The organism is Dechloromonas aromatica RCB (genome assembly GCF_000012425.1).
This window is the reverse complement of sequence record NC_007298.1, coordinates 3,238,868-3,296,538: the sequence shown is the minus strand read 5'-3', so window position 1 is coordinate 3,296,538 and position 57,671 is coordinate 3,238,868. Positions and strand designations below refer to the sequence as shown.

The following is a 57,671-nucleotide window of genomic DNA, read 5'->3' as shown; positions in this document are numbered from 1 at the left end:
GTTTGATTATTGCTGGTAAATTGTAAATACGACCAAAGTGTTAAATCGTCATCGCGCCTGTCTTGGCTGTGTCCCCAGTTTGTGCAGAGCCCAGGCAACATGTTCTCGAATTAGCTGCGATGGATGGTCGGCATGCCGCGCCAGGGCCTCTACGGCAGCTGTATTTGCCGGCCCGTTGCCGAGGGCTACGGCAATGTTGCGCAGCCAGCGTTCATGCCCGATGCGGCGAATTGGATTGCCGGCCAGGCGATCGTTGAACTGGTGCTCGGTCCAGGCAAACAGCTCGATCAAGGTCGCGGCGTCGAGACCGTGGCGTGGCGCAAATTCCGGGTCGCCAATCTGCGCGAAGCGGTTCCATGGACAGCACAGTTGGCAGTCGTCGCAACCGTAGATGCGGTTGCCGATCAGAGGTCGGTATTGTTCCGGGATCGGGCCGTCCAGTTCAATGGTCAGGTAGGAAATACAGCGACGGGCGTCGACCTTGTACGGCGCAACGATGGCGCCGGTCGGGCAGGCTGCGATGCAGGCGGAGCAGGTGCCGCAGTGCTCTTCGATGGGCGTATCGGGCGGCAAGGGCAGGTCGGTGTAGATGTCGCCGAGAAAACGCCAGGAACCTTGCTTGGAGAGCAGCAACGTGTGTTTTCCGCGCCAGCCGAGGCCGGCTTGGCGAGCATATTCGACTTCCATCACCGGGGCAGAATCGGAAAAGACGCGATAGCCAAAGGCGCCGGTGATCGCGGCGATGGCATCGGCCAGTTTCTGCAGGCGGCTACGAATCAGCTTGTGATAGTCACGCCCTTGGGCATAGCGGGAAATCGCTGCCTGCCCGGCATGATCGGCTGTTTTCGTGTGGGGCAGGTAGTCGATGGCTGCGCTGATCACGGTGATCGTGCCCGGATGCAGTAGCTGCGGCTGGGCGCGCAATTCGGCGTGGCGGGCCATATAATCCATCTCGCCGTGGCACCCTGCCGCCAGCCATTCCTGCATTTTCTCGACGGCCGGCCCTGGTTCAGCCCGGGCCACACCGATGGCAGCAAAGCCAAGCTCTTTTCCGGCCTCGCGGATTTTTTCCTTGAGTGCCGCGTAATCCACTGTGGAGTTCTGATCGTGCATAGCCCCGATGTTACCGCCGTTTTTCAATTGCCCGATGAGGCTGCAACCATGCGCCTGGGCGAAGCGCTGGCGCCGCTGCTGGTCCCGGGGCTGGTCATTTTTCTCGAAGGCGACCTTGGGGCAGGCAAAACCACGCTGTCGCGCGCCATGATTCGGGCACTCGGCCACAGTGGTCCGGTCAAAAGTCCTACTTATTCACTGGTTGAAGTTTACGTAATTTCGAGCTTATACTTATATCACTTTGATTTTTATCGTTTCGAGTCACCCGAGGAGTTTCTCGATGCGGGCTTTGATGAATACTTTAATGACACTTCGGTCTGTCTTGTCGAATGGCCGGAACATGCTCAGGGCTGCGTTCCGTCGCCAGACCTGCGGCTGCGCCTTCATCATGCAGGTGTCGGGCGTCTCCTCGAAGCCGTGGCAGATACACCGAAAGGGCAAGCATGTCTAAACGCGCTCATCCCAACCTTGGGCGCCGACAGCTTCTCCGTTATGCCGGCGCCTCACTGATCCTTTCCGTTTCGCCGATTGCCGGTGCCGCGGCCAAGTTGCCGTCTGTCCTCGCCGTGCGTATATGGCCGGCTGCCGATTACACCCGTGTCACCCTCGAACACGACGCACCGCTTAAATTTACCCATTTCATTGTCGAGAACCCGGATCGACTGGTCGTTGATATCGAAGGGGTCGAGTTCAACAGTGTCCTTGATAGCCTTGCCCGCAAGGTGGCGACTGACGATCCGAACATCAAGCTGTTACGCGCCGGTCGCTTCAAGCCAGGTGTCGTTCGCTTGGTCATGGAGCTGAAGGGCAAAGTTAATCCGCAGGTCTTCACGCTGGAGCCGGCAGGCGAGTATGGCCGTCGTCTGGTGCTTGACGTCTATCCAGTCAACCCGCCGGACCCGATGATGGCGCTGCTCGAAGGGCGCAAGGACGCGGTTGAGCCGCTGAAGAATGAGCATGATTTCCAGATCACTGAAAAGCGGCCCGATGAAGTTGCCGCCAAGATTCCGGAAAAACCGATCGAGGCACCTGAGGTTCAGACCAGCAAGAAGTCCGGCAAGCCGATTGTCGATCGCCTGGTCACCATCATGCTCGACCCCGGCCACGGTGGCGAAGATCCCGGTGCCATCGGCAAGGCGGGAACCTACGAAAAGAATGTCACGCTGGAAGTAGCTCGCCGCCTGAAGGCGCGAATCGATGCCGAGCCAAACATGCGCGCGGTGCTGACGCGTGATTCCGATTTCTTCGTGCCGCTACAGATGCGCGTCCAGAAGGCCCGCCGAATCCAGTCCGATCTCTTCCTGTCGATTCATGCCGATGCCTGGATCAAGCCGGATGCCAAGGGTTCATCGGTGTTCGTGCTGTCCGAAAAGGGGGCCTCCAGCACCCAGGCTCGCCTGCTCGCCCAGAAGGAGAATCAGGCCGACCTGATTGGCGGGGTAAATATTGGTAGCAAGGATCTATTTCTGGCCCGTACGCTGCTCGATCTGTCGCAGACCGGGACGATCAACGATAGCCTGAAGCTGGGCAAGTACCTGCTGGGTGAACTCGGGGCGATCAATACGCTGCACAAGGCGAACGTTGAACAGGCCGGTTTTGCCGTGCTCAAGGCGCCGGACATCCCGTCTGCGCTGATTGAAACGGCGTTCATTTCCAATCCGGAAGAAGAAAGCCGGCTGAACGACGATGCGTATCAGGAAAAACTGGCCGGAGCGATCGTGCGCGGTATCAGGCAGTATTTCATCAAGCATCCGCCAGGGCCAAAGTCCAAGCTGGCCGCGCTCGGCTGGTGAGCAGTCTGAAAACAGTCGTGGCGGCAGGACGGATGGCTACTGACTGGCAGGCTTGAAACCTGGCGGCTCGATCAAGATCTTGGTCTGGCAGTGACTTGCGATTGTCGCGCAATATTGGCAGGTGCCCTGTCGCCGGTTGGATTGCTGGCAGTGTTTCCCGGTTGGGCAGGGGCGCTATCGGCGCTTGGTTAGCCTCCGTTGACGGCTGGATATAAACAAGTTCCAAAGGGGGTGAGCAGGCATTGGATATGCGCTCAGAACAATTCGACCTCGCCTTTGGCAATCTCCTTGGCCTCAACTTCGCCAGAAGCTACAAGTCGCTCGTAACAATCGACACGGTTTCGGCCATGGCGCTTGGCATAATAAAGCGCCTCGTCGGCACGGTCGATCGCGTCGGTTGGCGTGTCATTGGGCATGAGCGAACTGAAGCCGATGCTGACCGTGACATGCCCGACACGGCTGAATAGCTGCTTTTCGACGTTGGTCCGGAAGCGCTCGAGTGCAGCAAGGGCGAACTTTTCCTCGGTCGGTTGAAGCAGGGCAATGAATTCCTCGCCACCGAAACGGAACAGCTGGTCATCAAAGCGGAAGGATTGATTCATCACTTGGGCGAGCATGATCAGTACTTCATCGCCGATCAGATGACCGAAATTGTCATTTACCAGTTTGAACCTGTCGATGTCGCAAACAGCCAGCCAGTGAGTGGCGCCGGTTTTTTCACTTCGCCGGCTTTCCTGAGTGCTATCCCGCTGGCTATCGCTGCTTGCTTTGCCAAGCAATTCGAACAGGTGCTTGTCGAAAGTTTTTCGGCTGGACAGTCCGGTCAGGGTATCGGCCTCGCCATAATCCAGGAGCGCTATGTGATTTCCGAAATATTCGATCAGCCCCATCAGCGCGACGCGCTGGTCGGCCGAAAACTCTTCGGAAAGCGACAGGTCAATCATGTAAATGGGTTCATCTAGCCGGTTGATCGGAAAAATGATGCGATGCGATCCATCCTTGAGAATGTCCAGGACCGCCGACAGCTCCTTGCGGCAGCGATTGAGCAGCGGGTCGCGCTCAATCGGCCGGCAATAGGACTGTTCCGGCAGATAGGCATTACGCAGGAAGCGGCCGTTCGGCCCGTAACCGGCACAGGCGAATACCATCGTCTTTTTGCCGGCTGCATAGCACCGGTAGATGGTTACGCGTTGCGGGTGAAATAGATCAAGCAGGGAATCAACCGTGGCCGAGTTGATTTCAGTGCGATCTCGGCGCGAAGAAATCTCGACAATATGGCTGATCAGTTCAAGCATGAATTGGCAGGAAAGATATTTTTGTTAATCCGGCCAATTATAGCCAAAGCGCTCTCTGGTGTTTGGCTATTCCGCTATTCCGCAATGCATGGCCGATGTTCTCGTATCCCTTCAGCGCCTTAGGTCGTTATAATTCAACGTTTTTCTCGCCAGTCTGCCCATGCGCGTCTTTCGCGGTCATTCGCGTCCCGTTGTAGCCCCCGTCGTGCTCGCCATCGGAAATTTCGATGGGGTTCACCTGGGGCATGCCGCGTTGATCAGGCGGCTGGCCGAGGTGGCAGAAAACTGCCAGTTGGCACCCATGGTGCTGACCTTCGAGCCACATCCGCGCGAGTTCTTTGCACCTGAATCGGCGCCGGCCCGTCTGAGCACCTTGCGCGAAAAGCTCGAATTGCTCGGTGATTCCGGTGTTTCGCAGGTCATGATCTGCCCCTTCAATGGAGCGTTTTCCGCCCTTTCGGCCGAAGAATTCATCGAGCAGGTGCTGGTGCGCGGCTGCCAGGTTCGGCATTTGATCATCGGCGACGATTTTCGTTTTGGACGAGGACGTACTGGCGATTTCGCCTTGCTGCAAGAAGCGGGGCAGCGTTTCGGCTTCACCGTTGAAGCCATGGGCAGCGTAACGGTTGCCGGTGAGCGGGTGTCCAGTTCGGCTGTGCGCAAGGCGCTGGCCATCGGCGACATGGAGCATGCGGCCCTGTTGCTGGGGCGCCCTTACATCATCGACGGTCAGGTATCGCATGGCCAAAAGCTGGGGCGTCAACTCGGCTTCGCCACAGCCAACCTGCGCATCAAGCACAACCCACTTCCGATGAGCGGCGTCTTCGCAGTCGAAGTCAGCGGGCTGGGTGAGCAAGCGTTGCCCGGCGTGGCCAATCTTGGCATCCGGCCAACGGTGGGCGGCACGCGCCCCTTGCTAGAAGTGCATCTGTTCGATTTCGATCGCGACATCTACGGCGCCCATATTTCGGTTCGTTTTGTGCATAAACTGCGCAACGAGCAACGGTTTCCCAATTTTGATGCCCTCAAGGCGCAGATCGCGGCAGACGCCGCGGCCGCCCGGGCCTTCTTCTCGCTGTGAGCACGCAAAATGGCTGATTACAAAGACTCCCTTAACTTGCCGGATACTGCTTTCCCGATGCGCGGTGACTTGCCCAAGCGCGAGCCGCAATGGGTCGCCCAGTGGCAGGAGAAAAAGCTCTACCAGCGTATCCGCGAAATCTGCGCCGGTCGGCCGCGTTTTACGCTGCACGACGGCCCGCCCTACGCCAATGGCGACATCCACATCGGTCACGCGGTCAACAAGGTGCTCAAGGACATCATCGTTCGCTCAAAGACGCTTTCCGGTTTTGATGCGCCTTACGTCCCGGGCTGGGACTGCCATGGTCTGCCGATCGAGCATCAGATCGAAAAGCTGCACGGCAAGGCCATTCCAGCCGACAAGGTGCGCGAACTGTCGCGTGCCTATGCCGCCGAACAGGTCGAGCGCCAGAAGAAAGATTTCATCCGTCTCGGTGTGCTCGGCGATTGGGGCAATCCTTACCTGACCATGAATTTTTCGGCCGAGGCTGGCGAAATCAGAGCCCTGGGCAAGATACTCGAACAAGGCTACCTCTATCAGGGCCTGAAGCCGGTCAACTGGTGTCTGGACTGCGGTTCGGCACTGGCTGAAGCCGAGGTCGAGTACGAGGACAAAAACTCGCCGGCGATCGATGTTGCTTTCGAAGTCCATGAAAATCACACCGCCAAACTGGCTGCAGCTTTTGGTCTGACGCATCTGCGTGGCCCGGCTTTCGCCGTGATCTGGACGACGACGCCATGGACCTTGCCGGCCAACGAAGCGGTCAGTGTGCATCCGGATTTGACCTACGACCTGATCGAAACCGAGAAGGGCGCCCTGATCCTGGTGCGCGAACTGGCCGAAGCCGCCCTCAAACGCTATGGCCTTGAAGGCACGGTTGCCGGCTCGTGCACGGGCGACAAGCTCGACCAGATGCTGCTCAAGCACCCGTTCCAGAACCGCGATGTCGCCATCATCTGCGGCACGCACGTTACGACCGAAGCTGGTACCGGTCTGGTGCATACCGCGCCGGCCCATGGCGTGGACGACTACAACATCGGCAAGAAATACGGCCTGCCGGTAAACAACCCGGTTGGCAATGACGGCAAGTTCATCAGCACGACGCCTGCATTGTCGGTTGGCGAGCTGGCCGGCAAGACGGTCTGGGAAGCGAATCCGCAGGTCCTGCAGGAGCTCGAAGCCCGTGCTCGCCTGCTCAAGAATGAGCGCATCCAGCACAGCTACCCGCACTGCTGGCGCCACAAGACGCCGATCATCTTCCGCGCCACGACCCAGTGGTTCATCGGCATGGAAAACAAGAAGAACGAGGATGCCTCGACCCTGCGCTGGATTGCCGAGCGCGCCGTTGATGAAACCCAGTTCTTCCCGGCCTGGGGTCGCGCCCGCCTGGAAGGCATGATGAAGACTCGCCCGGACTGGTGCGTTTCCCGCCAGCGCAACTGGGGCGTGCCGATCCCGTTCTTCCTGCACAAGGAGACTGGCCAGCCGCATCCGCGTACCGCCGAGCTGATTGAGCAGGTCGCCCTGCGTGTCGAAAAATCGGGTATCGAAGCCTGGTTCAGCCTCGATGCGGCCGAACTGCTCGGCGCCGAGGCAGACCAGTACGTCAAGATGAAGGACACGCTGGATGTCTGGTTCGACTCCGGCACAACCCACTGGCACGTCATGCGCGGCTCGCATGCGGCCGACCACACCTATCCGGCGGACCTCTATCTCGAAGGCTCCGACCAGCATCGCGGCTGGTTCCAGTCCTCGCTGCTCTCCGGTTGTGCCATCGACGGCCGCGCCCCGTACAAGGGGCTGCTGACGCACGGCTTCGTGGTCGACGGCAAGGGCCACAAGATGTCCAAGTCCAAGGGTAACGTCATTGCGCCGCAACAGGTTTCGGACAAGATGGGCGCCGACATCCTGCGTCTATGGACGGCGTCGACCGACTACTCCGGTGAGCTGACCATTTCCGACGAAATCCTCAAGCGCGTCGTTGAGGGCTACCGCCGCATTCGTAACACGCTGCGTTTCCTGCTGGCCAATGTCTCCGACTTTGATGCGGCTACTGACATGTTGCCGATCGACCAGTGGCTGGAAATTGACCGTTACGCGCTGGCGCTGACGCGTGAATTGCAGGATGGCTGCCGCGCCGATTTCGACAAGTACGAATTCCACCGCGTCGTCCAGGCCCTGCAGACTTTCTGTTCGGAAGATCTCGGTGGCTTCTACCTCGATATCCTGAAGGATCGTCTGTACACGACGGCACCGAAGTCGGTTGCCCGTCGCTCGGCCCAATCGGCCCTGTGGCACATCACGCAGGCTTTCGTTCGCTTGCTGGCGCCGATCACCGCCTTTACGGCCGAAGAGGTCTGGCAGGTATTGACCGGCAAGGCCGACGACTCGGTGATGTTCCAGGTCTGGCACGACCTGCCGGCCTTGGCCGGCGAGGGTGATCTGCTGGCCAAATGGGCCTTGATCCGTACCGCCCGTGCTGATGTGACCAAGGCCCTCGAAGCCCAGCGTGAAGCCGGCAAGATCGGTTCAGCACTGCAGGCCGCTGTCGAAATTCACTGTGGCGGCGAGAAATACGAAGCCTTGGCTTCCCTCGGTGACGACCTGAAGTTCGTTTTCATCTGCTCGAGTACCGTTGCGGTGCGTGACGATAACGAGCAAGTCATCGCCACCCCGCTGGAACACGCCAAGTGCGAACGCTGCTGGCACGTCCGTGAGGATGTCGGTGCCAATACCGAGCATCCGACTCTGTGCGGCCGTTGTGTCAGCAACCTCTATGGCGAAGGCGAGGTACGTGGCTGTGCCTAAGGCAGCACACTGGTATGGCCTTGCCGCTCTGGTCATCATTCTCGACCAGATCAGCAAGTGGGTGGTGCTGGAGAACATTCGTTTTGGCGAGACGATCTATGTCGCGCCTTTCTGGAACTGGGTGCTGACCTTCAATCCCGGTGCCGCCTTCAGCTTCCTGGCCGATCAGCCGGGCTGGCAGCGCTGGTTTTTCGCGTTGCTGGCGCTTGCAGTTTCCGGCTGGATCGCCTTCATGCTCCGCCAGCATCCACAACAAAAACTGCTCTCGCTGGCCCTGGCACTGGTCATGGGCGGCGCGCTGGGCAACGTGATCGACCGCATCCGTTTCGGCGCAGTTGTCGATTTCATTCAATGGCATGCCGCCGGCTACTACTGGCCGGCTTTCAACGTCGCCGATTCGGCAATCACGGTCGGCGCGGTCCTGCTCGTTCTGGAGCAGTTGACCTCGGCTAAACAGAAAGAGAATTCCTGATGAGCACCACCGTCCGTTCCGACAGCTTCCTGACCCTGCACTATCGGATCACCACACTCGACGGCGAGGAATTCCTCTCCACCTTTGACATGAGTCCCGCCACCCTGCAGATGGGCGGTGGCCAGTTGGCCGAGAACCTTGAATCGGTGCTGATTGGCCTGCCGGCGCACGAACGTTTTGTCTTCGAGCTCGAACCGGCGCAGGCCTTTGGCCAGCACAACGACCGCCTGGTCGAACGCATCGCCCGTAGCGGATTGCCGGCCGAGATGGAACTCAAGGAAAATTCCGTCGTCGAATTCACCGCTCCCAACGGTGGCACTTTCGCCGGTTTCCTGCGCGAGCTGGATGCCACGCACGCCTTGTTCGACTTCAACCACCCGATGGCCGGAAAAACGATCCGCTTCGAGGTGGAAATCATCGGAATCATGTAATGGAAATTATCCTCGCCAACCCCCGCGGCTTCTGTGCCGGCGTCGAACGCGCCATCGCCATTGTCGAGCGGGCCCTGGAAAAATTCGGCGCCCCGATCTACGTTCGCCATGAAGTCGTGCACAACAAGTTCGTCTGCGACGACTTGCGGGCCAAGGGGGCGGTTTTTGTCGAGGAACTGGATGAAGTACCCGCTGGTAGTACCGTGATCTTCAGCGCCCATGGTGTTTCCAAAGCAGTCCGTGAGGATGCTGAAGCACGTGGTCTGAAGGTCTTCGATGCCACCTGCCCGCTGGTCACCAAGGTGCATGTCGAAGTGGGGAAGATGCGCAACCAGACCCGCGAAGTCGTCATGATCGGGCATAAGGGACACCCCGAGGTCGAAGGGACGATGGGGCAAAGCCAGGGCGGGATGTATCTGGTTGAAACGGCCGATGAAGTTGCGCAATTGCAGGTCAGTGATCCTCTGCATCTTTCTTTTGTTACTCAGACTACTTTGTCGGTCGACGATGCGACGGTTGTCATTGATGCCCTGAAGCAACGCTTTCCCGAGATCCAGGGGCCGAAAAAAGACGATATTTGTTATGCCACCCAGAACCGGCAAGATGCGGTCAAGGAATTGGCCGGGAAGTGCGATTTGGTGCTGGTCGTCGGTAGCCCAAATAGTTCTAACTCTCGTCGACTCAAGGAGGTTGCAGTTGGGCGCAATGTGATGGCTTTTCTGATTGACGATGCGGAAGAAATTGAAGAGTCGTGGTTACGGGGAAAGCAGCATATTGGTGTCACAGCAGGAGCATCAGCGCCGGAGACCCTCGTTGAACGGGTGGTTATGCACATCCAGGCGTTGACTGGAGCTTCCGTCACCCATTTGAAGGGGATAGAGGAAGGGATCTCTTTCCCTTTGCCTAAAGATTTGAACTGAACTATTGGCTTTCCTTTTTGGTGCCTTCATCCAATTGGGGGGGCTCCTTGTCACCGTAGGTGATTTCTATCACTCGCCAGCTGTTTACCGGTACTCCTCCGCGTAAGGCTGGTTGAAATTTTGCCTTGCTGAAGGCATTAGTCAAACTGGCGACGTAGTCATCCGGCAGCGTGTTCTGGACGATTTCTATTTCATCCGGAACTCCGCGTGTGTCGATAAAGACCTTTATTTGCAAAGAACCGGACACTGTTTCTTCGTTTGTGGGAAGCGGTAATTCCGGCACGCTGAGGGCGAAGGCTATTTCATCCACATAGTACGGGTCGAAAAAAAATTTGGGGGCCCTTTCCTGTGAAGCCGGGGCGCTACCGGCATTGCCTATTTCCTTGGTGATGGCGGGGGAAGCCTTGGGGCGGTCTGTTTTTGTAATGGGAAGCGGGAGACTGCGAACGGGGTCGGGGCTGCTGATTTCTGCCGAGTTTTTCAGGTCTACTGATAGGCGGGGAAGGGGGCCTCGGCTGGTTGTTAAGCTTTGTTCGAGATAATTCGCCGTGAACAACAGCACGCAATGAAATGCCAGTGAGCATGTGAGAGAAATACTTAAACGACGAGTCGGGTTGCGAGCTTGCTTCAACGGAAGGGGCCGGAAAATATTCGAGCAGATCGTAGCGATGTTATCAAAAAGCCCTCTGTGGACGGCTTTTCTCTGAAATTTACTGATTCGCAAGTATGGGGCGCCAAGAATTGAATATATTCACCGTTCATGCCTAAAAACTGACCGGACGTCGTCGTGACTTTGCCAATCAATGTGCGGGGGGCAATACTGTCAAATAAGTGAACTGGATCCGTCCGTGCTATGCAGAAGTGGATGGTGATATTGGGCTGACTTTCTTCACATTCAGAGGTTTTCGATGAGGCTACAAAAGGGTTTTACGCTGATTGAATTGATGATTGTCGTCGCAATCATCGCTATCCTTGCCAGCATTGCCATGCCTGCATATCAGGATTACGTCATTCGCGGACGTATTGCAGATGCAACGTCGATTTTGTCGAGCAAACGAGTACGGATTGAGCAGTATTTTCAGGATAATCGTACCTACGTTGGTGCACCGGACTGTGCAGCAGATGCTGCAACAAGTCAGAATTTTTCTTTTTCATGCACTGTAGAAGAACCTGGTGCGTTTACGCTGACGGCTGTTGGCGCCGGGCAGGTAGCGGACTTTTCTTATTCGATAAATCAGAACGGACAGCGGTGGAGTGAAATTTCCGGGCAGGGTTGGGTAGGCAATGCAACCTGCTGGGCAACTAGAAGAGGGGGTGCATGTTGATCCCTGCGTTTTCTTCGCGGCAACGAGGGTTTACGTTGATCGAAGTGATGGTCGTTTTTGTGATCGTCGCTATTATGGTTTCCTTGGCCTTGCCCGCTTATAACGAGTGGATTCAGAATTCACATATCCGGACAGCTGCTCAATCGATTACGAATGGTTTGCAGCGGGCAAGAGCTGAAGCAGTGGTTCGAAATACGCCAGTTGCATTTGTCTTAGGGGGCGGTGGCGCTTTCTGGTCTGTTTCCGTTGTGAATTCCGGTGAGCTTATTGAATCTCATGGCGCGGGTGAGATTTCGCCAAATGTCACCCTGACGGTGCTCTCGGCAGGGGGGACGACAGTCACCTTCGGTAATCTTGGCAGCAAGATCGCGAATATTCCAGCTTCACCTGATATCACCCAGATAGACTTGGATAGCAGTGCGCTATCGGCAGCTGCAAGTCGGGATTTGAGGATTCAGGTTGGCGCTGGAGGCGGGCGCCTGTGTGACCCGAATGTCGCAGACTCTGCCGATCCGAGACGCTGTTGAGTACCAGGGATGTTTCAATGACCGAGAGCGATATGCAAATGAAATCAAATTCGCGCGAACAAGGTTTTGCCCTGCTTGAGGTAATGATCGCAATCCTGATCTTTTCATTTGGATTGCTGGGGTTGGTCGGCTTGCAGGCCAACATGATCAAGCAGTCGACGGATGCCCGATATCGGGCGGTGGCCAGCTACCTGGCACAGCAGAAGCTGGGGGAAATGTGGGCGAATCCCGCCAATGTCCTGAATCTTCTTGAGAACTCGGTTGATGTCTCGGCTTCGCTACCAGCGGGAACACGGAGTGTCGCTCAAACTGCACTGGGGCAGTTTACCGTGACGGTACGCTGGCAACAGCCTGGTCAAACGCAACACGTATTTACCACGACCGCCAGTATCGCGGGGGGCTGACATCATGGGTTTGCATAAGCGCAGTGTCAAACTTGATCAGAAAGGCTTTGGTCTGGTCGAATTGATGGTTGCTTTGGTGGTTGGTCTGGTAACCAGTCTGGCCATCATGGAGGTGTTTGTTGGCTTCGAAGGCCAGAAGCGTACGACCACGGCCGGCGCTGATGCGCAAACCAACGGTACGGTGGCGCTCTATTCGATCACGCGTGACCTGCAGATGGCTGGTTACGGGCTGATACCGGAAAAGGACTCTCCGCTCGAATGCAATCCAGTGCCAACGCTTGACGGCATCAATTTATTGCCAGTTCGTATTGCCAATGGTGGTAGTGGTGCAGGGGGGGATAGTATCGCTATCCGCTTCGGTCGCTCTCCGATGGCTGGCGTGCCGACAACTGTGGTTGGTGTGACTGTCGCAACAAATACGTTGACGGTGGATAACAATCTGGGGTGTCAGGTTGGGGATGCAGCCCTTTTTATAAATGGGGCTGTATGCAAGATGGCTCACGTGACCGGAGTGAGTGCCGCTCCCACATTTACGGGGGTAACCTTGGATGCGGTTGCCGCGACTGACGTTGGATCTAAACTTTCTTGCCTTGGCCCATGGCAACAGTTCGCTTACGACGTAACGGCTGGAAATTTGCGAGTAAATGCTGATCCACGAGTTTCGGGTATCTTCTCGATTCAGGCGCAATATGGCATTTCCAATGCTTCCAGTGATAACCAGGTGGCATGTTGGACCGATGCGGTCGCCGGCGGTTGTGGCGGTGCTGATTGGAGTAACTTAGCCAGTCTTGCGCCTACGGTAAGAAATCGTATCAAAGCGGTGCGTATCGCCATCATTGCACGGAGCGAGTTGCGGGAAAGGGATCCCGTTAGTGGGGATTTTGATGCTTGGACGGGCGGTCCGGCGGTCACCATTGCCGGTGAAGACAGGTTCTACCGCTATCGTGTGTTCGAAACCATTATTCCATTGCGCAATACCGTTTGGGCCAAGGAGACGTTATGACGTACGTATCTCGACGTTTCTGTGAGGGCGGGAGCCTGTCTGACCGGCAACAGGGCTCGGTGTTGCTGTTCGCCCTTGTGGCTCTGGTGGCGCTTACTCTGGCGGTGTTAGCTTTGGTTCGATCGGTCGATAGCACCACGCTGATTTCGGGTAATTTGGCTTTTCGCCAGGCAGCAACGACATCGGCTGATGCTGGGGTTGAGGCGGCAATAGTAGCATTGACGGCGATTCAGACGGCGAACAGCTCAAAGAACGTGTATATGGATGCAACGCATGCGTTCAATTTGACCAATGCCACGATTGGGTATTACTCCAATCTCGATCTGGCGCTCGATGTGACTGCTGCCGGGACCTGGACTGATGCGAATAGCTCAGATGCAGTCAGCGATGGTAACGGTAATACCTATCGCTATATCGTTCAGCGCATGTGTCGTACCGCCAATCAGGTTCTGACCAAGACAAACTGTCTTTTCAGTGGCGAGGCAAAAGATAACAACGGAAAAACAGTGCCCTTGCCATCGGAAATCTGTGAAGGATCTGGCTGCCCTGCAGCAGGTCAGGCCCCGCAATATCGAGTGACTGTGAGAGTCACCGGCCCCAAAAATACCATCAGCTATGTTCAGGCGCTGGTCTACTAGTTTCAGGAGGTCATGATGAAAGCTTCTGCGCACCATAACTCGGTTATTCGTCAGGCCCTGAGTCTGCTAATCGTTTTTCAGCTTGGATTTTCTTCCCCATCGCATGCTGCTTCGATTGCGTTGGCCAGTGCACCACTGGCCAACTCGACCACCACCACTGTGTTGCCCAACCTGATGTTCCTAATGGATAACTCAGGCAGTATGAGTCAGGACTTTACGCCTGACTACATGATGGAATACAACTGGCGTAACAGCCCATGGACGTCGAATGGCTGGAATGCTCCAGACCCTGTTCAGAAGAACTGTCGTGATAGTGCGGATGACGATGGGTCGGTAACTACTGCGTTGGCAGATCTGGATTTGTGCGTCGTCGGTGACGTGCCCTATATGACAAGCTCCATTAATTCGCAGTATTACAACCCGGCTATCAGATATTTGCCGGGAGTGTTATCCGATGGTGTCAGCAAGCCGAGCCAGACTGACCCGACCAATGTTTTGCTGGATGGCTATGGCAAGCATAACCAGACACAACTTGGTGTTGCCGGCACGGCAATCGATTTGACCACGAACTATCCTGACCGAGTCTGGTGTACCAAGAACAATCCAACTGCGGCCGAATTGGCGGATACCTCGGTTTGTCGGAAGAACAGCGACTACCTTTATCCGAATGCAACGTACAAATACGGGCGAAATAATGATGGCACGACGGCCAACAAGGATGTGCTCGGGGTCATGGGGGCTCCTTATTACTATCAAGTTGTCGTCAGCGAGTATTGTAAAGAGGCCGAGTTGCGGAACTGCACTACTTCCTCGGTAGCCACGGGGGACTACATCTTCCCTGCCAAATCACGTTGGTGTTCTGATACGGCATTGACGACCTGTCAATCTACTAAAACCTCAACCTACAAATACCCACGTTATGTGGGAGCGTCAACGGTGGCTGTGGCGGCAAGTGGGATAATCCAGGCTACTAACACGACGCCTCGCACCATTAGTAGCATCACCGTAAATGGTGTGGAAATTCTTGGCGCACTGGTCACTGGCACTAGTCAGATTGACCTAGCGTCCAAGGTGGCGACTCAGATCAACGCCTATGCCTCCAATCCGGAGTATTCGGCAGCTCTTTATGGCGATAATACATACGTAAAAATTACTTCGACCGCAGCGGCTGGTGCAAGCGCAAATGGTACGGTGGTTATTACCGGCAGAGGTATTGTTACCAGCAACGTTTCTGGCGGAGTGACTGGCTTCTCTGCTGCGCCATATTCTTTCGCACGTACCGATATCGTTCCGGCGACAACCAGCTATCCCAAGGCGACCTCACGCACCGACTGTACGGGTGCTACCTGTACGTATGCTGATGAGGTGACCAATTTTGCCAACTGGTATGCCTACTACCGGACTCGGATGCAGTCTATGAAGAGTTCTGTCAGTCTTGCCTTCCGGCCAATTGGTTCGAATTACCGTGTTGGTTTTATGAATATTTGTAAAGGGAGCTATCTACCGGTCGCGCCTTTCGATAATTCGGATTCCCTGATTGGTGCTGTGGCTGCGAGTGGTACTTTCCGCTTCAACAGCTTTACAGCAGGCGTCATGCAAACGGTTACTAGTATCAAAGTAAATGGTATCGAGATTCTTGGGGCTACAGTCACTTCCAATGTCAGTCGAGCCGATTTGGCGACGAAGTTGGCTGCTCAGATCAACGCCTTTTTATCATCGCCTGAGTACACTGCAGTGGCGAATTCAGGTGGTAGCAATGGCTTGGTAACGCTGTCAGGAAGTATCGGTGATGGAGCTGGTTCCAACGGTACAATCGTGGTAACTGGCGGCCCTTCGCTGAGTACCAATGCCGGGGTAAGTGGTGGCGTGACTGGCTCTGGGCAGAAGTCTAAATGGTATGAAACCTTGTTTGACCAGACGGCGGTAGGTTGCGGCACGCCGCTGCGTTCGGCGCTTGCTACCACTGGCCGCATTTTTGCCGGTAAGGAAATGTCGTCTGCAGGTTCGACCTCTGGTTCGACGATTGACCCTGTTCAGTATTCTTGCCAACAGAACTTTACTTTGTTGACGACAGACGGATACTGGAACGGTGCTGGCGGTACAGATCTTGATGGCGTCGCCATGGGTAATCTGGATGGTGGTACAACGCCTCGCCCGATGTTCGAGGGCAACACAGCTACTGGCACCCTTGCCGACGTCGCAAAATACTACTACGACACCGATTTACGAACGAGTGGCCTGAGTAACTGCACAGGTTCGCTCGGTATTGATGTCTGTGAAAACAATGTCTTTGTCAGCAGTACTGACAACAACCTCAAGCAGCACATGACGACCTTTACGCTTGGTCTTGGTGTGGATGGTACGTTGTCATATGTTTCAGACTACAAAAATGCGACAACAGGTGATTTTTACAATTTGAAGGAGGGTTTGGGGTCGCCTGTGGTTAATTGGCCCGTTCCTGTTGCGGATAACGAAACAGCAGTGGATGACTTGTGGCATGCGGCCGTCAATGGTCAGGGAACTTACTTTAGTGCCAAAGACCCTGCGCAGTTGGCCTATGGCCTTTCAACGGCGCTCAATCAAATTGGCTCCAAGGTTGGTGCGACGTCAGCGGCGGCTACTAGCACTCTTAATCCGGTTGCCGGAAACAATTTCGCCTATGTCGCTAGCTATAGCTCGGTGAAGTGGACCGGTAATCTGGAGGCGCGAACGATCAATACAACGACCGGCGTCGTCAGCGAAACTGCCGCATGGTGCGTACAGAGCATCAGTGCTGGAACGTGCGCCTTGCCAAGTACGATTGTGACGGAGGATACCGGAAGTAGTACGGTCACTTACTGTGTAACTTCCGGGGCAACTGCTGCCTCTTGTACTGATGGCATTCTGGATGGAACAAACTGTAAGGTTCAATTGCCTACCAGTTGTGTCGGTACGATGAACAGCAAGGTCGATAAGTCCAGCGACTCAAGGACTATCTATAAAGCCAACGCATCCGGAGCCTTGGAAAGTTTTATTTACGCCAATCTCGACTCCTCGTTATTTACGGGTACAGGGCTGAGTCAATGGTCAGTATTGACCGCCTCTCAGAAAACCGTGGCTGCGGGGGAGAACCTGGTTAATTTCCTGCGTGGCCAGACTGGATATGAGGATAGAACTAGTAACCCTGTTGATAATCGGCTGTATCGGATGCGCGAGGCAACGATGGGCGATGCTCTGGAGTCCCAGCCGTTCTTTATCAGCAAGCCGGTATTTAGTTACGCCGATGCGGGCTATGCCAAGTACAAAACGGATTTTGCTTCACGAGCTGGCTCCGTCTATATGGGGACCAATGATGGGATGTTGCACGCTTTTGCTGCCGATACCGGTGTTGAGCGCTGGGCTTATGTTCCAACGGTTGTGATTCCCAACCTTTGGAAACTTGCCGACAAAAATTACGCTACTGGGCACGCAAACTATGTGAACGGTAGCCCGGTTATTTCGGATATTTGTACGGCTAATTGCAGTTGCGATGATGCTTGTGTTTCTGGCGGTGGGACGGCCCCGGTGTGGAAGACCATCTTGGTTGGTGGGTTAAATGCAGGGGGGAGGAGTTTCTACGCCTTGGATATAACAAATCCTGCGTCTCCGTCGTTGTTGTGGGAGGTTTCGTCAAGTACGGCAGGGTTTACCAATCTGGGTTATAGCTTTGGTCACCCTATTATTACCAAGAAGTCCGATGGAACTTGGGTTGTTTTGATAACGTCGGGGTATAACAATACGAGCCCCGGTGATGGCAAGGGTTATTTATATGTGCTTAATGCAGGCACTGGCGCACTTATCGCTGCAATAGGAACTACGGTTGGTGATACAACGACACCGAGTGGCTTGGCAAGGGTCTCGGCTTGGAATGACTATGGTGGCGTTAATAACACAGCCGGCTATGTTTATGGTGGTGATTTGCTTGGCAACCTCTGGCGTTTTGATATCAATGCTGAAAGCGTGAACAAGTTTGCGACATTGCTTGATTCGTCTGGTAAAGCACAACCAGTGATGACCAGTCCGACTTTGGGGTTGATCAGCGGAAAGAGAGTGGTCTTCGTCGGGACTGGTAAATATTTGGAAGTATCAGATCTGACAAATACCGATTCGCAAACTATTTATGCAATTAGCGACGATAACAGCGGCACGACTTTGGTCAATGCTAGGACTGTGCTGGTTGAGCAAACTTTGACGCGAAACGGAACTTCGCGGACTGCGAGTAATAATCCGGTGAATTTTGGCTCGGGCCGTGGTTGGTATGTCGACCTGAAGGATACAAGTCTGTCCCCATCGAATGTTGGTGAGCGAGTAAACATTGATATGACCTTGGTTCAAGGGACTTTGATTGCTGCAAGCATAGTTCCGTCCAACACCGTATGTTCGCCTGGTGGCTATGGCTGGCTTAACTACTTTAATTACGAGACTGGTGGATATGTGCAGTCGGATGCCCTAGCGTCGACTTACTTCAGTTCCCCGATTGTCGGTGTCAACCTGATATACATTCAGGGCAAGCCGATTGTTGAGGTGGTTACGGCTAACAAGCCAACGCCCGAAATTACGGAAGTGCCAATCACCGGTAAGGGTAGTAACTTTGCCGGTAAGCGGGTTATGTGGCGCGAGCTGGTTCAGTAGCCTAGTGTTTTCTGCCAGCGGCTTTTTGAAGGGTTAGCGATTGAATTTTTTGCTTGAAAAGCTCAGGTTTTAAGCCTATAATTACCGACTTAGATTTTTATTTGGAAGTTTTACATGGCCAATAGCGCACAAGCCCGCAAGCGCGCCCGTCAAGCTGACGGGCAGCGTTCCCATAACGCCAGCCTGCGTTCGACCCTGCGTACCGCAATCAAGCGCGTTCGTCAGGCGATCGAAGCTGGTGACAAAGCCGCCGCTCAAGGCGTCTTCCAGCAGTCCGTCGCAGTGCTCGATCGCATTGCTGACAAGAAGATTGTTCACAAGAACAAGGCTTCCCGTACCAAGAGCCGTTTGTCTGCTCAAATCAAGGCCCTTGCTGCTGCCTGATTGAGTTAACTGCTCAAATGAAAATGGCGCCTGCGGGCGCCTTTTTTATTGCGGTTGATTTCTGTTTAATTCTTGTCGATCGAGCAGACGCCGTCGATGATTTGCAGGTCGTTATCCTGGGCGAAGTTGAGCATGAAGCGGTAGGCCATGGGTTCTATTTCACCAAGGCGGCCGTCAACGAAAACTGCTTTTTCGCCGTTGTAGTCGCCGGGGCCGACGTAGGGTGAATATTTCATCTTACGTTCGGCGCCAAAGGCGGACATGACGCCACAAAGACGTTCAGCCCAATCGCTCGGGCGAAATTTTTTGCCTTGTTTTGTGAGGCCGACAATGATGAATGTGGTCGATTCTTGATTTGTCATTGTTCTACTCTGCGTTTGCGGACGATACGACCTTGCGTTGGTGCATTCTAGCAGAAGCCGCCTGTCTTTCCATCACTGCGGCGAGTTGAGGCTGTAGTGGTGGATTTGCTCCTGTCTTGCTGTTCTATACAAGGCCTTGTTTTTCACCTAGAATTTAACTTTCTGCTGTTCTCCGGGGGTTATGCGGCCTACTGGAGTGGCGGTCGTTTCGGCGGCATTGGCCGCCGTTTTCGTTTTATGGGGTTGCCTCATGTCGCATGTCATGAATACCTACGCCCGCTTGCCGGTGACTTTTAGTCACGGAAACGGCAGCCGGATTACCGATACCGAGGGCAAGGAATATCTGGACGCCTTGTCAGGGATTGCTGTCTCGACGCTCGGTCACGCTCACCCAAAGTTGGTTGCTGCCATTGCCGCTCAGGCTGGGCGCATGTTGCACACTTCCAACCTTTATAGAATTGGCGAACAGGAGCAACTGGCAGACAAGCTTTGTGAGCTCTCGGGCATGCAGGAGGTGTTTTTCGGTAACTCCGGGGCTGAGGCCAATGAGGCGGCGATCAAGCTGGCACGCTTTTATGGTCACAAGAAAAATATCGAAATACCGACGGTCGTCGTGATGGAAAAGGCTTTTCATGGCCGGACGATGGCAACGCTTTCAGCAACGGGCAATCGTAAGACCCAGGCTGGTTTCGAGCCGCTGGTGGCCGGTTTCGTACGCGTCCCGTACGGTGATCTTGAAGCGATCAAGGCGGTTGCCGAGCACAACAAGAATATTGTCGCGGTCATGCTGGAGATCATTCAGGGTGAGGGCGGTATTCATTTGGCTGATCCGTCTTTCTATCGTGGTGTGCGCGAACTCTGCGATGCGCAGGATTGGTTGATGATCTGCGATGAGGTGCAGTGTGGCATGGGCCGGACTGGCAAGTGGTTCGGTTATCTGCAAGCTGGCGTCCAGCCGGATATTGCGACCCTGGCCAAGGGGCTGGGTTCCGGCGTGCCGATCGGTGCCTGCATGGCCGGAGGCAAGGCTGCCGGGCTGTTCGGGCCGGGAAATCATGGATCGACTTTTGGTGGTAATCCGCTGGTATCTACTGCCGCTCTGACAACCATTGAAGTGATTGAACAGGATGACTTGTTGGGCAATGCGGAGCGTATTGGCCTCCTGATCCGCAAGTTGTTTGCTGAAGCTTTGGCCGGGGTTAAGGGCGTTGTCGATATTCGTGGGCATGGCTTGATGATCGGCCTTGAGCTGGATCGCCCTTGTGGCGCACTGGTTGGTAAAGCTTTGGCAGCCGGCCTGCTGATTAATGTCACCGCAGATACCGTGCTGCGTTTCCTGCCGCCGCTGATTTTCAGCGAGAGCGACGCTCATGAGTTGGTAGAGCGCACTGCTCCGCTGATCAAGGAATTTCTGGCTGCTTAATCATGGCAATCAAACACTTTCTGCAATTCAAGGATTTCACCCGTGAAGAGCTCGAATACGTCTTCGAGCGCACGAGCTGGATCAAGAACCAGTTCAAGTCTTATCAGAAGTACTGGCCCTTGTCCGACCGTACGCTGGTGATGATTTTCGAGAAGGCAAGCACCCGAACGCGCCTATCCTTCGAGGCCGGTATGCAGCAACTGGGCGGTTCGGCGATCTATCTGAACACACGTGATTCCCAACTCGGTCGTGGTGAACCGGTTGAGGATGCGGCACAGGTGATCTCCCGGATGAGCGACATCGTGATGATCCGTACCTTCGAACAGGAGATCATCGAGCGTTTCGCCGCTAATTCGCGCGTGCCGGTGATCAACGGGCTGACCAACGAATACCACCCTTGCCAGATTCTGGCTGACATCTATACCTACATCGAACATCGTGGCTGCATTCAGGGCAAGACGGTGGCCTGGGTCGGCGACGCCAACAATATGTGTAACACCTGGCTGCAGGCGGCTGAAGTGCTGGACTTCAAGGTCCATGTGTCGACACCACCTGCCTATGAGATTCAGCCAGAACTGGTTGGCAAGATCAATCCGGCCCGCTTCAAGGTATTTGCCGATCCGATGGATGCCTGCCGTGGGGCCGATCTGGTGACCACCGACGTGTGGACCTCGATGGGCTTCGAAGCGGAAAACGAAGAACGGATCAAGGCCTTCGCCGACTGGTGCGTTGATGGCGACATGATGCGCGTGGCTAATCCGCAGGCCGTATTCATGCACTGTCTGCCGGCGCATCGCGGCGAGGAAGTGACGGCCGAGGTGATCGACGGGCCGCAATCGGTGGTCTGGGACGAAGCCGAGAATCGGCTGCATGTCCAGAAAGCGCTGATGGAATATTTAATGCTCGGCCGCATTCAAGGCTGAGCAGACGGATTAATCGAAACAAGGGAACAGAAATGAGCGATATCAAGAAGGTTGTGCTGGCCTATTCGGGCGGTCTGGATACTTCGGTCATCCTCAAGTGGCTGCAGGATGTTTACAAGTGTGAAGTCGTTACCTTCACGGCCGACCTCGGTCAGGGTGAGGAACTGGAGCCGGCGCGTGCCAAGGCACTGAAGGCCGGCATCAAGCCGAAGAACATTTATATCGACGACGTGCGCGAGGAGTTCGTCCGCGACTTCGTCTTCCCGATGTTCCGTGCCAACACCGTCTATGAAGGCGAATACCTGCTCGGTACCTCCATCGCCCGTCCGCTGATTGCCAAGCGTCTGATCGAGATCGTCAATGAAACCGGTGCCGATGCCATCTGTCATGGCGCAACCGGCAAAGGGAACGATCAGGTCCGTTTCGAACTCGGTGCCTATGCGCTGAAGCCGGGCATCAAGGTCATTGCCCCGTGGCGCGAGTGGGACCTGATGTCCCGTGAAAAATTGATGGCCTATGCCGAGAAGCATGGCATCGAGATTGACATGAAGCACAAGAAGGGCGGCTCCCCGTACTCGATGGATGCCAACCTGCTGCACATCTCCTATGAAGGTCGCCATCTGGAAGACCCGGCGGCCGAGGCTGAAGAGTCGATGTGGCGGTGGACTGTGTCGCCGGAAAAGGCACCGAACAAGGCCGAGTACCTCGATCTGGAATTTGCCAAGGGTGATGTCGTCGCGGTCAATGGCAAGAAGCTGAAGGCTCATGAAGTGCTGGCCCTGCTCAACGAGTTGGGTGGCAAGCACGGCATCGGCCGTCTCGATCTGGTTGAGAACCGCTATGTCGGCATGAAGTCACGTGGCTGTTACGAAACCCCGGGCGGCACCATTCTGCTGCGCGCCCACCGCGCCATCGAGTCGGTGACCCTTGACCGCGAAGTTGCCCACCTCAAGGATGACCTGATGCCGCGCTACGCCAGCCTGGTGTACAACGGCTACTGGTGGAGCCCGGAGCGTAAGGCGCTGCAGGTGCTGATCGATCACACGCAACAGACGGTCAACGGCGTTGTTCGCCTGAAGCTGTACAAGGGCAACGTCATCGTCGTCGGTCGCGATTCGAAGACGGATTCGCTGTTCGACTCGACCATTGCCACTTTTGAGGATGACGCCGGTGCTTACGACCAGCGCGATGCAGGCGGCTTTATCAAGCTGAATGCGCTGCGTTTACGTATTGCGGCCAATCTGGCTGGCCGCAAGGCTGGCAAGCCGGTTGCGAAGAAGGCTGCTGCCAAGCCTGTCACCAAAGCTGTCCCCAAGGCGGTTGCCAAGCCGGTGACGAAGGCTGTAGCAAAGGCCGCTGAAAAACCGGTTGCCGCCAAAGCTACCGCCAAGCCTGTCAAGGCTCCGGTCAAGAAGCCAATCGCCAAAAAGAAGGGCTAAGTAATGGAAGGCGGCACCGTATTCGGTTTCAATGAAGAACAGATCGCGGATTTTTTTTCGACCTGGGGTGTTGCCGCATTCATTATCTTCATGCTCTTCATCATCGGCGAGATCGCCTGGAAGTCGAAAGCCGGCAAGACGGGTACCTTCGTGCTCTTTTTCGTGCTGGCTTTCGGCATGGTGGGCTTCATCGCCAAATCAGTCATTCAGAAACTCTGGGGTATTTAAATGTCGCAATACGACAACGTTTCCGTGGTCAAGAAGGCCAATGTTTATTTTGACGGCAAGTGTGTCAGCCACACCGTGGTGCTGGCCGATGGCACGAAGAAGACGGTTGGCGTGATCCTGCCGTCCAGCCTGACCTTCAATACCGGCGCACCGGAAATCATGGAAGGTGTCGGCGGTTCCTGCCGCGTCAAGCTGAAGGGCGAGAGCGAGTGGAAAACCTACGGCGATGGTCAGTCTTTCAACGTGCCGGGCAATTCCAGCTTCGAAATCGCCTGTGACGAGCCCTATCACTACGTTTGCCACTTCGGGTAATTGCCATGCCGAGCTTTGACTTCACCTCTGAAGCGGATATGGTTGGCCTGAAGAACGCCATCGACGTTACTTCGCGCCAGATCGACAATCGTTACGACTTCAAGGGTACTAGTGCCAAGGTCGAGTTGAACGAGAAGGACAAGGTCATCACGCTGTGGGGCGATTCCGACTTCCAGCTCGATCAGATCAAGGATCTGCTTTTCCCGGCCATGGAAAAGAAGGAGAAGGAAAGCGTCAAGCGCCTGGATCACCAGAAGGTGGTCAGCGTCTCCGGCAACAAGGTCAAGCAGGAGATGAAAATCAAGGATGGAATCGATAGCGACCTGGCCAAGAAGATCGTCAAGTTGGTTAAGGACGGCAAGCTCAAGGTCCAGGCTTCGATCCAGGGCGATACCGTGCGGGTCCAGGGGGCCAAGCGCGATGATCTGCAGGGCTGTATTGCGCTGATTACCAAGTCGATTACCGATTTTCCGATCAAGTACGGTAATTTCCGAGACTGAGTCTGGGGGGTAGTAAAACAAAACGGGCAGTTAGGCTGCCCGTTTTGTTTTACTGAGGCCGATTTTCAGCGTTGTAGTCCGTTGATCCATACAGAATAAAGTTGATTCGACAGATGGCGCATGCGCGGCAGGCGTTCGCCGATCTGCTCTTGCATGACCTCGGGCGTTTGTGCGCTCGGTTGGTCGGCAACCGCGATGGCCTCGTCGGCCCATTGCTCGCACCAAGTGCCGATCATTTCTGGTGTCATCTCGACATGACACTGCATGCCGAGATGTGGTCCCAGGACAAACATCTGGTTGGCGCAGTGGCTACCGGCGAACAAACGGGTTGCTTCTGCCGGGATGCTGAAGGTTTCGCCGTGCCACTGGAAGACCGTGCCGTGCTTGCCGGCATGGTCGCCGAGCCAGTGGCGGGCGATGGTGTTGTCCTCACCCAGCACATTGCCCCAACCGATTTCCTTGACCGGATTTTTCGTGATCTGGCCACCGAGCGCCTTGCTCATCAATTGACCACCCAGGCAGTGGCCGATGACCGGAATGTTTTGAGCGGCGGCGTTTCGAATCAGCGCGCAGACCGGTTCGATCCAGTGCAGCGGATCATTGACACTCATCGGGCCGCCCATGAAGCACAGGCCAGAAAAACCGTCGGCTGTGCTTGGTACCGTGGCGCCTTCGTCGATGGCAATCAATTGCCATGGAATCCCGTGCTGCTCAAGGAATATGGCAAAATAGCCCGGACCTTCAGTGGGAGAGTGACGAAAGATGGCGACTGGTTGCATGGTAAAGATGTCCCGAAACGCGAAGCGTTATTCTACGCTGCTTGTTTTGCTGGTGTGCCTGCCTCCGGCTTCGGTGATGGCGCAGGATGTCGGGTTGGCCGGCATCATGGGCAGCAAGGCGATGTTGATGATCAATGGAGGTGAGCCTCAGGCGGTGCCGGTTGGGCAGACTGTGGATGGCGTAAAGGTGGTGTCCATTCAGGGGGATCAGGCAACGATTGAGGTGGGCGGCAAGAAACGTCCCCTGCGCGTTGGCCAACATGCCATTGGTGCTGGTAATGGTGATGGTTCGGACAAGATCATCATGACCGCCGATGTCCAGGGACACTTCTTTACGACAGGTAATATCAACGGAACATCAGTTCGTTTTCTGGTGGATACCGGGGCGAGCATGATTTCACTGGGAGCAACGGATGCCCGCCGGATTGGTCTGGATTTCAATCGCGGCCAGAAGGCATTGACTAACACCGCCAATGGCCAGGTGGTGGTGAGCAAGGTTCAACTCGATACCGTGCGTATTGCAGGTGTCACGCTGCACAATGTCGATGCGCTGATTCATCAGAACGAGATGCCGATTGCCCTGCTTGGCATGAGTTTCCTGAATCGGATGGAAATGCAGCGCGATGGCAGTACCATGACACTGAAAAAAAGATTTTAGGAGAGAGAAAGTGCCAAAAAGAGATCAGGAAATAGCGCTATTGCGCGAAGAGCTGGAAATGCTCATGGGGGAGCGGCAGGCATTGCTACGTGTGGCTGGTGCTTCGGCGGTCCTGATTGCCAGCCTCGACAGCAAGCGCCTACCAGTCGGTGCGATCGAGTCAGCTGATCTGGTGGCAACGACGATCAACGATCTCCAGGAGGAAACGCTGCAGGATGCGCTGGCTGCCGTACACGCTGAAATCGAGGAAGACTCTGCGGCGGCATGACGATTGATTTGGAGCGCTTGCGGGCCAGTTTGCTGCCCGAGCCGCTGGCTGGTCATTTCGTCCAGGAGGATGGTGTCGACGACCAGCCTCTGACGCCAGCAGCTGTACTTTTTCCTATTGTTCTGCGTGAGGCTGGGCACACTGTCCTGCTAACCCAGCGTACAGCTCATCTGAGAGATCATGCTGGGCAGATCAGTTTTCCCGGCGGTCGTGTGGAAGAAGAGGACCTCTCGCCAATACACACCGCCTTGCGCGAGACTGAGGAAGAAATCGGCTTGCCTCGCGAGCGGGTCGAGATTGTCGGCTTTCTCCCGGAATATCGAACCGGTACCGGTTTTCGTGTGACGCCGGTGGTGGCACTGGTCAGGCCGCCTTTCGATCTGCAGCCCGATCCTTTTGAGGTCGCCGAGATCTTCGAAGTACCGCTTTCTTTCCTGCTTGATCCGGCCAATCATCAGCAGCATTCGTTGCATTACCGTGGTGCGCTGCGCAACTACTTCGCCATGCCTTATGGCGAGTATTTCATCTGGGGCGCCACCGCTGGCATGATCCGTTCGCTGAGCGAGCGTCTCGGGCTTCTCCACGGCGCTTGAGCTTGTGGTATCGTGGCACTTTAAGACACCAAAATAAGCCGAATACGGCAAGCATCGGTACCCCATGAGTCTTCTCTCGCTGATTGCAGTTTTTCTCATCGAGCAGCTGCAACCCCTTGATTACCGGCGTGTTGTTGCTGATCCGCTTGGCGCATGGGCGGATTTTATCGAATCCCGCTTCAACGCCGGTGCCTACAGGCATGGCGTACTTGCCTGGTGCTTGGCGGTGTTGTTGCCTGTGCTGGTCGTGGCGATTGCCTACGGCTTGCTTTACTCGCTGAACCCGGTCTTCGGCCTGCTGCTCAATATCGGCGTGCTGTACCTGACCATGGGCTTCCGGCAGTTCAGTCATCACTACACCGAAATCCAGTTGGCCTTGCGCCTGGGTGACTTGGAGCGAGCCCGGCAATTGCTTGGCGAATGGCAGGGGCGCTCAACCTATAACCTTGGCTCTGAAGATATTGCCCGGCTTTCCATCGAAGGGGCGCTGGGGGCTTCACATCGCCACGTATTTGCCGTCTTGCTGTGGTTTATCCTGTTGCCCGGACCTTGCGGTGCCTTGCTCTACCGCCTTTCACTGATTGTCCGTGATCGCTGGAATAGCGAAAATGCCGGCCAGAGCAATGATTTTTTCATTTTTTCCAAACAAGTTTTCGGTATGATCGACTGGCTGCCTTTGCGAGCGACCGCTTCGGCTTTCGCCATCGTTGGCGATTTCGAGGACGCTGCCTATTGCTGGCGTACCCAGCCGGCACAGTGGCCGGACCGCGACATGGGTATTGTGCTGGCGGCCGGTGCTGGTGCCCTCGGCGTCCAGTTGGGACGGCCGGTGGCGGATGGCGTGGAAGTATCCGATCGTGCCGAGTTGGGTCTGGGTGACCCGGCCGACGTAGATTTTATGCAGAGCGCCGTCGGACTCGTCTGGCGAGCCACGGTGTTGTGGATGTTGTTGCTGTTTTTGTTGGGGCTTGCCAGTTTGGTGGGCTGAATCAATTTCCAAGTGGAGGTAGTTACATGAGCAGAGATGTCGTCGTTCTGAGCGCAGTTCGTTCCGCTATTGGTGCTTTTGGTGGTGCCCTGGCCGATTTCGAATCTACCGAGCTGGCTGGTATCGTCATGAAGGAAGCGATTGCCCGTTCCGGTGTCGATCCCCAAGCAATCAACTACGTAACCGTCGGCACCACGATGCCGACCGATTCCCGCTACGCCTATGTTTCCCGCGTTGCTTCCATCCAGGCCGGCTTGTCGATGGATTCCGTCGCCATGCAGGTTTCCCGCCTGTGCGCTTCCGGTCTGCAAGGTATCGTGACGACCGCCCAGAACCTGATGCTGGGTGATGCCGACTACGGTATCGGCGGCGGCGTTGAAGTCATGTCCAAGGCTGCCTACTTGCTGCCGGCACTGCGCAACGGTGCTCGCATGGGTGACACCAAGGCCATCGACTCGATGGTTGCCGTGCTGACCGATCCGTTTGGCGTTGGTCACATGGGTATTACTGCTGAAAACCTCGCTGCCAAGCATGGCTTCAGCCGTGAAGACCAGGATGCCTTCGCTGTCGAATCGCAGCGTCGCGCTGCTGCCGCCATTGATGCCGGCTACTTCAAGTCGCAGATCGTGCCGATCGTCAAGCAGACCCGCAAGGGCGACGTGGTGTTCGACACCGACGAGCACCTGAAGCGTGGCACGACCATGGAATCCCTGGCCAAGATGAAGCCGGCCTTCAAGAAGGACGGTACCGTTACCGCCGGTAACGCTTCCGGCATCAACGACGGCGCTGCTTTCTTCGTGCTGGCTGCCGCTGATGTGGCTGCCAAGGCTGGTCACAAGGCTCGTGCCCGTATCGCTGGCTATGCCGTTGCCGGCGTGCCGAACGATGTCATGGGCGAAGGCCCGATCCCGGCGACCAAGGCTGCCCTGAAGAAGGCTGGCCTGACCCTGGATCAAATGGATGTCATCGAGTCCAACGAAGCCTTCGCTGCCCAGGCACTGTCGGTTTCCAAGGTGCTCGGCCTTGATCCGGCCAAGACCAACCCGAACGGCGGCGCGATCGCCCTCGGTCACCCGGTTGGCTGTTCCGGTGCCTTCATCGCCACCAAGGCGCTGTATGAACTGGAACGCATTGGCGGCAAGTACGCACTGGTCACCATGTGTATCGGTGGCGGCCAAGGTATTGCGGTCATCTTCGAACGCGCCTAAGCATTTCGAGCTGGCTGTACCAGAAACCCGTCGGAGCGATCCGGCGGGTTTTTTATTTGCACCATCTTGAAAATCTGTCGCACCTTTGCGGTGCGTCAATAGTTAAAAAGAGCTATTCGGCGCATGATTTAAGGCTTGTTTGCAGGTGGCATGGAACCTGCTGAAACCTGTACGAGAGCATCCTCAGCGACGAGTGGAAAAATGAACTTCTATAACGAGATGTATGACGCCAATGGCGGTGTCCGTGCGCACTACAAGGGGTACGAAGACTGGCTCAAGGCAACTCCACCCGAGCGCATTGAGCGTAAGCGGGCCGAAGCCGATCTGGCCTTTCATCGGGTCGGTATTACCTTTGCGGTCTATGGCGAGGAGGCTGGCAAGGAGCGCCTGATTCCCTTCGACATCATTCCCCGCGTCATTCCATCGACTGAGTGGAAGGCGCTGCAGTCCGGGCTGCGCCAGCGCGTCAAGGCGTTGAACATGTTCCTGTGGGACGTCTACCACGATCAGGAGATTCTAAAGGCCGGCATCATTCCTGCCGAGCAGGTGCTGAACAACGCGCAGTATCGTCCGGTCATGAAAGGTGTTGATGTGCCGGGCGGGATTTACGCGCACATCACCGGCGTTGATATTGTGCGGGCCGGTGAGGGCGAGTTCTACGTGCTGGAAGACAATCTGCGCGTACCGTCCGGCGTGTCATACATGCTTGAAGATCGCAAGATGATGATGCGTCTTTTCCCCGAACTGTTTGCCAAGCACAAGGTGGCACCGGTTCAGCATTACCCGGACATGCTGCTGGAGAAACTGCGCGCCGTGGCGCCACAGGGTGTATCGAACCCGACAGTCGTCGTGCTGACGCCGGGTGCCTACAACAGCGCCTATTTCGAACACACCTTCCTCGCCCAGCAGATGGGCGTCGAGTTGGTCGAAGGTCGTGACCTGTTCGTCAAGGACGAAGTGGTCTATATGCGGACGACGCAGGGGCCGCAGCGGGTTGATGTGATCTACCGCCGCCTCGACGATGACTTCATGGACCCGACAGTCTTCCGCGAAGATTCATCGCTCGGCGTGCCGGGCATCATCCGAGCCTATCAGGCCGGCAATGTGACGCTGGCGAACGCGGTTGGCACTGGTGTCGCCGATGACAAGTCGATCTATCCCTACGTGCCGGAAATGATTCGCTTCTACCTCGGTGAGGAACCGAAGCTGAATAATGTACCGACCTACATGTGCCGCAAGCCGGATGATCTGGCCTACGTGCTTGATCACCTGCCGGAACTGGTGGTCAAGGAAGTGCATGGCGCCGGTGGTTACGGCATGTTGGTCGGCCCGGCTTCGACCAAGGAGCAGATCGAACATTTCCGCAAGTTGCTGATCGACAAGCCGGATGGCTACATTGCCCAGCCGACGCTGGCGCTGTCCAACTGTCCGACTTTCGTCGAAGAGGGCATCGCGCCGCGCCACCTTGACCTGCGCCCCTTCGTCCTGTCGTCTGGAGAGTGCGTGAACATGGTGCCTGGCGGCCTGACTCGCGTCGCGCTGACCAAGGGCTCGCTGGTCGTGAATTCGTCGCAGGGCGGCGGTACCAAAGACACCTGGGTTCTGGAGGATTAAGCCATGCTGAGTCGTACTGCCGATCACCTGTTCTGGATGTCCCGCTATATCGAGCGGGCCGAAAACCTGGCCCGTCTGCTCGACGTGACGTGGCAAATGTCGATGGTTCCGCAATCCGAGGAAGCGGCCAACCAGAACTGGAACGCGATCATCGTCCTGAATAGCCTGGAAGAGGCTTTTGCCGCCAAATATTCAGTGGTTAATGGTGAAAATGTCCTGAAATTCATGGTCAGCGACCCGGATAATTATTCGTCCATTCATAGTTGCCTGCGGCTGGCTCGCGAGAACGCCCATGCCGTGCGCGGCACGCTGACCACCGAAATGTGGGAAACCTTGAACTACACGTGGCTGGAAGCCCGTGATCGCAGTTTTGAGCAACTACTCAGTGCGGGGATCAGCGATTATTTCGAGTGGGTCAAAGTGCGTTCATCGCTGTCGCGGGGTACCACCCTGGGAACGCTGTTGCAGGACGAAGCCTACAATTTTATCCGTATCGGGACGCTGCTCGAACGGGCTGACAACACGGCCCGCATCCTTGACTTCAAATACCACGTCCTGCGTCCATTGGGCGACGAAGGGGCCACCGATTTCTACGAGTGGGGCGCCTTGCTACGCTCGGTCTCGGCCTTCGAGGTTTATCGCAAGGTGTATCGGGACGCGATTACCCCAGATCGGGTCGCCGAACTGCTGATTCTCAACAAGGACATGCCGCGCTCGCTCCACTTCTGCATGAACAGCGTGATCAAGAATCTCGATCTGATTGCCAATCGTCAGTCCGGAGAAACTGCGCGCCAGGCCGGCTTGCTGCATGCCCAGCTGCACTATGGTCGGATCGAGGATATCCTGGCGCAAGGGCTGCACGAGTGGCTGACCGATTTCATGGATCGAATCTATTTGCTCGGCGACGGTATCAGCAAGGACTTTCTGGTCCCGATGGCCGAGGTGGCCTAGGGGCGTATTCTTATCGCTTGGCATTGCGCTGCCGGTGCCTTGCCCACAAAAAAGCCCGCGGTCAACGCGGGCTTTTTTGCGCAGGCAAAGAGAGCTTACTTGCTCTTCTTGACAGCCTTGGTGGTGGCGCTGGTGGCAGCGGCCATATTGCTCTGGGCCAATTCGGTGACTTGCTGAGCAGCCTTGCGCATGTTTTCGAAAGTGCTGGTGGCTGCAGCAATGGCGCTCTGGAATGCATTGACAGCAACATCGGAACCGCCCGGAGCAGCCTTGGCAGCCTTTTCGAGCATGCTGGCAACCGACTTCTGAAAGTCGCCGAACTGGGCTTCAACCATCTTGGCCAGTTGTTCCTGGGTCTGGGCGGAAATTTCGTAGATGGAGCGTGAGTAGGCGACGGCCTTCTCGACGTTCGGCTGAGTCAGGGAGGCCTGGATGGACAGGGCTTCCTGAGGGTCTTTTGCACCCATCAGCGCCTTGGCGCCGGAGACGGAGTCTTCGATTACGGAGCGGGCGGTTTCGAGGTTCAGGGTGGCGATGCGCTCGGCTGAAGCCAGGGCGGTATTGGCAACGGACAACAGTGAATCAATGGCGGCCTTGTTGGCGGCGGCTAACTGCTCGGGATTGATAGACATCGGACGCTCCTAGAAGAGAAAATTAATAATTACAGCAAATCAATTGTAACAGTATTTTTGCATAATTGTTGCAATGCAACATCACTACTTTGTTGATTTGTATCAACTCATTAGCTTATTTCAGAGGCAAACATTTGTTTGAGATTCAAGACTGAAAAAATGGTTCGTCATGTCCCGTTGGTGCTTAAAAGTACCGGAAATTCTGGTATTGCGGATGGTTAATGGAGAATCCGAAACAATATTGCCAAAAGGTGGCGTTGCGTTCCTAAGGTACGCCTATTTATCAAGAAATAGGAGCTTTTCGGGCATGGTGATGCCCGGTGTTAGAATCCGCCGCGTTTTAGCGCAAGTTTTTTCCGGACAGGATTTCCATGCATTTTGACGTGATCATCATCGGCGCCGGCGCGGCCGGCATGATGTGCGCCGCACAGGCCGCGGCCCGTGGCCGACGGGTGCTGCTGCTTGATCATGCCGAAAAACTGGGCGAGCGCATCCGTATATCGGGTGGTGGGCGCTGTAACTTCACCAATCGCACAGTCAGCGCTGACAACTATCTTTCGCATAACCCCCATTTTTGCCGCTCGGCACTTGCCCGTTTTTCTCAGCTCGACTTTATTGCGATGATCGAGAAGCGGCGTATTCCTTATCATGAGCGCGAACATGGCCAGTTGTTCTGCGACGAATCGGCCGAAGAGATCATCGATATGCTGCGCGATGCCTGCGACGATGGCGGGGTGAAATGGGCCTTTCCATGTGCGGTCAAGCATATCGAACGGAACGAGGGCGAGGCGGTGAAGCGCTATGCCGTTGCTACCGATAACGGCAGCTTCTCCTGTCAATCTCTGGTGGTCGCTACTGGCGGTCTGGCCATTCCGAAAATCGGGGCCAGTCCGTTTGGCTACCGCCTGGCCGAACAATTCGCCGTTCCGGTCATTCCGCCCAAACCCGCCCTCGTGCCATTGGCCTTGGCGCCGGAACTGCTTGAGCCGATGAAACCCCTGGCGGGTGCGACGCTCGATGCCGTTGCCCAGTTCGAAGACGCCCAATTCCGCGAGAACGTGCTGATTACTCATCGCGGCCTGTCCGGCCCGGCCATCCTGCAGATTTCCAGCTACTGGCAGATGCAGGAGTACAGAAGTGGCAAGAAACAACCGGTCGAGATCGACCTGTTGCCTGGTCTCGATACAGGTGCCTGGCTGGAAGAGCACCGGCAGGGCCGGGTGCATCTACCTAACCTGCTGGCAGAAAGGCTTCCTCGGCGTTTTGCCCATGAATGGTGTGCGCTGCAGGGCGGCGAAAAACTGGTGACTCGTCCAATCAGTGAACTGAGCCGGCGTGATCTGGAAACGGTCGCCACCCGACTCAATGCCTGGCCACTGATGCCGGCGGGTACGCTCGGATTTGCCAAGGCGGAAGTCACACTGGGCGGCGTGTCGACCGATGCGCTGTCATCGAAGACAATGGAGGCCAAGGCGGTGCCGGGCTTGTTCTTCGTGGGCGAGGTGGTCGATGTGACCGGTTGGCTGGGCGGCTACAACTTCCAGTGGGCCTGGTCGTCGGGCTGGGTGGCCGGGCAGTTCGCCTGAACCCGGCCAGAAGCGCTGAAACGCTCGACTTGATCGGGGTGAGGCGCCGATTATTTCGGCGCTAGTTCTGCCGTCGGGTTGCCTTGCTGCGGGATCCAGACCCGGAATGTGCTGCCCTTGCCTGGCTCGCTATTCACTTCAATGCGCCCACCGTGCTTTTTCACGATGTCGTAGGAAAGCGATAGCCCGAGTCCTGTCCCCTTGCCAACAGGCTTGGTGGTGTAGAAGGGCTCGAAGATGCGCTGAATGACGGCAGGCGTCATGCCCTTGCCGGTATCGGCCACCTCGATCCATACCCAGGCATCGTCGTGGCCAGTACGGACGGTAATGGTGCCGCGGGTTTCGATGGCGTGTGCCGCATTGACCAGAAGATTCATCACGACCTGATCGATCTGCGCGGCAATACAGGTGACTGGCGGCAACTCGCCGAGTTCGCGAACGACTTCAGCCTTGTATTTCAATTCGTGCCAGACCACGTTGAGCGTTGCCTCGATCCCGGCGTTGAGATTGGTCTCTTGCCAGGCAGCTTCATCGATATGCGCGAAATCCTTGAGGTCGCTGACGATTTTCGTGACTCGCCCCAGGCCATCGCGAGATTCGCGCAGCAGGTCGGCCAGGTCTTCCTTCAGGTAATCAAAATCGGCGGCGATGAAGTCGGCTTCGCTGGCCTCTCTGCTGCGACAACGGTCAAGCAGGGTGATCATCTTTTCGCTGTAGTTTTTCAGCGAGCCGAGATTGGAACTGACAAAGCCGACCGGGTTGTTGATTTCATGGGCCACCCCGGCGGCCAGTTGGCCGATGGCAGCCATCTTTTCGGATTGCAGCAACTGGCTCTGTGCATCCTGCAATTCCTGGATCTTGTCGCCGAGCTCAAGCCAGCGCCGACGCAACATTTCGAGCATCAACCAGCCGGCGATCAGCACCAGCATGAAAGCCATGCCGTGCGTGAGCAAGACCTTGCGCCAACCAGCCTGCACGGCGGCCTCGATCGGCGCGTTGCGCTGTGAAACGCTGATGCCGCCGCGAATGTCACCGACTTTATAGCCTTGCTTGCGATGGCACTGCAGGCAGCTTTCCTGCACCCTGAGCGGGGCCATGTAACGCAGCATGTCACCTTCCGGGCTGGCTTCGACACCGGAAAACTCTTTAAGTCCTTGTTCGAAGGCTTCGAGCGCCCGATGCTCCCAATGATCCGGTTTGTTCTCGGGACGAATGGGGCGCTGGCTGGTCAGCCGGAATACGGCACCCGAGGCTGATTCTGCCATCTCGGCGATCAGACGCGTCATGTAGGCCGGGTTGACCATCGTCAATTCCATACCGTCGGTGGTTGTCACGTCGCGGTGCGGCACATCCAGATAAGGATTGGGCTGGGTACGTTCGGTCACCGGTACGTAAATGCCGCCGTGGCTGGCATTCCAGTTGCGGGTGAGCAGCACCATGCGAAACATGTTTCGTGCGCCTTCGATGGCGACCGCTGTCGTTTGCTGGCGAATTTGCTCGATCTGGGAATTCAGTGAGAAAGCCACGGCAACTGCCCAGATCACCAGCAGTAACAGCCACCATCGCCGTTCGCGAACGACGCGTGGGATTGTCCGCTTGCTGACTGGGGCGACGTGGGCGTCCATGATAGTCCCGAGTTCTGCGGCTCCTGTTAAGCCTGTGTGGGCGTTGTCGTCATGAGCGTTTTGGCCATCGACAATGCCAGTGCCTCTGCTACCTTGATCCCGTCCACCCCGGCCGACAGGATGCCGCCGGCGTAGCCAGCCCCTTCGCCAGCCGGATACAGGCCGCGGGTGTTGATGCTCTGGAAGTCGTCGCCGCGCTTGATGCGGATCGGTGAGGAGGTGCGGGTTTCAACGCCGGTCAATACGGCATCGGCCATGGCGAAGCCGCGGATCTGCTTGTCGAAGGCGGGGATGGCTTCGCGCAGGGCCTCGATGACGTAAGGCGGGACGCAGCTCGACAGGTCAGTCATGTGCACGCCCGGCTGATAGGACGGATCGACTGCGCCCAAAGCGGTGGATGGCCGGCCGGCCAGGAAATCGCCGATGCGCTGGGCTGGTGCTTCGTAGGTGCTGCCGCCGGCGACAAAGGCAGCGGATTCCCATTGGCGCTGGAAGGCTATGCCGGCCAGCGGGTTGGTCTTGTAGTCGCCGGGGAAATCCTCTGGCTTGACTTCGACGACCAGCGCCGCATTGGCGTTGCGTTCGGCGCGGGAATACTGGCTCATGCCGTTGGTGACGACGCGGCCTTCTTCCGAGGTGGCGGCGACGACCTGGCCGCCGGGGCACATGCAGAAGCTGTAGGCGGCGCGGCCGTTGGCGCAGTGATGAACCAGCTTGTAGTCGGCGGCACCGAGAATTTCGTTGCCGGCGTTGGGGCCGAAGCGGGCCTGGTCGATCATGGCTTGCGGGTGTTCGACGCGGAAGCCGATGGAGAAAGGCTTGGCTTCGATGTAAACGCCCTGTTCGTAGAGCATCTGGAAGGTGTCGCGGGCACTGTGGCCGACAGCGAGCACGACGTGGTCGGTGGCGATGGTTTCGCCATTGGCCAGCACGACGCCGCGTACCTGATGATTCTCGATGAGCAGTCGCTCGACCTTGCTGCCGAAGCGGACTTCGCCACCCAGTTCGGTGATCGTTGCCCGCATGTTCTCGACCATCTTGACCAGGCGGAAGGTGCCAATGTGCGGCTTGCTGACGTAGAGGATTTCCTCCGGTGCGCCGGCCTTGACGAATTCTTCAAGTACCTTGCGACCGTGGTGCTGCGGATCCTTGATCTGGCTGTACAGCTTGCCGTCCGAGAAGGTGCCAGCACCGCCTTCGCCGAACTGGACGTTCGATTCAGGGTTCAGCTTGTTCTTGCGCCACAGGCCCCAGGTGTCCTTGGTCCGTTCGCGTACGGCCTTGCCGCGTTCGAGAATGATCGGCTTGAAGCCCATCTGGGCCAGGATCAGACCGGCGAGCAGGCCGCAGGGGCCGGTGCCGATGACCACCGGGCGGGTCTTCAGATCGCTCGGGGCCTGGGTGACGAACTTGTATTGCGTGTCCGGCGTTGGGCCGACATGGCGATCATCGGCAAACTTCCTGAGTAGTGCCGCCTCGTTGGCGACCTCGATATCCAGCGTGTAGATCAGCGTGATGGCCGATTTTTTCCGGGCATCGTAGCTGCGCTTGAAAATCGTGAAGCTGGTCAGCTCAGCATCGGCAATGCCAAGACGCTGGCAAATGGCCGGACGCAGTGCCTCCTGGGCGTGGTCCAGTGGCAGCTTCAGTTCAGTCAATCTCAACATGGGAATACTCTCAGCGTTCCTTGAACTGTTTGTGGCAAGTTTTGCAGGCTTCGTGCACCGCCTCGTAGGCCTTTTCGACCCGTGCCTTGTCCTTGCTCTGGGCCGCCGCCAGCAGGGTGTCGGTGGCCGCGATGAAAGCTTGTTTGTTCTTCTCGAACTGTTCCGGCTGCTTCCAGACTTCGGGGGTCGCCTTGGTTGGCGGGTAATTGGTATCCGGCCCGAAATGCGACCAGGGGGCATCGCGTTTGGCCATCAGCTTGTCGGCCATTACGGCGAATTTGTCGGCCTCGTAGCGACCGTCGCGCAGCATCACTCCCATCGGCTCGAAAGCCTTGACCATCTCCTTGAACGCCACCTGGCGCTGCTTCACCGGTTGTCCCGGTCGCGTATCCTCGACCTCGCCGCAAGCGCCAAGCAGGGCAGCGGTCAGCAACAAAAAGAGGTGAGGTTTCATGGCTTTGAACATGGCTGGCAATCGATAGCGGGGCGGCGCCCGGAAGCGCGAATTATACGGGGTCCGCCCTGGCGATGCTGAAAGCCCGCTGCCAGCAGGCCTGGCTTGCCAGGAAGGGGGTCAGGCGTTTTTCATGGCCAGAAATTCATCGATCAGCCTGACCAGAATTTCGTCTTCATCCTCTTCGTTCATGCCGAGCAACTCGGCAACCAGTTTGACCTTGCCGGGGCTGACCTTGCTCCGGGCCTGAGCGGGGGCGGATGTCGCGACGGCCGCTGCTGGCGCTTCTTCACTGGACAATACGGTCACTGCAGGCGCTGGGGCTTGGGGGCTTGCCGTCGCGCTGCTCAAGGCCGGCTCAGCGGTGGGTGTAGCGTCCTCGGTTTTCTTGCGGCGGCCGCTTGCTTCAGACAGCGCGTTGTCGACGATCTTCTTCGACACCTTCTCGCCCTCCGGCAACTGTTCAATCTGGTCGATCAGCGATTCGGCCTTGGCTTCGTTTTTCTTGGCCAGTTTCTCAAGCTGGACGGCGGTGCTGGTGCTGGCGATCTTTCCCGAATCCAGCAGGGCAGTTACTTTTTCCGACAGGTTGGCGGCGGCAGTGGCCTGGCTGAGCCAGGTCGGGGCACGGCCAAAGTATTGAGCGGCTTCTTCCAGTGTCGCAAAGTGTTCGGAGATGGCCTGGATGGCATTGGCCATGTCGCGCGGCTCGAGTGCCGAACGAACGCCGAGCCCGATGTTTTCGAAGACCTGGACCTTGAGCGTTTCCTCGGGGGGGCAGCTGCGGATCACGACCGGCACGGTCTTTTCGCCGGCGATGATGGCGGCCTGGCGACGGCGTTCGCCGGCGATGACCGTGTAGCGCCCGGCCGCATCGGCAGGATGAACCACGATGGGCTGGATCATCCCGATTTTTTCGATCGAGTTGACCAGGCCCTTCAGGTTGTCTTCACTGATGTTCTGCCGGGCATGCTTGGCATCGGGTTGGAGGGTGGTGATGTCGACGATCTGGAATTGCAAGGCGCTGTCTTTGAAGGTCATGGCCGATCTGCGGTTCAGGTGGTGTGGCTTCGGAAATCCGGCGCGGGAAGCGCTCACGGAAGATCCGGGGAAGGGGCGGCATGTTCGTCCTTTTTGGTCGGCTTTTCAACTCGAATCGCAATGAGCGGATAGCCACGATTCGAGTCGCTGCGACATTCAAACGAGGACGTGACGGGCCGTTTTGAAGTAGTCGTAAATCTGCTGTTCGACGACCGGGTCGATCATCGTTTCCGGCCGCTTGCCATTCGGGCAGGCCAGCCGGGGTGTCGTGCCAAACAGGCGGCAGATCAGCGGGCGCTCGGCATAGACCTGGCAGCCATTCTTGCCAAGATGCGGACAGCTGAGCTCGGCCAGAGCCGCCGCGTGCTCGGCTTCCGTTTTGACTGGAAGGCGTGCCATCTCATCACTGGAGGCTTTGACCGGGCCACAGCAATCGTGACAGCCGGGAGCGCATTCGAAGGCGGGAATGCGTTTGCGCAGAAAGCGGATTTTCTGGTCATTCGGTGTCATTTGAGGCCTGAGTTCAAGTGGCGAGGCCTAGGAGTCGGAGGCTTCGTCGTCCTCTTCACGCGTACGGAGCATGGCTTCCGCATTACGCTCGAAATAGAGCTCGATCGCTTCGCGCAAATTGGCCAGGGCCTCGGCATCGGTTGCGCCATCGCTGGCGACGTCGATATCCAGACAACGGGCGATAAAGAGGTCGCCTTCCGGATAAACCTCGTATTTGATTTTGTAGGGTGTAGAGTTGTTCATTGTGTCGTCTCCGATGCCTGTCTGCGCATTGGATTTCTTGAAAACCCGGATTATCGGTCAAGCCAAAGCCGGGCAGCAAGCAAGGGTAAGTCTTTGCTGGACTGGCATTGCCACTTATTTTTTTGGATAGCGCATCGCCATGAAACAAACCATCAGCTTTATTACGCTGGGAGTGGCCGATCTGGCCCGCAGCCGGGCTTTCTACAAGGCCTTGGGGTGGCAGGAGTCGGCGGCCAGCCAGGAGGCGATTGCCTTCTTTCAGGCCGGCTCGGTGGCGTTTGCCCTGTTCCAGCGCGAGGCGCTGGCCGAGGATGCTTCGGTCGCGTCGGCTGGGAGCGGGTTTGCCGGTTTTACGCTGGCCCACAATGTGTCCTCTGAGGCGGCGGTGATCACAACGCTGGAAGAGGCGGTAGCGCTCGGGGCGACCTTGGTGCGGCCGGCTGACAAGGTATTCTGGGGAGGTTTTCGCGGTTATTTCTCCGATCCGGATGGCTTCTTGTGGGAGGTCTGTTTCAACCCCTTCATTTCGCTCGACGCAGACGGCTTCGTCAAACTCCCACCGGTTTTGTGATCAGGTGCCAAATTGCCGAAACTGCACCAATTTGGCGCGCGCCTTGTGTCATCGGGCTTTCATCAGGTGCGTGCGAAAATTCGGTCCATTGAAAAACAAGGGCTTGCAAGCTGGTTCGCGTCTTGCTTTTAAGCTGCTAGTCATTATGTCTGGAGCAAACTTGTGTCGATCCACGTCGCCCTGAATCACGTCACCCGTTACAGTTACGACCGCCTGATCAATCTCGGTCCGCAGGTTATCCGCCTGCGCCCGTGCCCGCATTCACGGACTCGTATCCTGTCTTACTCGCTGAAGATCGGGCCGGAAAAGCATTTTGTTAATTGGCAGCAGGATCCGCAGGGCAATTATCTGGCCCGCCTGGTCTTCCCGGAGAAGACCCGAGAGTTCAGCATTGAAGTTGATATGGTCGCCGAGATGTCGGTGATCAATCCATTCGACTTTTTCCTCGAGCCGCACGCCGAGAAGATTCCCTTTGCCTACGAGGCATGGGAACGTCACGAGCTGACGCCTTACCTGCACAAACTGCCGGAAACGCCGGAGCTCAAGAAATACATGGCCGGCATTTCGCGTGAACCGGTGCGCAGCGTCGATTTCCTGGTCGCCCTGAATGCCAATCTGCAGAAGGCGATCAGCTATACGATCCGCATGGAGCCGGGTGTCCAGACGCCGGAAGAAACACTGACCAAGCGTTCCGGCTCGTGCCGAGATTCAGCCTGGTTGTTGGTGCAGGTACTGCGCCACCTTGGCCTGGCTGCACGCTTTGTCTCCGGCTACCTGATCCAGCTGACCGCCGACGTCAAATCGCTCGATGGCCCCTCCGGCCCGGAAGCCGACTTCACCGACCTGCACGCCTGGGCTGAAGTCTATCTGCCCGGGGCCGGCTGGATCGGTCTCGATCCAACATCAGGCCTGTTTGCCGGTGAAGGCCACATTCCGCTCGCCTGCACGCCGGAACCCGGTTCTGCCGCGCCGGTTACCGGCGGTCTCGACGAGTGCGAGACTGAGTTCTCACACCACATGCAGGTCACCCGCATCTGGGAAGCGCCGCGGGTCACCAAGCCTTATACGGACGAACAGTGGATCGAGATCGAAGGCCTCGGCCATCAGATCGACGACACGCTGGGCAAACTCGACGTGCGCCTGACCCAGGGCGGCGAGCCAACCTTCGTTGCGGTCGACGACCCCGATGGCGCCGAATGGAACACGGCGGCCCTCGGTCCGACCAAGCGCATTTTCGCTGCCGACATCTTTCATCGTCTGCGTGAAAAATATGCCCCGAACGGCCTGATGCATTTCGGCCAGGGCAAGTGGTATCCCGGTGAGCAACTGCCGCGCTGGTCGCTGAACTGCTTCTGGCGCAAGGATGGCGAGCCGATCTGGAATGCGCCTGAACTGTATGCCAACGAAAGCGTCAATTACGGCGCCACCAGCGAACATGCCGAACGCTTCCTGAAACGCGTTGCTGAGCGCCTGGGCATGACTGGTGATTACGTCTTCCCGGCTTTCGAGGACGCTTATTACTACATGTGGCGCGAACGTCGATTGCCCGGCAATGTCGATCCCTTCGATTCGCGGGTCGACGATCCGCTCGAGCGCGCCCGTTTGATGAAGGTGTTCACGCAGGGCATGACCTATACGGTCGGCCACGTGTTGCCGATCATGAAAAATGTCTGGAATGAATGGCAGACTGGCCCGTGGTTCCTGCGTGCCGAGCGTTGCTACCTGTTCCCCGGTGATTCGGCCATGGGCTACCGCCTGCCGGTCGATTCGCAGCCGTGGACGGCGCAGAGTGATTACCCCTACGTCAATGTGCCGGATGCCGAGACAGCGACCGATCCGCTGGCCAGCTATGCTGCCTTGCGCTCCCGAGTGACCGGAGAAGTCGGCGCCCGTGAACCGCAGATGCAGAGCCGTCGTGCCGGCAGTTCTGCAAGCGGGCAGGGCGAAGGTCGGGCCTGGGAAAAACCGACCGATACGGTGCCCGGCTTCAAGGAATCGGCCGGCTGGATCACCCGCCTGGCCATGTGTGCCGAACCGCGCGACGGCCGCCTCTACGTCTTCATGCCGCCGACCGAGAAGCTCGACGATTACCTCGAAATCGTCGCCGCGGTTGAAGCGACGGCCGAAGAGATGAAGATGCCAGTGATCATGGAAGGCTACGAGCCGCCGTCCGATCCGCGCCTGACGCACTTCCGCGTCACGCCCGATCCTGGTGTCATCGAAGTCAACATCCATCCGGCCAAGAGCTGGGATCAACTGGTCGACCAGACCACCCACCTCTACGAGTCGGCCTATTACTCGCGCCTGACGACCGAGAAATTCATGGTCGATGGTCGTCATACCGGCACCGGTGGCGGCAACCACTTCGTGCTCGGCGGCGCGACGCCGAACGATTCACCCTTCCTGCGTCGTCCGGATCTGCTGAAGAGCCTGATCGCCTACTGGCACAATCATCCGAGCCTGTCCTACCTGTTCTCTGGCCTGTTCATCGGTCCGACCAGCCAGGCGCCGCGCGTCGATGAGGCGCGTAACGACAGCCTCTACGAGCTGGAAATCGCCTTCAAGCAGATACCGCAGCCAGGCGGCCATGTCCCGCCATGGTTGATCGACCGCATCCTGCGCAACCTGCTCACCGACGTGACCGGCAACACGCACCGCTCGGAGTTCTGCATCGACAAGCTTTATTCGCCGGATGGCCCGACCGGCCGCCTTGGCCTGCTTGAGTTGCGCGCCTTCGAAATGCCGCCGCACGCCCGCATGTCGCTGGCCCAGCAACTGTTGTTGCGCGCCATGATCGCCCGCTTCTGGGAGCAACCCTACGAACCGGCTCGCCTGGCGCGTTGGGGTACCGAGTTGCACGACCGCTTCATGTTGCCGTTCTACGCCGAGCAGGATTTCAAGGACGTCATGCAGGAAATGGCCGAGGCCGGTTACCCGTTCAAGGCTGAGTGGTTCGCTCCGCACTTTGAATTCCGCTTCCCGAAATATGGCGATTTTGCCGTCAAGGGCATGGAATTCGAGCTGCGTCATGCGCTGGAGCCCTGGCACGTCATGGGCGAAGAGGGTGGTGCCGGGACGACCGTCCGCTACGTCGATTCCTCGGTCGAACGTGTTCAGGTCAAGATCAAGGGCATGGCCCCCGACCGCTACGTGCTGACCTGCAACGGCGTTCCCGTGCCGCTGCAGAACACCGGGACCAACGGCGAATTCGTCGCCGGCGTGCGTTACCGCGCCTGGCAGCCTGCTTCGTGCCTGCATCCGACCATCGGCGTCCATGCCCCGCTGGTCTTCGACATTGTCGATACCTGGATGCAGCGTTCGCTGGGCGGTTGCCAGTACCACGTGGCGCATCCGGGCGGGCGCAGTTTCGACACCTTCCCGGTCAATGCCTTCGAGGCGGAAAGTCGGCGTCTCGCGCGCTTCTTCCGCTTCGGCCACACGCCCGGCAAGATACAGGTCAAGGTGCCCGAAAACAGCGCCGAGCACCCGTTTACGCTAGACTTGCGTCGGTTTTGATCAAAAATTCGGGTTGATCGCAAACAGGCCGGAGACGGCCTGTTTTTGCTGGTAAAAGAAAATAAATGGCACGCACCCTCCTCGCGATTTACCCCAATAGCCCTCGCCGCTACGACGAAATGCTGACGGCGAAGGGGGACGTGCGTCCGCATTGGGAAAAATTCCTGAATCACCTCGATTCGGTGGCGCCGGAAGAAATGCGCCGGCGCATTGAGTTTGCCGAGCAGCGGATTCAGGAAAATGGCGTGACCTACAATGTTTATGCCGATCCCAACGGTGCCGACCGACCGTGGTCGCTCGATCCGCTACCGCTGATCATCCCGCCCGACGAGTGGGCCGAGGTATCAGCCGCCGTCGCCCAGCGTGCCACCTTGCTCAATGCCATTCTGGCCGATCTCTATGGCGAACAGACCCTGCTCGCCGAGGGACTGCTGCCGCCTGCCCTGGTTTATGGTCAGCACGGCTACCTGTGGCCCTGCCGGGGCATCAAGCCGCCGGGCGGGGTCTGGCTGCACCATTATGCGGTCGATCTGGCACGTTCACCGAATGGCCGCTGGTGGGTCATTGCCGACCGCACGCAGGCGCCCTCGGGGGCGGGTTATGCGCTGGAAAATCGACTGGTCGTTTCACGCGTTTTCCCGGAAATGTTCCGCGACCTGCGCGTTCAGCACGTCGCCGACTTCTTCCGCGATCAGCTCGATGGTCTGACCGCACTGGCCCCGGTCGAGGGCGACGAACAGCCACACATGGTGCTGCTGACGCCCGGGCCGTACAACGAAACCTATTTCGAACACGCCTACCTGGCCCGCTATCTCGGTTTCCCGCTGGTCGAGGGGCAGGATCTGACGGTGCGTGGCGATACGGTCTATCTGAAGACCCTGCGCGGCCTGAAACGCGTTCACGTCATCCTGCGCCGTCAGGATGATGCTTATTGCGATCCGCTCGAACTGCGCGGTGAATCGGCGCTCGGCATTCCGGGGCTGGTCAATGTGGCGCGCGCTGGCCGCGTTGTCATCGCCAATGCACTGGGCAGCGGCCTGCTGGCGTCCGGCGCGCTGATGGGCTTTCTGCCAGCCATTTGCCGGCACCTGCTGGGCGAAAAACTGGCCATGCCCTCGGTCGCGACTTGGTGGTGTGGCGAAAAACCGGCGCTCGATTACGTCAAGGAAAACTTCGACGATCTGGTCATCAAGCCGGCCTATCCGACCCAGATGATGGACCCGATTTTCGGCAACGAACTGAAGGGCGAAGCCCGCGCCGACATGCTGCGCCGGATCGAGGCCCGCCCGCATGCCTATGTCGCCCAGGAAGTGATCAACCTGTCGCAGGCCCCGACCTGGAGCCGGGCGCATGAACGTCGTCTGCTGGCGCGTCCAGTTGGCCTGCGCGCCTATGCCGTGACGACACCGGATGGCTATTCGGTCATGCCGGGTGGTCTGGCCCGGGTGACGACTGGCGCCGGCACGCGCATCATCTCGATGCAGCGCGGCGGTGCCTCGAAAGACGCCTGGGTGCTGACCAATGGCCCAGTCAGCCAGTTCTCGATGCTCAAGCCGTCGGTCGGCGTGCGCGATCTGGTTCGGGCGGGGGCCAACCTGAGCTCGCGCGTGGTCGAAAACCTGTTCTGGCTCGGCCGCTATTCCGAACGCTTCGACGACAGCGCCCGCATGCTGCGCGTAGCCCTTTCCCGGGTTGTGGTCGGTGGCGGTCAGAAAACGCCGGTGGTGGTCTGGGCCATGGAACTGGCCCGGCGGCTGGGCGTCCTGCCCGAAATCGGCGAGGACACGGAAATCAAGGAAGGCAGCGAACACGAGTTGCTGGAAGCCATCTACGACCCGGCGCAACCGGGTGGTCTGGCCAGCAATATCCGCAGCCTGATGTGGTCGGCGACGCATGTCCGCGAGCGTCTGTCGCTTGATCACTGGCATTCGCTGAACCGTCTGCAGCGCGACCAGCAGGCAGCGCTGAAAGTACATCCGACACTGACCGAAGCCATCGCCTTCCTCGACCGGGTACTCGGCGTGTCGTCGTCGCTGACCGGTTTTGCGATGGACAACATGACGCGTGACGACGGCTGGCGTTTCCTGATTGTCGGCCGGCGCCTGGAACGGCTTTCCTTCCTGGCGATGACCGTTGCCCATTTCTTGCGCATGCCGTCCTCGCGCTGTGGCGGTTCTCTGGAATGGCTGCTCGAGTTGTCCGACTCGATCATTACCTACCGCTCGCGTTACTCGCGCCAGCCTGAACTGCTGCCGGTCATCGATCTTCTGGTGTTCGACGACAGCAACCCGCACGGGGTGATTTTTCAGGCCAGCGTGCTGATGCGTTATCTCGATCGCATGGCCCGCGAGCTTGGTGTGAATTTTGGTGAGGGGCTGGCTGCTGCGCTGGACCGGCTACACCAGTTCGATCTTGAACGCCTGGAAAACCTTGAGTTCGATAGTTCAGAGGATTGTGCGCCCTGCGAAGAGCTTGCCAACTTGTTGCAAGGACTCGATAGGGCCGCGTCCCAGCTTTCCGCGGCGTTGGGCATGCGCTACTTCACCCATGTCGGCGATGTCAGCCGGCAGACAATGGCGGTCTGACCATGACCCCTGTCCGTTATCGCGTCCTGCACGAAACCCGCTACGACTACGGCAGCCTCGTATCGCTGTCGCAGCAGCAATTGCATCTTTCGCCGCGTGTTCTCGAGTGGCAGCAGGTGGAGGAGCAGCGCATCGACATCGAACCGGTGCCGACCTGGCGACGTGACGGACGCGATGCCTTCGGCAACCCGGTGACCTGGGTGGCCTTTCATGCCCCGCATGAAATGTTGTTCATTCGGTCAATGATGACCGTTGCCGTGACGCCCCACCTGCCTAAGGTTCTGGAAGACTCCCTGCCCTGGGAAGAGGTGCGCGACCGCCTGGCCTACGACGCTACCGACCCGCTGCCGGAAGATCTTGACGCGACGCGTTTCCTGTTCGAAAGCCCGCATGTCCGGATCAAACACGAGCTGGCTGCCTACGCCGCCGACTGCTTCCCGCCGGACCGCCCGATACTGGTTGGTGCCAAGGCCCTGATGGCCAAGATTTTCCGCGAATTCACCTTCGACCCCGAGGCGACCACGGTGTCGACACCGGTGCTCGAGGTGCTCGAAAACAAGCGTGGCGTCTGCCAGGACTTTGCCCACCTGATGATCGCCTGTCTGCGCGCCATGGGCCTGGCCGCCCGTTACGTCAGCGGCTACCTGCTGACCCGACCTCCACCGGGCAAGCCACGCCTGATTGGCGCCGATGCTTCACATGCCTGGGTATCGGTCTATGCGCCGGGCAGCCAGCAGGGGGGGGGCGACTGGGTCGATTTCGATCCGACCAATGACCTGTTGCCGGATACCGAACACATCACCCTGGCTTTCGGTCGCGACTTCTCCGATATCTCACCGCTACGCGGCATCATCCTGGGCGGTGGCGGCACTGAACCCGATGTTGCGGTGACCGTCGTTCCGCTCGATGAGGAAGAAATTCCCGAAGAGATGCTCGACGAGCCGGACTCTGAAGCGGACGAAGCATGACCAAGTGCGTCGCCATCATTGGAGGAGGCCCGGCCGGCCTGATGGCGGCCGAAGTCTTGGCGGCGGCAGGTGGACTGGACGTGACCGTGTTCGACGCCATGCCCTCGGTTGGCCGCAAGTTCCTGATGGCCGGGAAAGGGGGGATGAACATCACCCATTCCGAGCCGATGGCAGACTTTATCCGCCGTTACGGCGAGCGTGCGACGCAGATTGCGCCGCTGCTCGAGGCGTTCGGCCCGACACAACTGCGTGAATGGAGTCGCGGGCTGGGTATCGAAACTTTTGTCGGCACTTCCGGCCGGGTCTTTCCTGTTGAAATGAAAGCGGCGCCATTGCTTCGGGCCTGGCTGCATCGCCTGCGTAGCCAGGGCGTGCAATTCCATGTTCGCCATCGCTGGCTCGGGTGGGCTGATGGCAAGCTGCGTTTTTCGACGCCAGATGGCGAAGTCGACATCGAGGCTGATGCCGTGGTGCTCGCGCTCGGAGGCGGCAGTTGGGCCAAGCTTGGTTCGGATGGCAGTTGGGTGCCCGTGCTGATTGAGTGCGGTGTGCCGGTGAGGGCACTGAAGCCGAGCAACTGCGGATTTGATGTGGCCTGGAGCCCTTATTTCAGCGAGCGCTTCGCCGGTGAGCCGGTCAAGGCGGTGATTGCCACGGCGGGTACCCAGCGGCAGCAGGGTGAATTCAACATAACGGCTACGGGCATCGAAGGGGGTCTGATCTACGCACTGTCGGCACCGCTGCGCGATGCGCTGGCGCGCGATGGCCAGGCAGCGCTGACGCTGGACCTGGCGCCCGGTCGTAGCCTGGAGAAGCTGACGCTTGAACTATCCCGGCCGCGCGGCCGCGATACGCTAGCCAATCATCTGCGGCGGCGGGCCGGCATTGACGGTGTCAAGGCAGCCCTGCTCCGGGAGTTTTTTCCGGCTGAGGCCTTGCACGGGGCCTCCAGTCTGGCCGCTGCGATCAAGGCTTTGCCGTTGCCGGTCACGGCAACCCGGCCGATTGACGAGGCGATCAGCACGGCCGGCGGTGTTGCTTTTGAAGGCATGGATGAGCACCTGATGCTGCATGCTCGGCCTGGCATTTTCTGCGCAGGCGAAATGCTCGACTGGGAGGCTCCGACCGGTGGCTATCTGCTCACTGCCTGCCTGGCCAGTGGCCGCGCCGCCGGCTTGGGCGTGCGGCACTGGCTGGCTAGCTAACCTAGGTTTTACTTGATTCGATACTGGTCGAGGAAGATCAACGCATCTTCGAAGTCGAACGATGAAACCAGTCCTTCAAATTCCGGGTAAGCCGAGCCAAGCACCTGTTGCAAGGTTTTGGCTTGCTGGCGAACCAGTTCCTGGACACTGATTTCACCCTGCTGCAATTCGCGCCGGACATGCTCGACCAAGTCGGCTGTGGCCGAAGCATCCCCCACATTGGCGCTTGCCTGTTCGTTGATCTTGAGGGCGGCCAGTTGCTGATGCAGCGAGAGATAGGCTTTTTCCGACTGCTCGATCAATGGTTCGATAGCCTCTGTCGGATGTCTCTCCTTGATGGCCAATTCAAGGGCCATGGCTGTCTGCTGGATGTCCTCTGCCCCCAGCGTGGCGGAGACCCCTTTCAATGAGTGGGCCAGGCGGCGCGCCTCGTCCAGGTTGCCACTGGCCAGATTCTCGCGAATTCTCGAGAAGTCATCGAGATGGTTTTCGGAAAATTTGCCAAGCAGGCGGAGGTAGCTATCCAGGCGGCCGCGTACTGCCCGCAGGCCAAAATTGCTATCCAGACCTCCGATGTGCGCGAGCAGACTGGAGGTGTTCTGAGGGGCGGTCGAGGGAATCTGGATGCTTGTCTGAGTGGGCAGCCAGCGGGCCAGCGCAGCGAAAAGAACGTCCGGCGCGACAGGTTTGGCGACGTGGTCGTTCATGCCGGCAGCGAGACAGGTGTCCTTGTCTTCGTCAAAGGCATTGGCGGTCATCGCCAGGATGGGAATCTTTCCCCAGCCGGGTAGCGTACGAATCTGTCGGGTGGCTTCGAGGCCATCCATGACCGGCATCTGCATGTCCATCAGAATCAGGTCGTAGTGTTGCCGGCGAGCGAGGCTCAAGGCTTCGGCCCCGTCTTTGGCCAGATCGACTTTGAGACCAGCACCGCGCAGCAAGTCGCTGGCGACTTCGGCGTTGATTGCATTGTCCTCGGCCAGCAGGATGTGTGCGCCAAGCTGATGTGTGGTTGAAGCAGGCTGGTCGTAACCGGCATCTTGCTCGCCTGCGCCGACAGATAGCCGAGCGGTGAACCAGAAGGTGCTGCCTTGCCCTAGTTTGCTGTCGACGCCGATTTCGCCATGCATGGCTTCGGCTAGGCGCCGGCTGATCGCCAGTCCCAGTCCGGTGCCGCCATAGCGCCGGGTAGTCGAGGCATCACCCTGCTCGAAGGGTACGAAGAGCTTTCGCTGTGCATCTGATGCGATGCCGATGCCAGTGTCGCTGACTGCGCAGCGGATCAGGATGCCATCACCGGATTTTTGAAGCGCCTGAACACGGATGTCAATCTTGCCGCGCTCGGTGAATTTGATGGCGTTCGACAGGAAATTGAGCAATATCTGCTGAATACGCAGCGGGTCGCCGCATAGTACTGGCGGCAGTGCCGGGTCAATGATGCAGGTCACCGGCAGGCGCTTGGCATCGGCGCGCTGGGTGACCAGTTCGCAGGCTGCGGTGCAGAGTTGGGCCAGCGAAAAATCGGTGTTTTCGAGTTTCAGTTTGTTGGCTTCGATTTTTGAAATATCGAGTACGTCGTTGATGATGGACATCAGATGATGCGCGGCGTCCGCGACTTTGCCGAGGCGCTTGTTTTGTTCCGGATCGCTGGTGCTGCGCTGAGCCAGGTGGGTGAGGCCAATGATTGCATTCATCGGTGTCCGGATTTCGTGGCTCATGTTGGCCAGGAATGCTGTTTTTGCCCGGCTTGCCGATTCAGCCTCATCCTTGGCATGGTTCAGTTCCTCGGTTCGCTCGGCGACGAGTTGCTCCAGATGCTGACGGTAGCTGTTCAGTTCGGACTGGATGCGTTTTTTCTCGGTGATGTCTTCCTTGATCGCGAGATAGTGGGTGACTTTCCCATCCGGCTGCCGTACTGGCGAGATGATCGCAAATTCTTCGTAGATTGAACCGTCCTTGCGCCGGTTCATGAATTCACCATGCCAGACTTCCCCTCGCCCCAAAGTTTGCCACAGCTCGTTGTAGGATTCTCCGGGAGTCATTCCGGAGTGCAGCACGCTCGGATTGGAGCCAATGGCTTCGCTGCGCGAATAGCCGGTGTTGCGGACAAAGGCTTCGTTGACGTATTCGATCTTGGCCGCGGTGTTGGTGATGACGATACTGTGCGGCGTCTGCTCGATGGCCAGTGACAGCTTGCGCAACTGTTCTTCGGCTTCGTGGCGCTCGGTGACGTCCTGAACCGTGCCGACCGCGAAGGCTGCCCTCCCTTCATCGTCGATGCGGATATGGGCCCGCTCACGCACCCAGCGCACTTGCTGATCGACGGTGATCCGGTGTTCGCTGTTGTAGGGACTGCCCTGAAGTGCGGCATTCCAGTCGGCCTGGACTCGGTCACGGTCATCCGGGTGAATGCGGGCGAGAAAGTCGCCCAGTTTCAGCGGCTGATCCTTGGCTACGCCGAATATCCGGTAAACCTCGTCGCTCCAGGTCAGCTTGTCGGAGAGTATATCCAGCGTCCAGCTGCCCAAGTTCGCGATGGCCTGGGCTTCCTTCAGCGCCTTTTCGTTCCGGCTCAGGCGTCGTTCGAAATGCTTGCGTTCGGTGATGTCCTGACTGGTTCCGAAAAGGCGGGCCACCCGGCCATTGGCAGTAATTTCGATCTGGCCGGCGCCATGCAGCCAGCGGACTTCGCCATCGTTGCGGCGGATGACGCGGTATTCGGTATCGAAAGGCTGTCGGCCACGAAAAACGTGATCCCGCGAATAGTCGGCCATGCGCTGGCGGTCCTCGGGATGAATCAGTGACAGCCAGGTATCAGTGTCGATTTCGAGGCCGGCTTCAATGCCGAATAATTCGTTGTGGGTTGGTGAGCCTCGCAGGACGTCAGTCGCCGCATCGAAAGTGAAATGGCCGAGCCTGGCCAGCCGCTGGGCCTGGAGGAGCATTTCTTCGCTGTGGGCAAGCGTCTGCCTGGATCTCTGCATGCCGATGCCAAGGCCGAGTTCGCCGGCCAGATTGCAGAGCAGGGCGATTTCGTCGTCATCAAAGGGGTCGATGCTGCTCGAATAGAGGCTGAGGACGCTGACGATCCTGCCGTCAACGCGGAGCGGGAGCGCAATTGACGAGCGAAAACCGAGCGTTTTGGCCGCTTCTCGCCAAGGGGTGAATGAAGGATCAGTTTCGGTGTCGCGAATGATGCTCGGTACGCCGGTGCGGATGGCACGACCAGTCGGTCCCTGACCGTTGGGCGCGTCGGCCCAGCTAATGTTCAGTTGCTTCAGGTAGTCCCCGATGAGGCCAGACTCGGCGGTCGGCACGATGCTCTTTTTCTCGTCAGTTCGCGCTTCGCCGACCCAGGCCATCATATAGCCTCCGACTTCGACGGCGACGGTGCAGATTTCGGCAAGCATCTGCTGTTCATCGGTGTAGCGGACGAGAATCTGAGCGACAGCGGTCATCATGCGAAGTGCCCGATTCTGTCGGGTAATCTGCTGGCGGGCCAGTTCTCGTTCGGTAATGTCATTGAGGATGCCTGCCGTGACCATCGGGCTGCCATCGGCATTCCTCTCGGTGACACAGCTACGATTCTCAACCCAGATCCAATGCCCGTCCTGATGGCGTATCCGGTATTCGACGACTTGTGACGGGGTCTTGCCGTGGTCAGCGCTGGCTGCTGTGGCCAGGAGATGCCTGTCATCCGGGTGGATACGTTCCATCCATTCGTTCAGTGTTCTCGGGGTATCGTCCTGAGTACACCCGAGCAAGGCCTGGACGCCATCGCTGACAATGTGACGGTCGGTATCGTGCTGGTATTCCCAACTGCCGGCACCGGCTACGTCGAGGGCCAACTGGAGGTGTGCCTCCAGGCGAAGGCGATCGCGTTCCTGCTGCATTTGGTGCAGGGCGTTTTCCAGTCGTTCCAGGGCCAGTTGCTCGAAAAGTCGGCGCTGGCTGACAACCCCGAGAATTTTCCCGTTATTGTCGAGGACGACCATGTGCCGGAGGTGGAAGCGGTTCATTGCCTCCAATGCGCCGGTGACCGACATCTCGACATTGACGCTGCGCAAGGGGGAACTCATCGTCTCCCCCAGGCGGACGTCATGCGGAGTGAGGAATTTGTCGAGCAGGCGCGGTATGTCGCGCTCGGTCAGAATGCCCAGTGGCGTGTCATCGTTACTGACAATCAGATAGTCTGCCGCGTTGTTGACCATGCAGGCAATGGCCTGGTCGAGTAGGGCATCGGGGGGGAGCTTCGGGATCTGACGATCCATGATGCCTTCCAGCGTTCGCAGGTGCTGAAAGGCAGCGGTGCCAAGACGGATGCGGAAATCGGTGTCGCTGACAATGCCGGCGACGGTGCCGTTTGGATTTTTCACCACCAGATGCCGGATGTTGCGCTCTTCGACTAGGCGTCGGGCGCTGATCAGGTTCAGATCGCTGGGGGCGGTGATCAGCGGCTGCGACATGATCACGTCGAGTCGGGTTTCCCGGGGCTGGCGTGCGTGCAGGGCGCGGAGAATATTGCTTTCGGTGACGATTCCCAATGCCTCGCCATCGGCGATCACCAGTAGGCTGGAAATGTGCTCTGCGGCCATCAGTTTGGCGGCATCCTCCAAGGTCGCTTGCGGCGGCAGGCTGCGCACATCGCTGGTCATGATGTCGCCGAGGGTGGAGGAGGGCATGGTGTGCATGAGTGGGTATGAACTGCTTGGTGTGGCTTATGGCTGTGTGTTTTTCTGCGGAATTACGGCTTCACGCGACATCGAATTTCAACATCGCGGTGTCTTGCGCTTGAATACGACCAATATCGAGGTCTGGCTGATTTTTCTTGTGCTGTCTGGCCGGCAGGGCGGAATCCATGGCCTATTCAGCGTAGGTCTTGGCGATGCTGATGAAGGTCTCGTATTCCTGGATGAAGGCGTTGGCTACATCAGGGTCAAAATGGTTGCCGCTGCCGTCGACGATGATGCGGTAAGCGTCATCGAAGGAAAAGGCGGGTTTGTAGACCCGCTTGCACGTCAGCGCATCGAAAACATCGGCCAGTGCCATTAGGCGGGCTGCAATCGGAATGTCGTCACCGGCGAGGCGGTCCGGGTAGCCGCTACCATCCCATCTTTCGTGGTGCGAGCGTGCTATCTGCTTGGCAATGGCGAGAAATTCGACAGGCTTTTCGGCGTCTGCTTCCGCCTGGGCAATAGCGTTGCTGCCGAGCTCGGCATGTGTCTTCATGATTTCCCATTCTTCCGGCGTCAGCTTGCCGGGTTTGAGCAGGATGTGATCGGGGATTCCGACTTTGCCGATGTCGTGCAATGGCGCTGACTGGGCGAGCGCGTTGATCGTCCGCTCATCCAGATAGTTGGTGAAACGGGGGTGGTTGCGCAACGTCCTGGCCAGCGTCAGCACGTATTCCTGTGTCCGCCGGAGGTGCTTGCCGGTTTCAGGGTCGCGTGTTTCAGCGAGGCGGGCCAGTGCATGGATGCTGACTTCCTGGATCAGCTGATTTTCGCGCATGCGGCGGGCGACTTCGGCTTCGAGAAAGCTGTTCTGGTCACTGAGGATGTCGCGGGCGGCCTTGAGTTCAAGTTGGGTGCGCACCCGGGCCAATACAATGCTGGGGCGGATCGGCTTGGTGATGTAGTCCACCGCACCATGATCGAGGCCGCGTTCTTCGTCTTCCGTGCCATCCATCGCAGTGACAAAGATCACAGGAATACTGCGGGTGGCTGCCGATGCCTGCAATTCGGTGAGAACGTCGTAGCCGTCCATTTCCGGCATCATTACGTCGAGGAGAATCAGGTCGGGCGTTGGGGTGCCAAGGGCAATCTGCAAGGCACGTCGTCCGGAATTCGCGGCTCGCACGCGATACGTGGGCTGCAATAGCTCCCCCAGAACGCTGAGGTTCTCAGGGGTGTCATCGACAATCAGTATGGTCGGCTGGCTGGCGCCCATTCATTTTCTCCGGTCGCGCAACATTTGCGACTTTGCCAGAATTATCACCTTTTGAGAGGGATATAGCTATCTTTGTAAACCCGGATTGGTTGCCAACCGCAGGAATACCCGGGTTTCAGTTGCTGCCTTGCGTGCCAACAATACGGCGGTAGGTGGTAAAGCGGGTCTTGTCGATCTTTCCGGCATCAATCGCGGCGAGCAACGCACAATCCGGTTCCCGATCATGCCGACAATCGCGGAAACGGCACTTGCCAAGATAGTCACGAAATTCACGAAAGGCGATTTCGATTTCCTGGCGGTCGAGATGGCCGAGACCAAATTCCTGCAAGCCGGGTGAGTCGACCAGATGGCTGTTGTCATCCAGATGGTAGAGCTCGGCATGGGTCGTCGTGTGCTTGCCGGAGTCGAGTGCCTGCGAGATTTCGCGGGTCGCCGCCCTGGCTTCCGGAATCAGCGCATTGACCAGCGTGGACTTGCCCATGCCGGATTGGCCGACGAGCACGCTGGTGCGGTCGGCCAGGTAGGGGCGCAGGTCTTCGGCGTGGTCGAGGGCGGAAAGCTCGAGGACGCGGTAACCAAGGGCAACCAAAGGCGCCAGTCGTTCACGGGCGGCCGGCAGTTTGTCGAGAAGATCGCATTTGTTGAGGACGATCAGCGGTTCGATTTCCTCACTTTCGGCGGCGACGAGGGCGCGGGTGATCAGTTCGTCCGAGAACGCTGGTTCGGTGGCGACCACGATGATGATCTGGTCTACATTGGCGGCAATCAGCTTCTGACGGATTTCATTGGAACGATAGAGCAGGCTGGTTCGTGGCTGAATGGCCTCGATCACTCCCTGGTCATCTGAAGTGCGCTTGATATCCACGCGGTCACCACAGGCAATGTCGCTTTTCTTGCCGCGCGGGAAACAGGGCAGCAGGCTGCCATCGGCCAGTTCGACGACGTACTGGCGGCCGTGGGCGGCAATAACGCGGCCTTCCATCATTCTTTGAAGTGGTAATACTGCTGGTTCAGGTAGGCAGCGACTTCGGCTTCCTCTTCAGGAAACCAGCCCCCCCTGATCTGCGAGTTGCAGGTGGCGACCCGTTGCAGGACGTCGAGCTGGGTCGATAGCAGGCGGGCTTCGCGGGTGTACATCTTGCTGCCATCGCCGCCGTAAAGCCGAACATGGCAGGCGACGCAGGCCTTGTCGTGATGCTCCTTGCCGGGTTTGGGGTCGGCATTGCCCCACGGCTCGGCAAAGGCCGGTAGCGTGATCAGAGAACTTGCAAGAAGCGCGATGATCGGTTTCATGCGGTTTTTTCCTGAAGTTGCAGATGCGCGATGCGCTGGGCAGCTGGCGGGTGGGAGTCATAGAACAGCGAGTGTAGCGGGTCGGGCGTCAGCGTTGAAGCATTGTCCTGGTAGAGCTTGGTCAGGGCGCAGACGAGATCGCCGCCCTCGGCGTGTTCGGCCGCATAGGCATCCGCCTCGAATTCGTGCTGGCGGGAAAAATGACTCATCAGCGGGGTAAATGGAAAGGTGAGTACCGGCATGACGAGGAAAAAGAGGATCAGTGCCAGGGCGGTATTTTGTGCTGTCACGCCAAGGCCGGCATAAAACCACGGCGCATCGATCAGTTGGCCGAGCAGCCAGAGAAAGCCGAGCGATCCGGCGAACATGATGACCATGCGCTTGACTACATGTTTCTTGCGGAAGTGGCCGAGTTCGTGGGCCAGTACGGCTTCGATTTCTGGCGGTTCGAGACGGGATAGCAGGGTGTCGAAGAAAACGATCCGTTTGTTGTTGCCGAAGCCGGTGAAGTAGGCGTTGCCATGACTGGAGCGCTTCGAGCCATCCATGACGAAGAGGCCGGAGGAGCGGAAGCCGCAGCGGACCAGCAGGGCTTCGATGCGGGCTTTCATTTCGCCATCCTCAAGGGGCGAAAACTTGTTGAACAGCGGGGCGATCCAGGTCGGATAAACGAACATGATCAGCAGATTGAAGCTGCTCCAGAACAGCCAGACATAAAGCCACCAGTATTGCCCCATCGCGCCCATCAGCCAGAGCACGGCGAGGATCACCGGGGTGCCGATCGCGATGCCGAGCAGCGTCTGTTTGATCAGATCGGCAATGAACAGGCCGAGCGTCATGCGGTTGAAACCATGGCGGGCCTCGATGACGAACTGGCTGTAGAGCGACAGCGGCAGGTCGATCAGTCCGGAAATGAACATCAGGCTGAAAATCATCGCCAGGCCATAGCCCAGGCCATCGGTTCGGAGAATCCAGAATTCGTGAAGGCTGGTCAGCCCGCCGCCGAGGGTCAGTGCCAGCAGCAGTGTGGCTTCAATAAGTGTACTGATAACCGCTACCTTGCTGCGGTCCACGGTGTAATCGGCCGCCTTTTGGTGGGCCGCCAGCGTCACCCGTTCGGCGAAATCCGCCGGCAGTTTTTCGCGGTGGGCGGTAACGAAGCGGATGTGCCGCAGCTTCAGCCACAGGCGAGTGGCGAGCGTTAGCGCAAAGAAGGCGAGAAAGAAAAGCTTGAAGGTTTCGGTCACGAAGGTCAGTGAAAGCTGTGCGAAAATCGGGGTTTTAAAGGAATCGGGCAATTATATGGCAGGCAACGCAAACAACCTCGTCTGGCTGGACATGGAAATGACGGGCTTGAACCCGGATGGCGACCGCATTATCGAAATGGCGATGGTCGTCACCAACTCCGAACTGGAAATGGTTGCTGAGTCTCCCTCCTGGGTCGTGCATCAGTCGGACGAAATCTTGGCTGGCATGGATGATTGGAACCAGAAAACCCACGGTCGTTCCGGTCTGATCGACAAGGTCAAGGCATCGACGATGAACGAAGCAGCAGTCGAAGCTGAGGCGCTGGAATTTCTGAAGAAATATTCGCTGGTCGGGCACTCGCCGATGTGTGGCAATTCAATCGGCCAGGATCGTCGTTTCATGGCACGTTACATGCCAACCCTCGAAGCCTTCTTTCACTACCGGAATCTCGATGTCAGCACGCTGAAAGAGTTGTGCAAGCGTTGGCAGCCGGAGGTCTATAAAGGCTTCAAGAAGAAGAGCAAGCATACTGCAATGGCTGACATCTACGAGTCCATCGACGAACTGAAGTATTACCGGGAACACTTTTTGGCCAAGCCTGCTGCTTAAGGCGTGCGTTTGAAAGCGTTGTAGCCCCGACGGGGATACAACGCCCGCCCTTAGCGCCGGAAAAGACGGAATTTTTCCTTGCGGTCCCCGGGGCGGCTGCCTTCCCAGACCTTGGACCACTGCTTGCCCGGTGCTGCCAACTCACGGCGCGTGTCGCCGACTACCAGCAGCCAGTTGCAAGCTTGGCCCGCCTTGGAGTCTTCGGCAACCGGCTCGATTTCGACGAAATAGGACATCGACGCCAGCTGGGTTTCGCTCAAGCCGCGTTCGGCCAGGCAGCCGTGATCGGCTGGCAGGGCCTGGGCGATCGCCTGGGCGACCGGCCGGTAGGTCTTGCCGTAGTCGAACCATGGCAGGATCAGCGTTGTTGCCAGTAGCCACAAGGTTGTGAAGCCGAGTGTCCAGTGCGTCAGGCTGCGATACGGTGAGCGTGGGGCAGTGATGATCAGCCAGATCCACCACGCCGTGGCTGCAAGGCCGATGAGCAGTGCGACCAGACTGAAGTGGCCGACAAAACCGGGGCGCAGGATCAGTGCCCGCTCGGCGAGTTTTGATGGCCAGCCAAGGGCCATTGCCGACCAGGCCAGCCAGACGACGGCGACGAACAGGCTGAAGGTCGACATTGCAAACCAGTCGAAGGCATTGGCTGCACCGCGACGCAGGGCCAGCGTGCCAGGCGTGGCGAGCAGGGCTAGTGACGGCAAGAGCAACAGGGATGGGATTTCCCGGGGGCGGAACGCCCAGGCCAGCATCAGCAGGGTGATCAGCAGGAAGGAGAGCGGCAACAAGAACGACGGGGTCTGCAGTTCCTTGCGTCTGGTCCATAAGGTCCAGGCCGCCAGCGGCATGGCGGGGAAGGCAAACCAGGGCAACATGGCC

52 protein-coding genes (1 of these 52 cut by a window edge) are annotated in these 57,671 nt (G+C 57.8%); 34 read left to right on the top strand and 18 right to left on the bottom strand.

Annotated elements, in window-relative coordinates; genetic code table 11:
- Positions 1-48: 48 nt before the first annotated feature.
- On the bottom strand, positions 49-1,113 hold the full coding sequence (queG, locus tag DARO_RS15620) for a tRNA epoxyqueuosine(34) reductase QueG (RefSeq protein WP_011288779.1): 1,065 nt from the start codon (positions 1,111-1,113) through the stop codon (positions 49-51).
- A gap of 48 nt (positions 1,114-1,161) precedes the next feature.
- On the opposite strand from queG, the gene tsaE reads away from it, so the two are divergent.
- Positions 1,162-1,623: a tRNA (adenosine(37)-N6)-threonylcarbamoyltransferase complex ATPase subunit type 1 TsaE gene (tsaE, locus tag DARO_RS22450; RefSeq protein WP_011288778.1), complete on the top strand. Its 462-nt coding sequence runs from the start codon at positions 1,162-1,164 to the stop codon at positions 1,621-1,623.
- Complete coding sequence (locus DARO_RS15615) at positions 1,557-2,906, top strand: N-acetylmuramoyl-L-alanine amidase (RefSeq protein WP_011288777.1); 1,350 nt, start codon at positions 1,557-1,559, stop codon at positions 2,904-2,906. The genes tsaE and DARO_RS15615 overlap by 67 nt, the downstream gene beginning before the upstream one ends.
- A gap of 254 nt (positions 2,907-3,160) precedes the next feature.
- Here the strand turns inward: DARO_RS15615 and DARO_RS15610 are convergent, their stop codons facing one another.
- A complete protein-coding gene (locus DARO_RS15610; protein WP_011288776.1) occupies positions 3,161-4,201 on the bottom strand; it encodes a GGDEF domain-containing protein in 1,041 nt (346 codons plus the stop codon).
- A 160-nt stretch (positions 4,202-4,361) separates the two neighbouring features.
- Between DARO_RS15610 and DARO_RS15605 the strand changes: the two genes are divergently transcribed.
- The 5 genes from DARO_RS15605 to ispH are packed head-to-tail and all read left to right on the top strand — an operon-like array spanning position 4,362 to position 9,913.
- Complete coding sequence (locus DARO_RS15605; protein WP_011288775.1) at positions 4,362-5,282, top strand: bifunctional riboflavin kinase/FAD synthetase; 921 nt, start codon at positions 4,362-4,364, stop codon at positions 5,280-5,282.
- A 9-nt stretch (positions 5,283-5,291) separates the two neighbouring features.
- Entirely contained in the window at positions 5,292-8,090 is a 2,799-nt protein-coding gene (gene ileS / locus DARO_RS15600; protein WP_011288774.1) for an isoleucine--tRNA ligase, read from the top strand.
- Positions 8,059-8,562: a signal peptidase II gene (gene lspA / locus DARO_RS15595; protein WP_049758732.1), complete on the top strand. Its 504-nt coding sequence runs from the start codon at positions 8,059-8,061 to the stop codon at positions 8,560-8,562. Before ileS ends, lspA begins: the two co-directional genes overlap by 32 nt.
- The gene (locus DARO_RS15590; protein WP_011288772.1) at positions 8,562-8,993 is read left to right on the top strand and encodes an FKBP-type peptidyl-prolyl cis-trans isomerase; all 432 of its coding nucleotides are present in this window, start codon (positions 8,562-8,564) and stop codon (positions 8,991-8,993) included. Before lspA ends, DARO_RS15590 begins: the two co-directional genes overlap by 1 nt.
- Positions 8,993-9,913 (top strand): 4-hydroxy-3-methylbut-2-enyl diphosphate reductase, encoded by a 921-nt coding sequence (gene ispH / locus DARO_RS15585; RefSeq protein ID WP_011288771.1) that lies wholly within the window; start codon positions 8,993-8,995, stop codon positions 9,911-9,913. Before DARO_RS15590 ends, ispH begins: the two co-directional genes overlap by 1 nt.
- Position 9,914: 1 nt before the next feature.
- Here the strand turns inward: ispH and DARO_RS15580 are convergent, their stop codons facing one another.
- The gene (locus DARO_RS15580) at positions 9,915-10,544 is read right to left on the bottom strand and encodes an energy transducer TonB (RefSeq protein WP_198134054.1); all 630 of its coding nucleotides are present in this window, start codon (positions 10,542-10,544) and stop codon (positions 9,915-9,917) included.
- 277 nt (positions 10,545-10,821) lie between these two features.
- Between DARO_RS15580 and DARO_RS22445 the strand changes: the two genes are divergently transcribed.
- The 7 genes from DARO_RS22445 (at position 10,822) to rpsT (ending at position 18,844) form a co-directional block, all read left to right on the top strand.
- Complete coding sequence (locus DARO_RS22445) at positions 10,822-11,238, top strand: type IV pilin protein (protein ID WP_011288769.1); 417 nt, start codon at positions 10,822-10,824, stop codon at positions 11,236-11,238.
- Complete coding sequence (locus tag DARO_RS15570; RefSeq protein ID WP_011288768.1) at positions 11,232-11,765, top strand: GspH/FimT family pseudopilin; 534 nt, start codon at positions 11,232-11,234, stop codon at positions 11,763-11,765. The genes DARO_RS22445 and DARO_RS15570 overlap by 7 nt, the downstream gene beginning before the upstream one ends.
- 38 nt (positions 11,766-11,803) lie before the next feature.
- Entirely contained in the window at positions 11,804-12,169 is a 366-nt protein-coding gene (locus tag DARO_RS15565) for a type IV pilus modification PilV family protein (RefSeq protein WP_497462986.1), read from the top strand.
- Positions 12,170-12,173: 4 nt separating this feature from the next.
- Complete coding sequence (locus tag DARO_RS15560; protein ID WP_011288766.1) at positions 12,174-13,172, top strand: PilW family protein; 999 nt, start codon at positions 12,174-12,176, stop codon at positions 13,170-13,172.
- The gene (locus DARO_RS15555) at positions 13,169-13,810 is read left to right on the top strand and encodes a hypothetical protein (protein WP_011288765.1); all 642 of its coding nucleotides are present in this window, start codon (positions 13,169-13,171) and stop codon (positions 13,808-13,810) included. The genes DARO_RS15560 and DARO_RS15555 overlap by 4 nt, the downstream gene beginning before the upstream one ends.
- Positions 13,811-13,825: 15 nt before the next feature.
- Entirely contained in the window at positions 13,826-18,460 is a 4,635-nt protein-coding gene (locus DARO_RS21880; RefSeq protein ID WP_011288764.1) for a PilC/PilY family type IV pilus protein, read from the top strand.
- A gap of 114 nt (positions 18,461-18,574) precedes the next feature.
- A complete protein-coding gene (rpsT, locus tag DARO_RS15545) occupies positions 18,575-18,844 on the top strand; it encodes a 30S ribosomal protein S20 (protein WP_011288763.1) in 270 nt (89 codons plus the stop codon).
- A gap of 65 nt (positions 18,845-18,909) precedes the next feature.
- On the opposite strand, the gene DARO_RS15540 is transcribed toward rpsT, so the two are convergent.
- Entirely contained in the window at positions 18,910-19,206 is a 297-nt protein-coding gene (locus DARO_RS15540) for a DUF3579 domain-containing protein (protein WP_011288762.1), read from the bottom strand.
- Positions 19,207-19,456: 250 nt separating this feature from the next.
- Here DARO_RS15540 and DARO_RS15535 point away from each other — a divergent pair, with 250 nt between their 5' ends.
- From DARO_RS15535 to DARO_RS15510, 6 genes are read left to right on the top strand one after another with little or no spacing between them, the layout of a single operon-like run.
- A complete protein-coding gene (locus DARO_RS15535) occupies positions 19,457-20,629 on the top strand; it encodes an aspartate aminotransferase family protein (protein ID WP_011288761.1) in 1,173 nt (390 codons plus the stop codon).
- Between the two features lie 2 nt (positions 20,630-20,631).
- Positions 20,632-21,552 carry an ornithine carbamoyltransferase gene (gene argF / locus DARO_RS15530; RefSeq protein WP_011288760.1) on the top strand — a complete coding sequence of 307 codons (921 nt, stop codon included), beginning with the start codon at positions 20,632-20,634 and terminating at the stop codon, positions 21,550-21,552.
- A 32-nt stretch (positions 21,553-21,584) separates the two neighbouring features.
- On the top strand, positions 21,585-22,991 hold the full coding sequence (locus tag DARO_RS15525) for an argininosuccinate synthase (RefSeq protein WP_011288759.1): 1,407 nt from the start codon (positions 21,585-21,587) through the stop codon (positions 22,989-22,991).
- Between the two features lie 3 nt (positions 22,992-22,994).
- Complete coding sequence (locus DARO_RS15520) at positions 22,995-23,219, top strand: DUF2788 domain-containing protein (protein ID WP_011288758.1); 225 nt, start codon at positions 22,995-22,997, stop codon at positions 23,217-23,219.
- Positions 23,220-23,531: a pyrimidine/purine nucleoside phosphorylase gene (ppnP, locus tag DARO_RS15515; protein ID WP_011288757.1), complete on the top strand. Its 312-nt coding sequence runs from the start codon at positions 23,220-23,222 to the stop codon at positions 23,529-23,531.
- A 5-nt stretch (positions 23,532-23,536) separates the two neighbouring features.
- Complete coding sequence (locus DARO_RS15510) at positions 23,537-24,031, top strand: YajQ family cyclic di-GMP-binding protein (protein ID WP_011288756.1); 495 nt, start codon at positions 23,537-23,539, stop codon at positions 24,029-24,031.
- Positions 24,032-24,096: 65 nt separating this feature from the next.
- Here the strand turns inward: DARO_RS15510 and DARO_RS15505 are convergent, their stop codons facing one another.
- Positions 24,097-24,810 carry a type 1 glutamine amidotransferase gene (locus DARO_RS15505; protein WP_011288755.1) on the bottom strand — a complete coding sequence of 238 codons (714 nt, stop codon included), beginning with the start codon at positions 24,808-24,810 and terminating at the stop codon, positions 24,097-24,099.
- On the opposite strand from DARO_RS15505, the gene DARO_RS15500 reads away from it, so the two are divergent.
- The 7 genes from DARO_RS15500 (at position 24,809) to DARO_RS15470 (ending at position 31,090) form a co-directional block, all read left to right on the top strand.
- On the top strand, positions 24,809-25,468 hold the full coding sequence (locus DARO_RS15500; RefSeq protein ID WP_198134053.1) for a TIGR02281 family clan AA aspartic protease: 660 nt from the start codon (positions 24,809-24,811) through the stop codon (positions 25,466-25,468). The genes DARO_RS15505 and DARO_RS15500 overlap by 2 nt on opposite strands.
- A gap of 10 nt (positions 25,469-25,478) precedes the next feature.
- Positions 25,479-25,736: a hypothetical protein gene (locus DARO_RS15495; RefSeq protein ID WP_011288753.1), complete on the top strand. Its 258-nt coding sequence runs from the start codon at positions 25,479-25,481 to the stop codon at positions 25,734-25,736.
- Positions 25,733-26,329, top strand: coding sequence for a CoA pyrophosphatase (locus tag DARO_RS15490; RefSeq protein ID WP_011288752.1), 597 nt, complete (start codon positions 25,733-25,735; stop codon positions 26,327-26,329). The genes DARO_RS15495 and DARO_RS15490 overlap by 4 nt, the downstream gene beginning before the upstream one ends.
- A 64-nt stretch (positions 26,330-26,393) precedes the next feature.
- A complete protein-coding gene (locus tag DARO_RS15485) occupies positions 26,394-27,317 on the top strand; it encodes a CobD/CbiB family protein (RefSeq protein WP_011288751.1) in 924 nt (307 codons plus the stop codon).
- Between the two features lie 26 nt (positions 27,318-27,343).
- A complete protein-coding gene (locus tag DARO_RS15480; RefSeq protein WP_011288750.1) occupies positions 27,344-28,525 on the top strand; it encodes an acetyl-CoA C-acyltransferase family protein in 1,182 nt (393 codons plus the stop codon).
- 201 nt (positions 28,526-28,726) lie between these two features.
- Positions 28,727-30,139 carry a circularly permuted type 2 ATP-grasp protein gene (locus DARO_RS15475; RefSeq protein WP_041224448.1) on the top strand — a complete coding sequence of 471 codons (1,413 nt, stop codon included), beginning with the start codon at positions 28,727-28,729 and terminating at the stop codon, positions 30,137-30,139.
- Positions 30,140-30,142: 3 nt separating this feature from the next.
- Entirely contained in the window at positions 30,143-31,090 is a 948-nt protein-coding gene (locus tag DARO_RS15470) for an alpha-E domain-containing protein (protein ID WP_011288748.1), read from the top strand.
- 95 nt (positions 31,091-31,185) lie between these two features.
- On the opposite strand, the gene DARO_RS15465 is transcribed toward DARO_RS15470, so the two are convergent.
- On the bottom strand, positions 31,186-31,722 hold the full coding sequence (locus tag DARO_RS15465) for a phasin family protein (protein ID WP_011288747.1): 537 nt from the start codon (positions 31,720-31,722) through the stop codon (positions 31,186-31,188).
- A gap of 371 nt (positions 31,723-32,093) precedes the next feature.
- Here DARO_RS15465 and DARO_RS15460 point away from each other — a divergent pair, with 371 nt between their 5' ends.
- A complete protein-coding gene (locus tag DARO_RS15460; protein WP_011288746.1) occupies positions 32,094-33,308 on the top strand; it encodes a BaiN/RdsA family NAD(P)/FAD-dependent oxidoreductase in 1,215 nt (404 codons plus the stop codon).
- Between the two features lie 50 nt (positions 33,309-33,358).
- Here the strand turns inward: DARO_RS15460 and DARO_RS22440 are convergent, their stop codons facing one another.
- From DARO_RS22440 to DARO_RS15430, 6 genes are all read right to left on the bottom strand, one after another.
- On the bottom strand, positions 33,359-34,933 hold the full coding sequence (locus tag DARO_RS22440) for an ATP-binding protein (RefSeq protein ID WP_011288745.1): 1,575 nt from the start codon (positions 34,931-34,933) through the stop codon (positions 33,359-33,361).
- A gap of 26 nt (positions 34,934-34,959) precedes the next feature.
- Positions 34,960-36,600, bottom strand: a complete 1,641-nt coding sequence (locus DARO_RS15450; RefSeq protein ID WP_011288744.1) for an NAD(P)/FAD-dependent oxidoreductase — start codon at positions 36,598-36,600, stop codon at positions 34,960-34,962.
- A gap of 10 nt (positions 36,601-36,610) precedes the next feature.
- Positions 36,611-37,054 (bottom strand): c-type cytochrome, encoded by a 444-nt coding sequence (locus DARO_RS15445; RefSeq protein WP_497462985.1) that lies wholly within the window; start codon positions 37,052-37,054, stop codon positions 36,611-36,613.
- A gap of 120 nt (positions 37,055-37,174) precedes the next feature.
- On the bottom strand, positions 37,175-38,095 hold the full coding sequence (locus tag DARO_RS15440; protein ID WP_011288742.1) for a ParB/RepB/Spo0J family partition protein: 921 nt from the start codon (positions 38,093-38,095) through the stop codon (positions 37,175-37,177).
- A gap of 156 nt (positions 38,096-38,251) precedes the next feature.
- On the bottom strand, positions 38,252-38,605 hold the full coding sequence (locus DARO_RS15435) for a YkgJ family cysteine cluster protein (protein ID WP_011288741.1): 354 nt from the start codon (positions 38,603-38,605) through the stop codon (positions 38,252-38,254).
- A 27-nt stretch (positions 38,606-38,632) separates the two neighbouring features.
- Complete coding sequence (locus tag DARO_RS15430) at positions 38,633-38,848, bottom strand: hypothetical protein (RefSeq protein WP_011288740.1); 216 nt, start codon at positions 38,846-38,848, stop codon at positions 38,633-38,635.
- Positions 38,849-38,987: 139 nt separating this feature from the next.
- Between DARO_RS15430 and DARO_RS15425 the strand changes: the two genes are divergently transcribed.
- From DARO_RS15425 to DARO_RS15405, 5 genes are all read left to right on the top strand, one after another.
- Positions 38,988-39,419 carry a VOC family protein gene (locus DARO_RS15425; protein WP_011288739.1) on the top strand — a complete coding sequence of 144 codons (432 nt, stop codon included), beginning with the start codon at positions 38,988-38,990 and terminating at the stop codon, positions 39,417-39,419.
- 162 nt (positions 39,420-39,581) lie between these two features.
- Positions 39,582-42,935: a transglutaminase family protein gene (locus DARO_RS15420; protein WP_011288738.1), complete on the top strand. Its 3,354-nt coding sequence runs from the start codon at positions 39,582-39,584 to the stop codon at positions 42,933-42,935.
- 65 nt (positions 42,936-43,000) lie between these two features.
- The gene (locus tag DARO_RS15415; RefSeq protein WP_011288737.1) at positions 43,001-45,520 is read left to right on the top strand and encodes a circularly permuted type 2 ATP-grasp protein; all 2,520 of its coding nucleotides are present in this window, start codon (positions 43,001-43,003) and stop codon (positions 45,518-45,520) included.
- Between the two features lie 2 nt (positions 45,521-45,522).
- Positions 45,523-46,488: a transglutaminase-like domain-containing protein gene (locus tag DARO_RS15410; RefSeq protein WP_011288736.1), complete on the top strand. Its 966-nt coding sequence runs from the start codon at positions 45,523-45,525 to the stop codon at positions 46,486-46,488.
- The gene (locus DARO_RS15405; RefSeq protein WP_011288735.1) at positions 46,485-47,693 is read left to right on the top strand and encodes a TIGR03862 family flavoprotein; all 1,209 of its coding nucleotides are present in this window, start codon (positions 46,485-46,487) and stop codon (positions 47,691-47,693) included. The genes DARO_RS15410 and DARO_RS15405 overlap by 4 nt, the downstream gene beginning before the upstream one ends.
- An 8-nt stretch (positions 47,694-47,701) precedes the next feature.
- On the opposite strand, the gene DARO_RS21875 is transcribed toward DARO_RS15405, so the two are convergent.
- From DARO_RS21875 to DARO_RS15380, 5 genes are all read right to left on the bottom strand, one after another.
- Complete coding sequence (locus tag DARO_RS21875; protein WP_198134052.1) at positions 47,702-52,375, bottom strand: PAS domain-containing protein; 4,674 nt, start codon at positions 52,373-52,375, stop codon at positions 47,702-47,704.
- A 181-nt stretch (positions 52,376-52,556) separates the two neighbouring features.
- Complete coding sequence (locus DARO_RS15395) at positions 52,557-53,642, bottom strand: response regulator (RefSeq protein WP_011288733.1); 1,086 nt, start codon at positions 53,640-53,642, stop codon at positions 52,557-52,559.
- A 115-nt stretch (positions 53,643-53,757) separates the two neighbouring features.
- Positions 53,758-54,627 (bottom strand): ribosome small subunit-dependent GTPase A, encoded by an 870-nt coding sequence (gene rsgA / locus DARO_RS15390; RefSeq protein ID WP_011288732.1) that lies wholly within the window; start codon positions 54,625-54,627, stop codon positions 53,758-53,760.
- Positions 54,624-54,935 carry a hypothetical protein gene (locus tag DARO_RS15385; RefSeq protein WP_011288731.1) on the bottom strand — a complete coding sequence of 104 codons (312 nt, stop codon included), beginning with the start codon at positions 54,933-54,935 and terminating at the stop codon, positions 54,624-54,626. Before DARO_RS15385 ends, rsgA begins: the two co-directional genes overlap by 4 nt.
- A complete protein-coding gene (locus DARO_RS15380) occupies positions 54,932-56,182 on the bottom strand; it encodes a M48 family metallopeptidase (RefSeq protein ID WP_011288730.1) in 1,251 nt (416 codons plus the stop codon). The genes DARO_RS15385 and DARO_RS15380 overlap by 4 nt, the downstream gene beginning before the upstream one ends.
- Positions 56,183-56,237: 55 nt before the next feature.
- On the opposite strand from DARO_RS15380, the gene orn reads away from it, so the two are divergent.
- On the top strand, positions 56,238-56,792 hold the full coding sequence (gene orn / locus DARO_RS15375; RefSeq protein WP_011288729.1) for an oligoribonuclease: 555 nt from the start codon (positions 56,238-56,240) through the stop codon (positions 56,790-56,792).
- A 50-nt stretch (positions 56,793-56,842) separates the two neighbouring features.
- On the opposite strand, the gene DARO_RS15370 is transcribed toward orn, so the two are convergent.
- Positions 56,843-57,671, bottom strand: partial view of a hypothetical protein gene (locus tag DARO_RS15370; RefSeq protein WP_011288728.1) — the 3' portion only. It continues 794 nt past the right edge of the window; the window shows 829 of its 1,623 coding nt (coding positions 795-1,623); its start codon lies off the right edge, out of view; it ends in the stop codon at positions 56,843-56,845.

Coding starts and splice junctions, on each gene's coding strand:
- DARO_RS15440 (WP_011288742.1), bottom strand. CDS start 38,095: ATGACCTTCAAAGACAGCGCCTTGCAATTCCAGATCGTCGACATCACC.
- rsgA (WP_011288732.1), bottom strand. CDS start 54,627: ATGATGGAAGGCCGCGTTATTGCCGCCCACGGCCGCCAGTACGTCGTC.
- DARO_RS15505 (WP_011288755.1), bottom strand. CDS start 24,810: ATGCAACCAGTCGCCATCTTTCGTCACTCTCCCACTGAAGGTCCGGGC.
- DARO_RS15425 (WP_011288739.1), top strand. CDS start 38,988: ATGAAACAAACCATCAGCTTTATTACGCTGGGAGTGGCCGATCTGGCC.
- DARO_RS22445 (WP_011288769.1), top strand. CDS start 10,822: ATGAGGCTACAAAAGGGTTTTACGCTGATTGAATTGATGATTGTCGTC.
- DARO_RS15410 (WP_011288736.1), top strand. CDS start 45,523: ATGACCCCTGTCCGTTATCGCGTCCTGCACGAAACCCGCTACGACTAC.
- DARO_RS15485 (WP_011288751.1), top strand. CDS start 26,394: ATGAGTCTTCTCTCGCTGATTGCAGTTTTTCTCATCGAGCAGCTGCAA.
- orn (WP_011288729.1), top strand. CDS start 56,238: ATGGCAGGCAACGCAAACAACCTCGTCTGGCTGGACATGGAAATGACG.
- DARO_RS15605 (WP_011288775.1), top strand. CDS start 4,362: ATGCGCGTCTTTCGCGGTCATTCGCGTCCCGTTGTAGCCCCCGTCGTG.
- DARO_RS15520 (WP_011288758.1), top strand. CDS start 22,995: ATGGAAGGCGGCACCGTATTCGGTTTCAATGAAGAACAGATCGCGGAT.
- DARO_RS15615 (WP_011288777.1), top strand. CDS start 1,557: ATGTCTAAACGCGCTCATCCCAACCTTGGGCGCCGACAGCTTCTCCGT.
- lspA (WP_049758732.1), top strand. CDS start 8,059: ATGGCGAAGGCGAGGTACGTGGCTGTGCCTAAGGCAGCACACTGGTAT.
- DARO_RS15460 (WP_011288746.1), top strand. CDS start 32,094: ATGCATTTTGACGTGATCATCATCGGCGCCGGCGCGGCCGGCATGATG.
- ileS (WP_011288774.1), top strand. CDS start 5,292: ATGGCTGATTACAAAGACTCCCTTAACTTGCCGGATACTGCTTTCCCG.
- DARO_RS15480 (WP_011288750.1), top strand. CDS start 27,344: ATGAGCAGAGATGTCGTCGTTCTGAGCGCAGTTCGTTCCGCTATTGGT.
- argF (WP_011288760.1), top strand. CDS start 20,632: ATGGCAATCAAACACTTTCTGCAATTCAAGGATTTCACCCGTGAAGAG.
- DARO_RS15570 (WP_011288768.1), top strand. CDS start 11,232: ATGTTGATCCCTGCGTTTTCTTCGCGGCAACGAGGGTTTACGTTGATC.
- DARO_RS15560 (WP_011288766.1), top strand. CDS start 12,174: ATGGGTTTGCATAAGCGCAGTGTCAAACTTGATCAGAAAGGCTTTGGT.
- tsaE (WP_011288778.1), top strand. CDS start 1,162: ATGCGCCTGGGCGAAGCGCTGGCGCCGCTGCTGGTCCCGGGGCTGGTC.
- DARO_RS15555 (WP_011288765.1), top strand. CDS start 13,169: ATGACGTACGTATCTCGACGTTTCTGTGAGGGCGGGAGCCTGTCTGAC.
- DARO_RS15535 (WP_011288761.1), top strand. CDS start 19,457: ATGTCGCATGTCATGAATACCTACGCCCGCTTGCCGGTGACTTTTAGT.
- DARO_RS15590 (WP_011288772.1), top strand. CDS start 8,562: ATGAGCACCACCGTCCGTTCCGACAGCTTCCTGACCCTGCACTATCGG.
- queG (WP_011288779.1), bottom strand. CDS start 1,113: ATGCACGATCAGAACTCCACAGTGGATTACGCGGCACTCAAGGAAAAA.
- DARO_RS15510 (WP_011288756.1), top strand. CDS start 23,537: ATGCCGAGCTTTGACTTCACCTCTGAAGCGGATATGGTTGGCCTGAAG.
- DARO_RS15500 (WP_198134053.1), top strand. CDS start 24,809: ATGGTAAAGATGTCCCGAAACGCGAAGCGTTATTCTACGCTGCTTGTT.
- DARO_RS21880 (WP_011288764.1), top strand. CDS start 13,826: ATGAAAGCTTCTGCGCACCATAACTCGGTTATTCGTCAGGCCCTGAGT.
- DARO_RS15395 (WP_011288733.1), bottom strand. CDS start 53,642: ATGGGCGCCAGCCAGCCGACCATACTGATTGTCGATGACACCCCTGAG.
- DARO_RS15445 (WP_497462985.1), bottom strand. CDS start 37,054: ATGAAACCTCACCTCTTTTTGTTGCTGACCGCTGCCCTGCTTGGCGCT.
- ispH (WP_011288771.1), top strand. CDS start 8,993: ATGGAAATTATCCTCGCCAACCCCCGCGGCTTCTGTGCCGGCGTCGAA.
- ppnP (WP_011288757.1), top strand. CDS start 23,220: ATGTCGCAATACGACAACGTTTCCGTGGTCAAGAAGGCCAATGTTTAT.
- DARO_RS15430 (WP_011288740.1), bottom strand. CDS start 38,848: ATGAACAACTCTACACCCTACAAAATCAAATACGAGGTTTATCCGGAA.
- DARO_RS22440 (WP_011288745.1), bottom strand. CDS start 34,933: ATGGACGCCCACGTCGCCCCAGTCAGCAAGCGGACAATCCCACGCGTC.
- DARO_RS15610 (WP_011288776.1), bottom strand. CDS start 4,201: ATGCTTGAACTGATCAGCCATATTGTCGAGATTTCTTCGCGCCGAGAT.
- DARO_RS15475 (WP_041224448.1), top strand. CDS start 28,727: ATGAACTTCTATAACGAGATGTATGACGCCAATGGCGGTGTCCGTGCG.
- DARO_RS15565 (WP_497462986.1), top strand. CDS start 11,804: ATGAAATCAAATTCGCGCGAACAAGGTTTTGCCCTGCTTGAGGTAATG.
- DARO_RS15470 (WP_011288748.1), top strand. CDS start 30,143: ATGCTGAGTCGTACTGCCGATCACCTGTTCTGGATGTCCCGCTATATC.
- DARO_RS15435 (WP_011288741.1), bottom strand. CDS start 38,605: ATGACACCGAATGACCAGAAAATCCGCTTTCTGCGCAAACGCATTCCC.
- DARO_RS15450 (WP_011288744.1), bottom strand. CDS start 36,600: ATGTTGAGATTGACTGAACTGAAGCTGCCACTGGACCACGCCCAGGAG.
- rpsT (WP_011288763.1), top strand. CDS start 18,575: ATGGCCAATAGCGCACAAGCCCGCAAGCGCGCCCGTCAAGCTGACGGG.
- DARO_RS15465 (WP_011288747.1), bottom strand. CDS start 31,722: ATGTCTATCAATCCCGAGCAGTTAGCCGCCGCCAACAAGGCCGCCATT.
- DARO_RS21875 (WP_198134052.1), bottom strand. CDS start 52,375: ATGCCCTCCTCCACCCTCGGCGACATCATGACCAGCGATGTGCGCAGC.
- DARO_RS15405 (WP_011288735.1), top strand. CDS start 46,485: ATGACCAAGTGCGTCGCCATCATTGGAGGAGGCCCGGCCGGCCTGATG.
- DARO_RS15490 (WP_011288752.1), top strand. CDS start 25,733: ATGACGATTGATTTGGAGCGCTTGCGGGCCAGTTTGCTGCCCGAGCCG.
- DARO_RS15415 (WP_011288737.1), top strand. CDS start 43,001: ATGGCACGCACCCTCCTCGCGATTTACCCCAATAGCCCTCGCCGCTAC.
- DARO_RS15540 (WP_011288762.1), bottom strand. CDS start 19,206: ATGACAAATCAAGAATCGACCACATTCATCATTGTCGGCCTCACAAAA.
- DARO_RS15525 (WP_011288759.1), top strand. CDS start 21,585: ATGAGCGATATCAAGAAGGTTGTGCTGGCCTATTCGGGCGGTCTGGAT.
- DARO_RS15385 (WP_011288731.1), bottom strand. CDS start 54,935: ATGAAACCGATCATCGCGCTTCTTGCAAGTTCTCTGATCACGCTACCG.